47 protein-coding genes and 1 tRNA gene (2 of these 48 cut by a window edge) are annotated in these 57,671 nt (G+C 42.5%); 17 read left to right on the forward strand and 31 right to left on the reverse strand.

All coding sequences use genetic code 11. From position 1 onward, the window contains the following. The 6 genes from ACM0OZ_RS14940 to ACM0OZ_RS14965 form a co-directional block, all read right to left on the reverse strand. Window positions 1-1,091, reverse strand: partial view of a glycosyltransferase family 4 protein gene (locus tag ACM0OZ_RS14940; protein WP_414583600.1) — the 5' portion only. It extends 160 nt beyond the left edge of the window; 1,091 of the gene's 1,251 nt are visible here — the first part of the coding sequence; it begins with the start codon at window positions 1,089-1,091; its stop codon lies beyond the left edge, outside the window. Between the two features lie 68 nt (window positions 1,092-1,159). Further along, window positions 1,160-2,182: a polysaccharide pyruvyl transferase family protein gene (locus tag ACM0OZ_RS14945; protein WP_414583601.1), complete on the reverse strand. Its 1,023-nt coding sequence runs from the start codon at window positions 2,180-2,182 to the stop codon at window positions 1,160-1,162. Between the two features lie 94 nt (window positions 2,183-2,276). Continuing rightward, on the reverse strand, window positions 2,277-3,557 hold the full coding sequence (locus ACM0OZ_RS14950; protein ID WP_414583603.1) for an ABC transporter ATP-binding protein: 1,281 nt from the start codon (window positions 3,555-3,557) through the stop codon (window positions 2,277-2,279). A gap of 197 nt (window positions 3,558-3,754) precedes the next feature. Then, complete coding sequence (locus ACM0OZ_RS14955) at window positions 3,755-4,597, reverse strand: ABC transporter permease (RefSeq protein ID WP_414583605.1); 843 nt, start codon at window positions 4,595-4,597, stop codon at window positions 3,755-3,757. Between the two features lie 501 nt (window positions 4,598-5,098). Then, window positions 5,099-5,515, reverse strand: a complete 417-nt coding sequence (locus tag ACM0OZ_RS14960) for a hypothetical protein (RefSeq protein WP_414583606.1) — start codon at window positions 5,513-5,515, stop codon at window positions 5,099-5,101. A 181-nt stretch (window positions 5,516-5,696) separates the two neighbouring features. After that, on the reverse strand, window positions 5,697-7,004 hold the full coding sequence (locus ACM0OZ_RS14965; protein WP_414583607.1) for a glycosyltransferase family 4 protein: 1,308 nt from the start codon (window positions 7,002-7,004) through the stop codon (window positions 5,697-5,699). A 416-nt stretch (window positions 7,005-7,420) separates the two neighbouring features. Between ACM0OZ_RS14965 and ACM0OZ_RS14970 the strand changes: the two genes are divergently transcribed. Beyond that, the gene (locus ACM0OZ_RS14970; RefSeq protein ID WP_414583608.1) at window positions 7,421-9,616 is read left to right on the forward strand and encodes a GumC family protein; all 2,196 of its coding nucleotides are present in this window, start codon (window positions 7,421-7,423) and stop codon (window positions 9,614-9,616) included. 294 nt (window positions 9,617-9,910) lie between these two features. Continuing rightward, complete coding sequence (locus ACM0OZ_RS14975; RefSeq protein ID WP_096565727.1) at window positions 9,911-10,441, forward strand: vitamin K epoxide reductase family protein; 531 nt, start codon at window positions 9,911-9,913, stop codon at window positions 10,439-10,441. 171 nt (window positions 10,442-10,612) lie between these two features. Here ACM0OZ_RS14975 and ACM0OZ_RS14980 read toward each other — a convergent pair whose 3' ends face one another. The 3 genes from ACM0OZ_RS14980 to petJ form a co-directional block, all read right to left on the reverse strand. Next, on the reverse strand, window positions 10,613-11,632 hold the full coding sequence (locus ACM0OZ_RS14980) for an aldo/keto reductase (protein WP_414583609.1): 1,020 nt from the start codon (window positions 11,630-11,632) through the stop codon (window positions 10,613-10,615). Window positions 11,633-11,764: 132 nt separating this feature from the next. Next, window positions 11,765-13,246 carry a cytochrome P450 gene (locus ACM0OZ_RS14985; protein ID WP_414583610.1) on the reverse strand — a complete coding sequence of 494 codons (1,482 nt, stop codon included), beginning with the start codon at window positions 13,244-13,246 and terminating at the stop codon, window positions 11,765-11,767. 42 nt (window positions 13,247-13,288) lie between these two features. Continuing rightward, window positions 13,289-13,636, reverse strand: coding sequence for a cytochrome c6 PetJ (gene petJ, locus ACM0OZ_RS14990; RefSeq protein WP_414583611.1), 348 nt, complete (start codon window positions 13,634-13,636; stop codon window positions 13,289-13,291). Window positions 13,637-13,861: 225 nt separating this feature from the next. On the opposite strand from petJ, the gene ACM0OZ_RS14995 reads away from it, so the two are divergent. Beyond that, entirely contained in the window at window positions 13,862-14,074 is a 213-nt protein-coding gene (locus ACM0OZ_RS14995) for a hypothetical protein (RefSeq protein WP_414583612.1), read from the forward strand. Between the two features lie 302 nt (window positions 14,075-14,376). Here the strand turns inward: ACM0OZ_RS14995 and ACM0OZ_RS15000 are convergent, their stop codons facing one another. Next, window positions 14,377-15,591, reverse strand: coding sequence for an LLM class flavin-dependent oxidoreductase (locus ACM0OZ_RS15000; RefSeq protein WP_414583613.1), 1,215 nt, complete (start codon window positions 15,589-15,591; stop codon window positions 14,377-14,379). 462 nt (window positions 15,592-16,053) lie between these two features. Between ACM0OZ_RS15000 and ACM0OZ_RS15005 the strand changes: the two genes are divergently transcribed. Next, window positions 16,054-17,499 carry a serine aminopeptidase domain-containing protein gene (locus ACM0OZ_RS15005; RefSeq protein ID WP_414583614.1) on the forward strand — a complete coding sequence of 482 codons (1,446 nt, stop codon included), beginning with the start codon at window positions 16,054-16,056 and terminating at the stop codon, window positions 17,497-17,499. 117 nt (window positions 17,500-17,616) lie between these two features. Beyond that, complete coding sequence (locus tag ACM0OZ_RS15010; RefSeq protein WP_414583615.1) at window positions 17,617-18,396, forward strand: histidine kinase; 780 nt, start codon at window positions 17,617-17,619, stop codon at window positions 18,394-18,396. Window positions 18,397-18,550: 154 nt separating this feature from the next. On the opposite strand, the gene ACM0OZ_RS15015 is transcribed toward ACM0OZ_RS15010, so the two are convergent. The 4 genes from ACM0OZ_RS15015 to ACM0OZ_RS15030 all read right to left on the reverse strand — a co-directional run bounded on the left by ACM0OZ_RS15015 (window position 18,551) and on the right by ACM0OZ_RS15030 (window position 22,335). Beyond that, on the reverse strand, window positions 18,551-18,742 hold the full coding sequence (locus ACM0OZ_RS15015; RefSeq protein WP_414583616.1) for a YqaE/Pmp3 family membrane protein: 192 nt from the start codon (window positions 18,740-18,742) through the stop codon (window positions 18,551-18,553). A gap of 142 nt (window positions 18,743-18,884) precedes the next feature. Further along, window positions 18,885-19,286 (reverse strand): phage holin family protein, encoded by a 402-nt coding sequence (locus tag ACM0OZ_RS15020; protein ID WP_414583617.1) that lies wholly within the window; start codon window positions 19,284-19,286, stop codon window positions 18,885-18,887. Between the two features lie 269 nt (window positions 19,287-19,555). Next, window positions 19,556-19,897, reverse strand: coding sequence for a 2Fe-2S iron-sulfur cluster-binding protein (locus ACM0OZ_RS15025; RefSeq protein WP_414583618.1), 342 nt, complete (start codon window positions 19,895-19,897; stop codon window positions 19,556-19,558). A 278-nt stretch (window positions 19,898-20,175) separates the two neighbouring features. Then, window positions 20,176-22,335, reverse strand: coding sequence for a Tex family protein (locus ACM0OZ_RS15030; protein ID WP_414583619.1), 2,160 nt, complete (start codon window positions 22,333-22,335; stop codon window positions 20,176-20,178). A 246-nt stretch (window positions 22,336-22,581) separates the two neighbouring features. Between ACM0OZ_RS15030 and ACM0OZ_RS15035 the strand changes: the two genes are divergently transcribed. Beyond that, window positions 22,582-23,013 carry a DUF4278 domain-containing protein gene (locus ACM0OZ_RS15035; RefSeq protein WP_414583620.1) on the forward strand — a complete coding sequence of 144 codons (432 nt, stop codon included), beginning with the start codon at window positions 22,582-22,584 and terminating at the stop codon, window positions 23,011-23,013. 116 nt (window positions 23,014-23,129) lie between these two features. Here the strand turns inward: ACM0OZ_RS15035 and ACM0OZ_RS15040 are convergent, their stop codons facing one another. The 4 genes from ACM0OZ_RS15040 to ACM0OZ_RS15055 form a co-directional block, all read right to left on the reverse strand. Next, window positions 23,130-23,618: a DUF4385 domain-containing protein gene (locus ACM0OZ_RS15040; RefSeq protein WP_414583621.1), complete on the reverse strand. Its 489-nt coding sequence runs from the start codon at window positions 23,616-23,618 to the stop codon at window positions 23,130-23,132. A gap of 8 nt (window positions 23,619-23,626) precedes the next feature. Beyond that, on the reverse strand, window positions 23,627-25,468 hold the full coding sequence (locus ACM0OZ_RS15045; RefSeq protein WP_414583622.1) for a hypothetical protein: 1,842 nt from the start codon (window positions 25,466-25,468) through the stop codon (window positions 23,627-23,629). 295 nt (window positions 25,469-25,763) lie between these two features. Next, window positions 25,764-26,378, reverse strand: a complete 615-nt coding sequence (locus tag ACM0OZ_RS15050) for a hypothetical protein (RefSeq protein WP_414583623.1) — start codon at window positions 26,376-26,378, stop codon at window positions 25,764-25,766. A 235-nt stretch (window positions 26,379-26,613) separates the two neighbouring features. Then, window positions 26,614-28,146 (reverse strand): hypothetical protein, encoded by a 1,533-nt coding sequence (locus ACM0OZ_RS15055; protein WP_414583624.1) that lies wholly within the window; start codon window positions 28,144-28,146, stop codon window positions 26,614-26,616. 684 nt (window positions 28,147-28,830) lie between these two features. Here ACM0OZ_RS15055 and ACM0OZ_RS15060 point away from each other — a divergent pair. Beyond that, window positions 28,831-29,289: a VOC family protein gene (locus ACM0OZ_RS15060; protein ID WP_414583625.1), complete on the forward strand. Its 459-nt coding sequence runs from the start codon at window positions 28,831-28,833 to the stop codon at window positions 29,287-29,289. A 27-nt stretch (window positions 29,290-29,316) separates the two neighbouring features. After that, a complete protein-coding gene (locus tag ACM0OZ_RS15065) occupies window positions 29,317-29,604 on the forward strand; it encodes a hypothetical protein (protein ID WP_414583627.1) in 288 nt (95 codons plus the stop codon). Window positions 29,605-29,711: 107 nt separating this feature from the next. Here the strand turns inward: ACM0OZ_RS15065 and ACM0OZ_RS15070 are convergent, their stop codons facing one another. Beyond that, window positions 29,712-30,473, reverse strand: a complete 762-nt coding sequence (locus ACM0OZ_RS15070) for a class I SAM-dependent methyltransferase (protein ID WP_414583628.1) — start codon at window positions 30,471-30,473, stop codon at window positions 29,712-29,714. A 201-nt stretch (window positions 30,474-30,674) separates the two neighbouring features. Next, window positions 30,675-31,499 carry an MBL fold metallo-hydrolase gene (locus ACM0OZ_RS15075; protein ID WP_414583629.1) on the reverse strand — a complete coding sequence of 275 codons (825 nt, stop codon included), beginning with the start codon at window positions 31,497-31,499 and terminating at the stop codon, window positions 30,675-30,677. Window positions 31,500-32,013: 514 nt separating this feature from the next. Here ACM0OZ_RS15075 and ACM0OZ_RS15080 point away from each other — a divergent pair. Further along, window positions 32,014-32,775 (forward strand): glucose 1-dehydrogenase, encoded by a 762-nt coding sequence (locus tag ACM0OZ_RS15080; RefSeq protein WP_414583630.1) that lies wholly within the window; start codon window positions 32,014-32,016, stop codon window positions 32,773-32,775. 139 nt (window positions 32,776-32,914) lie between these two features. Here the strand turns inward: ACM0OZ_RS15080 and ACM0OZ_RS15085 are convergent, their stop codons facing one another. Beyond that, a complete protein-coding gene (locus ACM0OZ_RS15085; protein WP_414583631.1) occupies window positions 32,915-34,486 on the reverse strand; it encodes a metallophosphoesterase family protein in 1,572 nt (523 codons plus the stop codon). A gap of 105 nt (window positions 34,487-34,591) precedes the next feature. After that, window positions 34,592-36,424: an ABC transporter ATP-binding protein gene (locus ACM0OZ_RS15090; protein WP_414583632.1), complete on the reverse strand. Its 1,833-nt coding sequence runs from the start codon at window positions 36,422-36,424 to the stop codon at window positions 34,592-34,594. Window positions 36,425-37,052: 628 nt separating this feature from the next. On the opposite strand from ACM0OZ_RS15090, the gene ACM0OZ_RS15095 reads away from it, so the two are divergent. Further along, window positions 37,053-38,315, forward strand: coding sequence for an extracellular solute-binding protein (locus tag ACM0OZ_RS15095; protein ID WP_414583633.1), 1,263 nt, complete (start codon window positions 37,053-37,055; stop codon window positions 38,313-38,315). A gap of 261 nt (window positions 38,316-38,576) precedes the next feature. On the opposite strand, the gene ACM0OZ_RS15100 is transcribed toward ACM0OZ_RS15095, so the two are convergent. Beyond that, complete coding sequence (locus ACM0OZ_RS15100; RefSeq protein ID WP_414583634.1) at window positions 38,577-38,753, reverse strand: hypothetical protein; 177 nt, start codon at window positions 38,751-38,753, stop codon at window positions 38,577-38,579. A 663-nt stretch (window positions 38,754-39,416) separates the two neighbouring features. Here ACM0OZ_RS15100 and ACM0OZ_RS15105 point away from each other — a divergent pair. Together ACM0OZ_RS15105 and ACM0OZ_RS15110 are read left to right on the forward strand one after the other, a co-directional pair. Continuing rightward, complete coding sequence (locus tag ACM0OZ_RS15105; protein WP_414583655.1) at window positions 39,417-40,256, forward strand: alpha/beta fold hydrolase; 840 nt, start codon at window positions 39,417-39,419, stop codon at window positions 40,254-40,256. A gap of 208 nt (window positions 40,257-40,464) precedes the next feature. Beyond that, complete coding sequence (locus tag ACM0OZ_RS15110; RefSeq protein WP_414583635.1) at window positions 40,465-42,192, forward strand: protein kinase domain-containing protein; 1,728 nt, start codon at window positions 40,465-40,467, stop codon at window positions 42,190-42,192. A gap of 21 nt (window positions 42,193-42,213) precedes the next feature. Here the strand turns inward: ACM0OZ_RS15110 and ACM0OZ_RS15115 are convergent, their stop codons facing one another. Then, a complete protein-coding gene (locus tag ACM0OZ_RS15115; protein WP_414583636.1) occupies window positions 42,214-42,933 on the reverse strand; it encodes a hypothetical protein in 720 nt (239 codons plus the stop codon). Between the two features lie 764 nt (window positions 42,934-43,697). Between ACM0OZ_RS15115 and pds the strand changes: the two genes are divergently transcribed. The 4 genes from pds (at window position 43,698) to ACM0OZ_RS15135 (ending at window position 47,884) form a co-directional block, all read left to right on the forward strand. Then, on the forward strand, window positions 43,698-45,146 hold the full coding sequence (gene pds, locus ACM0OZ_RS15120) for a 15-cis-phytoene desaturase (protein WP_414583637.1): 1,449 nt from the start codon (window positions 43,698-43,700) through the stop codon (window positions 45,144-45,146). 85 nt (window positions 45,147-45,231) lie between these two features. Then, a complete protein-coding gene (crtB, locus tag ACM0OZ_RS15125; RefSeq protein WP_414583657.1) occupies window positions 45,232-46,164 on the forward strand; it encodes a 15-cis-phytoene synthase CrtB in 933 nt (310 codons plus the stop codon). A gap of 120 nt (window positions 46,165-46,284) precedes the next feature. Beyond that, a tRNA-Ser gene (locus tag ACM0OZ_RS15130) sits at window positions 46,285-46,376 on the forward strand. A 173-nt stretch (window positions 46,377-46,549) separates the two neighbouring features. Then, entirely contained in the window at window positions 46,550-47,884 is a 1,335-nt protein-coding gene (locus ACM0OZ_RS15135; protein ID WP_414583638.1) for an ABC transporter substrate-binding protein, read from the forward strand. Between the two features lie 266 nt (window positions 47,885-48,150). Here the strand turns inward: ACM0OZ_RS15135 and ACM0OZ_RS15140 are convergent, their stop codons facing one another. Continuing rightward, window positions 48,151-49,032 (reverse strand): hypothetical protein, encoded by an 882-nt coding sequence (locus ACM0OZ_RS15140; protein WP_414583639.1) that lies wholly within the window; start codon window positions 49,030-49,032, stop codon window positions 48,151-48,153. A gap of 1,162 nt (window positions 49,033-50,194) precedes the next feature. Between ACM0OZ_RS15140 and ACM0OZ_RS15145 the strand changes: the two genes are divergently transcribed. After that, on the forward strand, window positions 50,195-50,983 hold the full coding sequence (locus ACM0OZ_RS15145) for a WecB/TagA/CpsF family glycosyltransferase (RefSeq protein WP_414583640.1): 789 nt from the start codon (window positions 50,195-50,197) through the stop codon (window positions 50,981-50,983). Between the two features lie 63 nt (window positions 50,984-51,046). Here the strand turns inward: ACM0OZ_RS15145 and ACM0OZ_RS15150 are convergent, their stop codons facing one another. From ACM0OZ_RS15150 to ACM0OZ_RS15175, 6 genes are all read right to left on the reverse strand, one after another. Next, on the reverse strand, window positions 51,047-52,201 hold the full coding sequence (locus ACM0OZ_RS15150) for a glycosyltransferase family protein (RefSeq protein ID WP_414583641.1): 1,155 nt from the start codon (window positions 52,199-52,201) through the stop codon (window positions 51,047-51,049). Between the two features lie 178 nt (window positions 52,202-52,379). Then, window positions 52,380-53,648 (reverse strand): glycoside hydrolase family 5 protein, encoded by a 1,269-nt coding sequence (locus tag ACM0OZ_RS15155; RefSeq protein ID WP_414583642.1) that lies wholly within the window; start codon window positions 53,646-53,648, stop codon window positions 52,380-52,382. Between the two features lie 13 nt (window positions 53,649-53,661). Further along, window positions 53,662-54,699, reverse strand: coding sequence for a glycosyltransferase family 4 protein (locus tag ACM0OZ_RS15160; RefSeq protein WP_414583643.1), 1,038 nt, complete (start codon window positions 54,697-54,699; stop codon window positions 53,662-53,664). A 65-nt stretch (window positions 54,700-54,764) separates the two neighbouring features. Beyond that, on the reverse strand, window positions 54,765-55,844 hold the full coding sequence (locus tag ACM0OZ_RS15165; protein ID WP_414583644.1) for a glycosyltransferase family 4 protein: 1,080 nt from the start codon (window positions 55,842-55,844) through the stop codon (window positions 54,765-54,767). Window positions 55,845-56,149: 305 nt separating this feature from the next. Then, window positions 56,150-57,229: a glycosyltransferase family 4 protein gene (locus ACM0OZ_RS15170; protein WP_414583645.1), complete on the reverse strand. Its 1,080-nt coding sequence runs from the start codon at window positions 57,227-57,229 to the stop codon at window positions 56,150-56,152. A 277-nt stretch (window positions 57,230-57,506) separates the two neighbouring features. Further along, on the reverse strand, window positions 57,507-57,671 hold the 3' end of the coding sequence (locus ACM0OZ_RS15175; protein WP_414583646.1) for a glycosyltransferase family 2 protein. The gene runs 765 nt beyond the window's last position; the window shows 165 of its 930 coding nt (coding positions 766-930); its start codon lies off the right edge, out of view; the stop codon is at window positions 57,507-57,509.

Consider the following 57,671-nt stretch of genomic DNA (forward strand, 5'->3'; position numbering starts at 1 on the left):
TGCACAATTCCATGACAAAAATCATCAGCATCTTCTGGTGTAGCTAAGTAGCCAGTGATATCTGGACGCACCAAATCAGGAACGCCACCAATTTTGAACGAAACCATTGGAGTGCCACATGCCATGCTTTCTTGTAGCACTAAGGGGAGATTGTCGGCGCGGGTGGGAAAAATAACCAAGTCAGCAGCAGAATAAGCGATAGATTTCAGGCGATCGCTGCTGACATAACCAAGGTTTACGGTAGCCATCCCCACTGCCTCAGAAATTGCCTCACCACCACGACCTATAGTTAAAAGCACAGTTTCAGTCTTCAGGGATGGGGGTAAGTTTTGTAAGCCTTTCAGTAGTAAATCACCTCCCTTGCGGGTATTTGTTAGACTTTCCGCTCCAAACATCAAAACCTTTTTGCCTATTGGAATATTAAGCAAAGAACGGCACTGTTCAGGGTCAAGAGGTTGATATACTTCTGTGTCAATACCATTAGGGATGTCATGAATGGGGAAGCGGTTAAGAATACTTTGTTTAACCTGTTGAGTCAGCCATTGACTGAGTGTCACAATTGTTAAATTGGCTTTGCTGTAAACCCAATTTTTCAGCTTCCACTCCAGATGAGTGTTGTCTTTAGGAACAGCGGGGTACGCCTCTGGGTAGGGACACTGACCGCAGCCAGTTTTCCAGCGATCGCAGTCATAGCTATAGGCGCAGTGACCCGTAAAACTCCACATATCGTGAAGCGTAAAAACTGCTGGTTTGTTTTCAGTTAATGCTGGAATTGCCAGGTAATTGAAGTAATCATTATGCAGATTGTGAAAGTTAAGAATATCTGCATTCTTGTAGAAACTGTGTTTCGGAATATCAAAGCTATTGACATGGTTGAGGTAGTTAAAGCCAAGACGCCAAGCTACACTCCAGAGCGGTTTTTCAATCCGTTTATTGCGCTGCAACAAGGCTACTTTGTCGCTACTGGTTTCGACTTGACCCACGAGCAACCGAGAGTCAACGCCTTGAGCCAGCAAACCTTGATGCAATCGATAGCCTGCGATCGCTGCTCCACCAGAAATATCAGATTGGTTGATGTGTAAAACGTTCATTGTGCTGGCTTGATAGTTTCTATTAACATGAATTCGGGTTTGTAAACTGTGTCATCCAGTTCCGTTTTTTAATTAATTGCCAAACAATGCTCCACATGACTATCTATCTTTCTGAAATTCCAAAACTGACTTTTCCACTTATCGATGGCAGTTAAATCTAGCCTTATTTTAGGAGATGAACTTCCATCAATCCATTGACTAATATATTCAAAATTTGCTCTGTCTATTGTTGGTAGTTGAGTATCACGAGCTATTTCCTTGGCACGGTTATCTATTTCTAAGATTAAAGACCTCTTCTTAGAGCAAAGACACCTTATTCCACCATGAAGCCTGGTACCAACGTAATCAAAAGAGATTCCAGAATTAATAAACTGATCCAAAGCTAGTAGAGACTCCTCCAGTATAATGACTGGAATATTTAGAGCAGATTTAAGCTCAGATATATATTCTGCGTCATACCTTCCTTGAGGCCAGAAATAGAATCTTTCATATTTAGAGAACAATAATTCTAGCAACTTTTTATCTAATTCAACATTTTTGTTATAGTCAGTAAGCATTAATAGTACATTGTCTGATTTAGCAATAGGAAAATGTCCAGGGTGCATTTCCGCCAATGGCCACATAGTTGGACAGCCAGTATTTAAGACATTTTTGATACCCATTTGCGGAAGTTTGTCCCTAGTATAGCTATCTCTTACAGAGTGTATGCCTTTTCTAGATAGAATCGTCTTTAAAAGAATTCGTGTATATAGATTTGGAGAACCTTGATACTGCCACCAACCCACTCCTAAAAGGATAGTCTGCTTTAATTGGAATGCTGTTTTAATTCCTATTTTCCACTGTCTATATTCATTCATTTTAGATGAAAGCAAATTTGTCCCACCAACAATAATTAATAAACATTCATTACGAATAAACTCAATTTCTTGTTTTGTTAAAGCACTATGAGTTGAAAACTTAGTAATATTTTTTATTCCAAAAATTTTATCTAATTCTCTTTCAACTGCGTCCTGAATAATTAAATCTCCTAAATTTGAGCTTGGAGCCCCAAAATTGTTTTCAATTCCTGGATCAAGTAGGCAAATTTTCATGGTTTGTTAGATTAGTAAATAATGATTTACTGCAAAGTTTTGCTATGGTCAACAATTCAGTTAAAGATATCGATGTGGCAGCAATACATTTCTCTTAATGTGGTATGGCTACAGGTGAACTCCACCGATGTGGCATAACAATGCTGCCATATCCGCTTGCTATGACTGGACGTCCTCTCAATGGTCCTTCCTCCACCTCTAAGCTAAAAGCTCCCTCAATATGGTCTTGTAGTTCACCATTGCTCATAATTGCAACATTCATTCTGTATATGCCAGCAATCAACAATATCTCATCAATTTCGCAAACTAACTTCGTACTTGTGTCTAGGTTGCCAGTATCTTGATAGCTACGCACAGAACTATTAAAGTTTGTCACTGGCTGACCGTACTGATCATAGAGAGTAAAAATGCATGACATTCCTGGTCGTGGTTTAGTCACATGAAAGACGAAATAAGCAGGGCGTCCTGTTGCTATAGTTGTCGATGTCCAGTCTGCACTACTAAAAACCTCGACTTTACTCAGGCGTATTTCTCCTTTTCCTTTTCGCTCTGTTCTTTCTAAAAGGTTTTGTGAACCAGATTTTTCAAGAGTTTGCAGATAAGTACTGACTGCTTCAAATGCAGTTTCGTCAGAGACAACAGTTCCGTATCTTAATAAAATTCCACGTGTACAGAGCGTTTGAACGACTCCCATATTGTGACTGACAAATAAAACTGTTCTTCCTTCTTTTCCTACCTCCTCCATCTTTCCTAAACACTTCTTCTGAAACTGAGCATCTCCTACTGCCAGCACTTCATCTACAATCAAAATTTCTGGCTCCAAATGTGCCGCCACCGCAAACGCCAAACGAACATACATTCCTGATGAATACCGCTTGACTGGCGTATCTAAAAACTTCTCCACCTCCGCAAAGGCGACAATTTCATCAAATTTCTTCTTAATCTCTGCCTTGCTCATCCCCAAAATTGCACCGTTGAGATAAATATTTTCTCTACCTGTCAGCTCTGGATGAAACCCTGTTCCTACTTCTAATAAACTGGCAACTCGACCCTTAATGCGAATTTGTCCTGTGGTTGGTTCTGTAATTCGGCTGAGAATCTTCAGTAGTGTGGATTTCCCTGCACCATTACGACCAATAATGCCAACTCTATCGCCCTGCTTGATCTCAAATGACACATCTTTCAATGCCCAAAACTCCTCAGAAAAATTCTTAGCTCGGTTTTTCGAGTTTTGAGTTACAGGATTGAGCTTTGTCAGCAGAGATTTTGCGCGACGAGTAATCACATCTCGCAGTGCTGTGTACTGCTCTTGCTGCTGGTGATCAATAGTGTATTTCTTGCCTAAATTTTCAACTCGGATAACAGTGTCAGACATTTACTATTCGCTTTTATTTGTTGTTATTGTGCTTAGTTAATAAGGTTATTACTGATTCATGTCATTAATTTTGCGAAGTTGTAGAAGTTTCGGTTTCGAGCGTTCGTACAGGGTTTTGATGATACATAAACCAATTAAAACTAATGCGATAGCTCGCTAACTGGATTTGTATTGAATTTACTCATGTAAACAACTTCTTAAATTACATCAGCAAACTGGCGTTCCATCTTGCGGAAATACCAAATCCCGCTGAAAAAGAGTAAGGCGACCAGTCCTAAAGACAGAATAAAACCCGGTAGATACAAATAAGACTCTCCTCCTAAAATCGCCCAACGGAAGCCATCAATCACTCCTACCATCGGGTTTAAGGAATAAAGCAACCGCCAATTTTCTGGAACAATGCTGCTGCTGAAGCCTACAGGCGAGATATACAGACCGAACTGCACAATAAACGGCACGATGTAGCGGAAATCCCGATACTGAACATTCAAAGAAGCCAACCATAACCCTGCTCCTATCGAAGCAGCAAAGGCAACCCCAATAAATAATGGCAGTGTCAAAATGCGCCAGCTAGGAACAAAGTTGTACCATGCCATCAACCCTAGCAAAATCATTCCTGAAATCAAAAAATCTACAAAGCTAACGACAACTGCACTTGTCGGTACAATCAAGCGAGGAAAATAGACTTTGGAAATAAGGTTGGAATTGGTGATCAGACTATTACTACACTCAGACAGGGAATTAGCAAAAAATTGCCAGGGTAACATTGCTGTAAATACCAAAATTGGATAGGGAACACCCTGCGAAGGCAACTTTGCCAACTGCCCAAACACGATTGAGAACACCACCATTGTCAAAAACGGACGAATCAGCGCCCAAGCCATTCCAATTGCCGTCTGCTTGTAACGTACAAGAATGTCTCGCCACGCCAGAAAATAGAATAATTCCCGGTAGCGCCATAAGTCTTTCCAGTATTCTTGTTCGGTGCGTCCGGCTTCAATGATGAACTCTTGCTTGAGGGTAGTGTTTTGATAACTCATAACTGGCTTAACCAACAAAGATAAAATCCTGGTTACCGAAAAAATGGGTTTAAAGCCCCGTCAAGGACGGCTTTCTAAATCTGGAACAAAAAAGCAGTATCGTGCGACAATATAAATAGCCTACAGGTTGAAATACCGCGCCCCACGTGCCCGACAAATATGGCTCGGCTAGGAAAAATGCGATCGCTTTGCCATACGAGCGATCGGAAAATAGTAAGGGCAAGAGCTACCGATAACTCTATAAAACCGGCAGTAACTGTTAAACAGCAGTGAATGATTCAACAGACAAAACAATTTGGAGTAATCCGCGTACCGTGGGGCACACGGGAACGTACTCTGAAATGGGTAAACGCTTGGGGAGTTGTCCATAAGTGGGTTGTAGCCTAAAAAACTGCAATATGCGCTTAGGCGCACGCTACGCGAACGGACAAGTATGAATTGTAAGACCTGTAATAAGGGAAACCTGACGGAGGCGAGTTCAGCCCAAGAATCCCCTGACTTTTAGGCAGGGGAGATGTCAATTTTGTATCCAACCATGCTTGCATGCCTGAGAGTAAACTCTCCCACAGAAGGGTTTCCTTGGGGATAAATTACTCCCATTGCTTGCTGCCAAAGTTCTGGTGGTGCTACAGACAAATCATAGGTAAACTCTTGCTTCCGCACGTGATACCACTTTTTCTCTTGACACTGGTCGCACCAGAAAGCTTCTAACCATTCACCATCAAAGGGTATTGCAGTTTTACTGGCTATTAAAATTAAGGCGTCTTTTCGTCGTATCCCTCGTTGCTGAAGTTGCCCAGCACTATCTGCAAACAACGGATACTTTTGACTCATACTGTCAAGATAGCAGCCATGTATCGGACAATAAATAGCTCGTCGTTTTGTACGTTTCCGATTTCGGTCACACCTTCTGTGCAATTCGACCTCCCGTATTAACAAGTAAATAAGAAGGTTACGTTGGAGGGACTGAGATCAACAAGACCATCGAAGCCCAACTCCTCAATCAACATTGAGATATTTAATTTCAAAAAGTATGTTTTCCCCTTGACGACTTCTTACGCATTTTATGAAGTGCCATGGTGCAGGGAGACTAACAACCCTATGATATAGCCCGCCGCAATACATCAAAATATTGCCTAGATATAACCTCAGGTGTGAAATAAGACTGCAAATATTGACGAGCAGAGTTACCCATACGCTCTGCTAAACGCTGATCGCGACTCAGCCGCGAAATAAACTCCGCCAGCTCGTAACTGTCTGCATTCTCAAACGTCTCACCACAGTTTGCATCTGCAATCAGTTGCCTCAAGTATGAATGATTTGGACAAATGACTGCTACTGGTCGTCCAGTTGCTAAAGCCGGATAAAGTTTGCAGGGAGCAACCAGACTTTCCATACCTGCATCCACGCTTACTAGCGATAAATCACAGGCTGTCAGGGAATAAGGTAGCACATATCTTGCTTGATATGGAAGAAACAAAAAGTTCTGAAGCCCTAATCGATTGACCTCCTCAATCAGTTCTTCTCGCTTAGCTCCGCCGCCTATACAGACAAACTGAATAGCCTCTTTTTGTAAGTACTTGGCAGCATTCAATATTGTATGTGTATCATGGCACCGACCCATGTTGCCTGAGTACATGACTGTAAATTTATTTACGAGATTGTACTGGTGGGCAAACCAGTTATCTTCTTTAGCAATCGGTACAATCGATTTAGAATCTGCCCAACTATGAATCACAGAAGTCTTATCAGCAACTTCTGGACAGATCGCCGCCACCTGTCGCTTCATAGCTGGACTAAGAACCACAATACCCTTGGCTTTTCGCAAAATCTCTCTATTTAGAACCTTCCACAATTTAGCCAACCAGTGGTGTTTTGGTATCACGTCAAGAGCGATCGCAATATCTGGATAAAGGTCATAGAGTATGCAAACGTAACTCAGTCCGAATAAGACGTGAGCCAGATAACCCAAAATTGGCAGAAATGGGGGAGCCGTAGTCAGTAAAACGACGTTACGATGACGGGCAGCATTCACCAGATAGAGCGCAGCACGCAAGGTGAACAGAATACCATTGATAGCTTTACCGCGAATCCGATCAGACCAAAATTGGGTCGTGCGCGATCGCTTAATTCGTACGCCACCAGACTGTTCAACAGCTGGAGCATAAGGAGTCGCAAAAGCGTAGCCTGGTTGACCTGTAAATACTTCAATGTCTACCCCTTGTTGCTGTAAATGTCTGACAAGCTCATCAATTAACTGTCCGGTTGCAGCGTAATCAGGCGGAAAAAATTGTGTAATCACAGACAACTTAATTAACTGGCCAACTTGAAAAAATTTGTAATTTCCGACTTGTAAGTCTTCATGGTGGCTTTGAACTAACTGCTTAAGCCTGTGGTTGTATTCCACGTGTAGTATACTCCTGGTGAAATCGCTGATCCGATCACTGCTATTAGACTGCCCAAAAAATCGTAAGACTTAACATCATAGGGACATTTTTTGGAACTTTGTGGAGAAATTCTTTAATAAGCACTGTACTTGAAATATTTTTATAAAATTTGCAAGAAACTTAGTCAATTTCACTGGTACCAATTGATTTACCCCTTAGTACAAATACGTGAATTTACTGAAGCTGAAATTCTAGTTTCAGGGTTAATATTATCCCCAATAAGATGGCTGTAGCCTTGAATATAGGCAAAGAAAAAAACATTAAATATAAATATTTAAATTTATAACTTTAAATTTTGCATTGCCCGAAGGGGAGTTGACAAGCTGTTAGAGAAAGCCAGCTTAAATTATTACCTAGTAAAAAGGAGATTTTTTTCTTGAAAACCTCATCTCTTAATGGGAATATCGGGAATAAAAACTATCTATCTCAGGTGCTTCAAACTCAATCTTTGCCTTTTTTAGAAGTAGAAAGAGATGATTGGGATTTGCTGCAATTTTTGAGTGTAATCAAGCGACGAGCACTAGTGATTGCAGTAGTCATGACTGCTGTTCTAGCTGGTGTTGTAGGTGGAACGTTAAAGCAAAAACCAGAATATCAAGCCAAATTTCGGATTTTAGCGGAACCTGTCAATAGTGATAACAACGAATTGCCGAAACTTGCCTCAAATTTTGAGCACAAATTAGATAAATCCAGTTTGGATTACGATACTCAGATTCAGGTTCTCAAGAGCCCTGAACTTATGGCAAGTATTATCAAAGAGTTGCAACTTTCTTATCCTGAAATTAACTATGATTCTCTTATAAATGCTCTGACGATTACTCGTTTAGGTGAAACAAAAATTATAGAATTTGGCTACCAAAATAACGATCCTGTTAAAGTTAAAGTCGTACTAGACACACTAGCTCAGGCTTACTTAAAGTACAGCTTAGAAGATAGACAGACTAATTTGCGTCAAGGGGTTCAATTTGTCGAAAAACAACTACCATCCCTACAGAGTCGGGTTGATCAAATTCAACAACAAGTGCAAAAGTTCAGACAAAACTACGACTTTATCGACCCGCAAAGTCAAGCACAGCAAATAGCTGAGCTAGTTCAGCAATTATCTGGGCAACGACTAGCTATTAATCAGCAATTAGCGATAACTCGCACTTATTTCGCTAGGATACAGGGAGCAGAGGGAGCTAAAACAGCACTGAGCGATGCTCCTGTCTATCAGCAGTTAATCACTGAAATTCGCCAACTAGAAGCTCAGACAGCTTTTGAATTAACTCGATTCCAAGAAAATACTGTACCCATCCAAGTATTGCGAGAAAAGCGGCAAAGGCTATTGCCCTTGCTACATCAGGAGGCGCAGCGAGTTTGGTCTATAAAAGTTGCTCAAGTGGCGAATGAAATTCAGAATTTAGAATCGCAAAGCCAAACACTTGCTCTAGCCGAAAAAAAACTTCAGAAAAAAGTAGAACAACTGCCAGTTTTGGCACGACAATACACAGAATTACAGCGCAACTTACAGATAGCCACTGAGAGCCTAAATCGTTTTCTTACTACCCGCGAAACTTTGCTAATTCAGGCAGCTCAGACACAAATTCCTTGGCAGTTAGTTCAAGCCCCAGTTCAGCCAGAAGTTCCTGTGTCTCCTAACACTCAACGTAATTTGATGTTGGGATTGGTTGCTAGTACGCTCTTGGGAATAGGTAGTGCGTTAGTCATTGAAAAGCTTGACGATACTTTCCATACGGTCGATGCCCTTAAGGAGAAGCTCAAACTACCCCTACTAGCAACTATTCCATTTGAAAAGCAACTCCCAAAACTTCAAAACCGCACTGTTGCAGATCAATCTCGCACAAAATTGACAAATTTGCGTTCTCAGGACACTTCTGAGTCGGCTGAAATTGTCGAGCATCAGGATGCACCGGATGAAGGCTACAAGCAGTATGAATCGCTGAAATTTTTGGAAGCTTTACGGGTACTTCATACCAATATTCAACTGCTCAGTTCTGATCAACCAATTCGCTCTCTAGTCATTAGTTCTGCTGGGGCTGGAGATGGTAAATCAACAGTTGCATTCCACTTAGCACAGATAGCTTCTACTATGGGACAACGAGTCCTACTGGTGGATGCCGATCTGCGCCGCCCCCGGATTCACACACTAACAAATATAAATAACTTGTGGGGATTGAGTAGTGTCATTTCTGGAAATATGCCAGTGGAGACGGTGATCCGACAACTACCTTCTGTAAGGGAATTCTCTGTCATCACAACAGGACCGATTCCACCTGATCCTGCAAAGTTGCTATCGTCACAAAAAATGAAGCAATTAATGGCAGATTTCCAAAAAGCCTTTGATTTGGTAATTTATGATACGCCTCCCTTAGTTGGTCTTGCTGATGCTAGCTTGCTGGCACCTTCCACTGATGGTATTGTGCTTGTCACTAGGATGCACAAAACAGACCGCTCGGTACTGAAAGAAGCTCTAGATAGCCTGAAAATAAACCGAAGTAATGTCTTAGGTCTAGTTATCAACGGGCACAAAAGTATGAGTTATTACAACTATTACAAATACAAAAAATAAATTCACAGTCTTGAGAAGACATTTCAAAACCTGCCTCTATAAATCCGTAAATCCGTCTGCGGAATCTTTCTAAGATATTCGCTATTTGATAAGTAGTGCTAAACGAAGTACCTCCTGCGTAAGTGGTACGCATCAAACTGATTCCCGAAAATGGTAAGGAATCTATCTGCTGAAGTGCAAGGTGCTGTCATCGCCGAATTGGATGTATACTGCGTATTTTATCCGTTGTCGGTGCAACGCCCGGTACATGGCTGATGTGAGCGTCAACGCAAACGTTACAGAGGATTGCGCTTTATGGAGCCAACACAACTAAGTCAGGAACTGCGTCAAGGAAAAAGCCCCGATATGACCCGTCGGCGATGGATTATCGGCTTGTCTATGCTTGGCGGTTCGATGGGACAACTCGTCTCACTCTACCAAACCGGGATCGTTGATCACTTACCTGATCCACCAGGACCCTTCGACGCAGACCGCGTTGACGCGTCTAACTACGCTTACAGCCGATTCAGCTCACCCGATGGACCGATTATGGTGGTTAATTACGCCCTCACTGCTTGGCTAGCTTCAGCTGGTGGTATAGACCGCGCACGGCGTAATCCGCTATTACCAATTGCAATGGGCGTCAAGCTCCTGATCGATGGGGTCACCTCCGCCGAGCTAGCTCGTGAGGAGTGGAGCGAGAACAAAGCGTTTTGTGAGTACTGCCAGGTGGCAACGCTTTGCTCGTTCGCGTCCATAGTGCTCGCAGTGCCGGAAGTTATGACTGCTGTTCGCACCCTGCTGGGACGCCGCGACAAGAACAGCGCAGCACAAGGCAACCAATAGATTCCTCCACGAAATCTCGCAAGGCTTTTTCCTTTCCTGACTAAGGAAAGAAAAAAAGCCCTCTTCTTCTAGGAGAGGAGTTAGGGAGAAGTCACGGCTTTCGGGGAATTCAAAAGTATCAATTGAAAATTAAAAATTTTTTTTAATTTTTGAATGTTTGAGCAGCGAGGATTATCGCCGATATTCGTCGCCGCAGTCGCCAATCAATTGATACAAATCCCGTGACTTACTAGATACGGCATTTATCTGATTCAAATCTTCAGCATCCAGCGTGAAGTTAAATACTTTGGTATTGTCTTCTATGTGTTCGGATACTCCCAGCCTTGCACCAACAATAACACCTGCAACAGTTGGCTGATCCAAAATATAACGTACTGCGACATTAGGGATAGTGACACTGTATTTGTCAGCTATCTCTTTAAGGGTAGAAAGTAATTCTTGAAAGAGTCTCCAACCACCCCAACCATCTATCATATTTTTGTATTTTCTTAAGCTAGCAGTGGTCAAGTCAAACCCTCGCGGCTCCTGTTTCCCTAAATACTTTTCTGATAACAAACCACCGCAAACTGTACCATATGTGAAAAGTTTTATATCATGCTGTTGACAAAACGGAATCATATTAACTTCAGGGCGGCGGTCAACAAGAGAAAATTGCACTTGGTTGGAAACTATTTTGATGCCTGCTTCCGTGATAATTTGCAAGTGTTCTGTATCAAAGTTAGTCAAAGCTAAATGCTTGATTTTTCCCTCAGCTTGCAATTCTGCCATATACTTGAGGGCATCGAGGTAATTTTTATCCCGGTATTCCCACCAGTGAAATTGCATTAAATCTAATGATTCTACACCCATCCTTCTGAGAGAAATATTAATGTTTTCTTCAACTAATTCTCTGGTCATCCTAGCAGGACGCGGTACCCATTTCGTAAAGGCTTGAATGTTAGATAAAGCCTCTTTACCACGAGTCGCAATTAACTGACGCCGAAACTCACCAATAAAATCTTCCGCAGGTCCATAATGGTCTGCTAAGTCCCAAGTCGTAAAGCCTGCATCAAAATATTTGAACATACTTTGAATCGCGGCTTTTGGATCAATGCGTCCGTGTGCGCCGGAGACTTGCCACATCCCGTTTAAGGTACGGCAAATGTTTAAATCAGGAGTGAATTGTAGACGGCTTGATGCGGGTAGGTTCATCACAAATTACGGCAGAATACCCCTTTCATGGGTTAAGCATGGTAGGGGAGGAATGCCGTCCTCCAACTATTGAACGACAAAAATTTTAGGTCTTGTTTGAGAGTATCATGGATGCCGAGTGCGCTGGCTGTTTCATGCTGGCAACTGCACCATCTCGCGCACATTTCCCCGCACACCACCCACTCCCTGAGCAAACTGGCGGTCTTGCTTGTGAACCATCATCGGCATCCCGTGCTTGGGAGTCATGACAATAAAACCACAGCGTTCAACTCTTTGCTGCGGAAGGTATTGCAGGCGGTATTTTTGTAGGAGCATTGCCACTACAATCTTAATGGTCAGCATCGCAAAGCCAGCTCCGATACAGATGCGTGACCCAGCACTAAAGGGGTTGTATTCAAACATCGTGGGTTCAAATCCCTCCCAGCGCTTGGGATTAAATCTCTCTGGCTCTGGATAAACTTCGGGCATATGATGGGTCTGGTAAATGTTGACGAAAACCTCGGTTCCGGCTGGCAAGGCGTAACCTCCGAGTTCAGTCGGAACCGAGGTAACACGCCCGTTCCAGGGTACAGGAGCCAACACCCGCATACTCTCTTTAATGACTCGTTCCAACAACGGTAACTGCTGCAACTGCTCAACAGTTGGTGCTTCTGCCTGCAACACGCTCTGGAGTTCATCAAGCAAGTTGGCGGCTACCTCTGGATGTTGTGAAAGCAGAAATAACGTCCACGTGAGGGCATTGGCACTGGTTTCATGCCCCGCCGCAAAGATTGCACCTACGTGTCCGAGCAGTTCGTCCTCAGTCAGCGCCACACCACTCTCAGCATCCCGTGCTTGGATTAACATTGAGAGTACATCCCCATCATCAGTGCTACTCGCTTGTTTACGCTGAATGAGGACGCGCATTTCGTCATCCAGTTGCGCCATTAAATTGAGTAAGTGATGGTACGGTAGCCCTGGTAAGTCAAAGGGCAACAGAGCAACCCCAACACTACCCTCTAAAGTGAAAGCTTTTTGTAAAATCTTGGTGGTTGTACCCCCCTCCTCACCAATATCACTGCCAAACAGAGTCTTGGTGGCTACGCGCAGGGTGAGGAGTCGCATCACCTCAGCAATGTCGGTTGGCTGGTTAATCGGCAATTGCTCCAGAACCGATTGGGTCATAGTAACAATATCGTCGCGGTAGGAATCGATTCGCTGTTTATGAAACGCAGGCATCAAAAGCTGGCGGTGCTGGCGGTGAGTTAGACTGTTGACACCAAACAGCCCCGCGCCAAAGTGCTTGAGCGGTTCTGTCCGCTTTGAATCATCCCGCTTGCTGTACAACCTCCCGGACAAGGGATACTTGTAGTAAATCTCGTGCTGGCTAGTCACTTGACGAACATATTCCGAACCGTAGGTCAACACTGTGCCAGGACAGTTGGGGAGCGGCGAGTAGAAATTAGTGCCCCCGCCTGCTGTCAGAGAGACCACCGGACCATAGGTTTGAAACAGAGAATGCGATACTCCTATCGAGTCTGTGGCAAAGCGCCAGACCATAGCAGAGCGTCCCAGAATTGGGAAAGGGCGAGGTCCAGGTACGGTCCATTTCGGTTGAGCGGTGATTGTTGTCATTGTTCGTAGAACAGTTCGTAGTTTTATGGACAAATATTCTAACTAACGCCAGCCTTTTTGAGCTTGCTCTAAAACATAAGCGGATACATCTTGTATTTCTTGCTCGGTAAGACGGTCTTTGTAAGCTGACATATTATTTTTACCGTTAGCCACAATCGAGGAAATTGCCTCAATGGAATCCATATGATATTTTTTGAGTGCTTTTAATTTTAAGTTTTTACCTCGCCTAACAATGTTGCTACCGTTAATATGACAACCAGCACATTGAACACTAAATATTTTTTCGCCATTAGCTGTATCTGCGGCTAATGCTGTAGGAATGAAGTTCAGATTTAAGACAATGAGTGTTAGTAAGATAATTGTGAGTAGTTTTTTCAATTTGATATTCATTTCGATATTACATTAGGTTGTATTTTAAAAATACTACCCCTAGTTTGCATGTCAGCGAGCGCTTGGATTCTTGGTACGATTGTGGGCTGAAATCGCGATAAGTTATTCATCACACCAATAGTAATCATAGCGGTAATTTTACATAATGTTCTGGGGTTAATCTTAGGTTATATCGGCGCAGCTATTACAGGTAAATCAACAGCTATTTGCCGTACAATTTCGATTATGTGGGAATGCAAAATTCTGGTGAGTGCTGTAGCATTAGCTCTAGCACATTTTGAACCAGTAGCAGCGATACCAGGAGCTATATTTAGCGTCTGTCACAATCTTACAGGTTCGCACTATACTACTGGGCTTACACCCAGTGCCAAAGCCAATCGCAACAAAAAGCAATTATTCCATCAAACCCTTACCTTGTATGATTTTTACTCCTTTTAGCCCCAATTGAACAGAAAGTTTCAATTAGTCAGCGACAAGGACAGCCAGAAGCCTGATTGTTCCGCTTTACAATACGCGATCGCAAGGAACAAAAAGAACAGATTCCGCAAGTGTTGCGGGTGTGGCTGCGTTACAAGCGTGAGAAATACTTTGGTGCACACCGAACACCGTCCAAGTCGGCACAAAAATCATGCAAAACCCAGATCCGTTAGAGAGCACATTTGACACGCTGATAAATGACTATATTTTGAGCAAGATTTACCCAACCCCACTATACACAACCGATGCTACCGGACATGAAATTATGAATCAAAATAAGGGCAAACATTTCTCATAAATTGAGTCATACTTTCTTTAACTTCTTCGTTGTTGTGATTAAAGAAGTCAAACCAAAGCATAAGACGATCTTCTGGATGAAAGCGTTCTCGTATTTGTAGAACGATATCCTCTGGAGTTCCAACTAGTGCATTGTTTGTAGCTTTGATAATCTTTTGTGGATCAAGCGTTCCCTCAATTGCTTGCCAATATGCGTGCAGTGCTTGATTAGCTCTTGCGCGTGCTATTGCCCGTCTTTGAGCAATAGACTTTTTGGGAGTATTATCGATAAAAACCAGAACGGTGCGTGGCATATACCAACGTTGCCATTCTCCTCCATCTGAATGAAATTTGGTTTTCATGCGTCGATGAGTTTCTTCAATGTGTGCTTCCGGTGTGATGGAAAGGTTAAAAACTCTACAAGGTAAAATAGTATTTGCCAACTCCTGAGTTATAGGGTTATGAGAACCAATAATTAACCGCAACAGATTAAGAGATGCTTGAGCGGGGATAATACCAATACGGTCAAAATTCCAGAAAGGGGGAATTTCGATTTGGTTCACTTGTTTACCATATGCCTGAAGAACTTTTGACCATTCCTGATCGCTCTTGAAGTCTTCACGACTGATAATTTTGGATCTGACCTCTTGTGATGAGAAAATATCACCCTTAACAAAGCGTAGGAAAATTTCGGTGGCTTCTTGAAAAAGTTTTACCTTGATGACATGCCAAGCTGCGTTTTCGACAGCAGAACGGGGAACGATGCCATAAGGAGCATTGGAAAAGGGAAAACGTCCAGTGGCAAAACCGAGGTGAATAAGACGATTTTCAGTTGGATCTAACTCATGAAGAGTAAGAAACGTTTTCACGGCTTCAGCATGAGCTATCGGACCACCGTTGACAAGGATATTGCGAATGGCTGAACCTACGTGAATGCGTTTTGTAAGAGCAAAAATTTTATGGGCTAACTGGAGAATATCGGTATTGAGACCAATCTCGCTTTTGAAATTGGGAATAACAGGATTTGGATTATGTTTTTGAACTTCACATGAAAGATGACTCTCTGCCACCCAAGCTATTTCGTAACCAAGCTCATCTGCATGACTCACTTGGTCAAAGAAATTATGGAACATGGTGCGTTCATTGGGAAGGTAACCGTTAATCTCTGTTTGGCAAATGGAGAAAAAGACATCAAACTTCATAGAAATTTCTTTATTCTAGGGGAAGCGATGCTGCAATGGTACGACTCATGCTAAATCGTCTCGCCTCTTAAGATTTACTTTATAAATCATCTCTTAGGACGAGGATTTTAAGGGAAGACAGCCCTTACTACAAACTTTCTTTTACTGCTTTCAAAGTCATTCTTGGCATCGCCTAGTAAGTGATTTCTACAAGCTATATAACTCAATGGCACGCTTGTTAACGTAAAACCCTTTGAAATTAAGCTTTTTTTCTCGTTACCGGGCTGCTGCCTGCAATATTTTAACGCCAGGCAGCAGCCTCCCAAAATGTGTTAAGAGTCCGGAGGCTCTTAACGAGTCGGCACAAGAGTTTGGTCTTAACAAGCGTGCCATTCCTACATAACTAAATCTCCTTTGCTGGGTAGAATTTTGATGCTCTATCTGTTGATTATCATCTAGAGTGTCTGCAAAATCACAACTTAGATGAATCGCAAGCGTTTATTATTGGCGATCGCCGCACTGCTGCTGATTGCCTTTTCTTGGTGGGGTGTCATTACAGCGCGTACTGGGTTAGTGGTGCGTAGCCTTGAACGTGAAGGAGTACCGATGCTGTACCTTGCGCCACCCAACGCCCAGAAGATACCGGGTGTCCTCATAGCGCACGGTTATGCGGGTTCCAAGCAGTTGATGTTGGGTTACGCTCACGTTTTGGCACACGCAGGTTATGCTGTGATGCTATGGGATTTTGACAGTCATGGGGCGAACGCCAAACCACTGGAACGTGGTTCACTCCAGCAAAACCTAGATGTTGCTTATGCAGCAATTTTGGAACAACCAGAAGTAGATTCGTCGCGGTTGGCGTTGCTGGGTCATTCTATGGGGAGTGGTGCGGTAATGTCGGCGGGTATCCGCGATGTCAACCGTTTTGCTGCAACTGTTGCGGTTTCGCCCACGGGTGCAAATGTCACGCCCTCAGCCCCGCGTAACCTGCAGTTGCAAGCTGGTACTTGGGAAGGTCGCTTTGTTGCCAATGCACAGCGGTTGCTGAGGACGGCGGGAGGAGAAAATGACAACTTTGCTGAGGGAAGGGGGCGATCGCTTGTCGTCATTCCCAACGCTGAACACATCACCATTTTATTCCGCGATGCTAGCCAGCAAGCTGCCAAAAACTGGCTTGATGCCACGTTTGGAGTGCAACGCAGCAGTAACTATGTTGACTATCGGATGATTTGGTATTTCCTGCACTTGCTAGCATGGTTGGCTTTACTTGGTGCAGTTGCGCCTGTTTTGCACGCCACCCCAGATAAGCTGAAAGTTCATCAGTTAAGAAGTTGGACAGGTTTACTGGCTGCACCATTTGTCGCAAGCGGTGTACTCGCATTGTTGAGTCGTGGTGGAGATATTAACAGTTTAGGTGGCTTGCTGGTAGGTGGTGCGGTGAGCATTTGGTTCGGTGCTGCGGGTTTCGTTTGGCTGGCTGTCATGTCTCGCTTGCCGCGTCCTACACTACGAACTGTGGGGCTAGGTGTAGGGCTATTTGTAGTATTGTGGGTTGCCTTTGGTGCAATGGCGCAGGTGCTGTGGTTGCAGTGGTGGCTGATTCCACCACGTTTTCAGTTGTTTCCCCTCATGTCACTTGCTTGTTTTCCTTGGTTTTTGGCATCTGGAGTTGCACAACAAGGCGTTGGAGTTGGACGACGAATTCTGTGGTGGCTAGGACAAAGTGTGATTTTGGTAGGGGGTTTTATTTTGGTGCTTTACTTGTTGCCTGAACTCGGCTTCATTTACCTTTTACTGCCATTGTTTCCCTTGGTTATGAGTATTTTTTCTTATGTTGCCAGCTTGTTTGCAGAACCTTGGAGTTATGGCATTGGTAGCGCGTTATTGTTTGGTTGGATATTAGCTGCTGCCTTTCCTTTAGCTAGCTAGTTGTTTTCTATCTATTCTACCTAAAGGATGTACCGCGTTAGAAAATATTGCGTCACGATAAAGAAGAGACATACTCTCGATAAATTTCTATAAGTTAAATCTCAAAGAGCATTAAAGATGACTAATAATATCAAAGAGCAAATTAAAAACGACCTGCAACAAGCAAAACAAACCGGACAAGTCAGAGCCGAACGTGTTCGAGAAATTGTAAAATCTGCACTTTCTCAGGTAGTTTCTGAGTTTAAAGAAGGTTCTACTGAACTTCGCACCCTTGTTAAAGATGCTGTCTCTACTGTCATTGAAAACTTACAAGAAAAAGGCAGCGACGTGAAAGAAGAAGTGACGGCATCCATTGAGGGAGCCTTGGAAGCAGTTAATAGTAAAAGACACGAATCGATTGCTAAAACTCAAGCTGAAGTTAAGCAGCTACAAGCTAAATTAGATGAAGAAGAAGAAAAAATTCAGCAAGAAGTTGAAGGAATTCTAGTAGAAATTCAAGACACAAGTAAAGAAAAATCTGCTAGTGCAAAAAGTGCTATTGAATCGGCTATCAATGGCATCAAAAATAGTGATGAAGCAGAATTGTTAAAGAAACGCTATGCCCAACTGCGAGCACAACTTGCTATAGTACAAGCTAATTTAGCCGCACGTTATGGCGGACGTACTGAGGAAGTTCAAGGATATTTAGACGAAGCTAAAAACTGGTTTAACCAAGCCCGTCCACAAGCAGAAGTGGTAGTTGCACAGGTACAAGAAAAAAGTACCCAGATAGACGAAAAACTTGGTGAAGCAGGTACGGCGATCGCTAAAAAAGAGCGTCAAATCAAACAAATATTAAGGGAGTTACTCTATGCAGCGGCTGACAGGTTGAAAGATAAAGAACCTGTTAAAAAATAGGTAGACTACCAGCGACAGGGTAGGCAAATGCCTACCCTAATTTTTACATTTACATAATTTAAAGTAGAGACGCGACATGAATGCCGCGTCTCTACAGTTTTTTAGCGTCTTTTTTTGCAATTTCAAGGAGGATGACTACCAATAGTGCAAAAGGTTAGTATATTTCTCCCCCTCTGTCCAGTTTCTCTTCGTACTTAGCAATGACCCAAATTGCATGAATACTACCGGGAAGCCAACCAAGAAGCGTAAGTAAAACGTTAATCAACAGAGTAGGACCAACACCGACTGTTAGGAAAACGCCTAAAGGAGGCACGACCAAACCTAGAATAAAACGAAGTAATTTCATGGGATTTCTGCTACTTTCTTAAATTGTTTTCACTTTCATTTTCTTTAATTAACCGAATGAAGAACTCCTCCACAGGAGTTATCTTGTTTCGGGATAGAGTAGAGACAAAATTATTCTTGTCTCTACAAGTGGTTCCTGATATTTAGCTGGAAGGCAGTTCTGCTTTGTTCTTTGCATCTTGAGTACCAGGTAAAGCCAAATTTCTTTCAGCAAAGTATTTGGTAATGAAAGTATTAGCAAAAGAAAGGACGACAGGACCGAGAAGAAAAGCAATGAGTCCGTGAACTTGGAACCCAGGAATCAAAAATGCTGCTAAAGAGAAACAAATGCCATTAACAATGAGTGAAAATGCTCCAAAACTTAGAAAGTTAAGTGGCAAAGAAAGAGTCGAAAGAACTGGCTTAACTGATCCATTGATTAAGCCAATAGCCAAAGCAGCAATTAAAGCTGCTGGAAAGTTAGCAATGTTAACACCTGGAACAACTAAATCAACAATTAGCAAGCTTAAAGCTGTTGCTAGCGCGGTGAATAATGTTACCATCATTGTTCTTACCTAAAAAGCAAAAAGATAGTTTTAAAGCACTACAACTATATTCAACGATGTGTTGCACCTTAACCTCTCTTACAAGGCATATCTCTCTTCTTCCATTTGGCTGGTATTTTCAAAGACTTTACAGTGAAGAGTTAGAAATAAAGTGGAAAGTTTAGCGCTAGGTTGTTTATAAAGAAAATCTTAAATTTTTAGGGTGCGTTAACCAAAACTTAGGCACCCTATAATGATTTTATACTTAGCTCTATAAATTTCCTCTATAACTATTCTAGAGGTGCAGTATTTGCTTGAAAGTAAAGCGATGATTTATACAAGAGCTGTTCTTGATGAGTTTCTAAAGTGCAATTCGACAAAGGATAAGCAACACAGGTAATAGTGTAGCCAGCCTCTAGTTCGTTTGGACGCAGAAACTTTTGCTCACTTTGGTCAATTTCTCCACTGATTATCTTAGCAACACAGACAGAACATTCCCCTTGTTTGCATCCAGATGGTAAACGGATACCAGCTTCTTGGGCGATATCAAGAATATACTGGTCATCTGGGACTTCGATAGTGCGATCCAATCCAATTGCGGAATTTATGAGTCGAACTTGATAAACTGCCATTTGCTATTTTTGAGAAGAGATTTAGATGAATAGACTTCTTACAAAAGCCTGTATTGAGTATTTATAACCAAGGATAGACACAGATGGACACAGATAATTCATCTGTGTCCATCTGTGACCATCTGTGGTTTCATTTTTACAAAAATTGACTTTTGTATGAGAGTCCATCAGCTACGCTTACAACAGTTTATAACAAAGCATAAAAATAGACTTTCAAGGCAAGGTTTCGCGCCTGGAGACGCGCCATGGCGCGTCTCTACATTTTGGCTCCAAGAAATCTACTGCTTAACTGATTTCATCGACAAACTAATCCGCTTCAATTTCTCATTGACTTCCAGCACTCGCACTTTCACAACTTGTCCTACCTTGACGATTTTCTTTGGATCGTCAACAAATCTATCAGCAAGTTGGGAGATATGCACTAAACCGTCCTGATGCACACCAATATCAACGAAAGCGCCGAAATTGGCAACATTCGTGATGATCCCTTCTAATTCCATCCCTTCTTTAAGGTCAGAGATTTCCTTGATTCCCTCTTTGAATGTGGCATACTTAAACTCAGCGCGTGGATCTCTTCCTGGCTTTTCCAATTCGCTAAGGATGTCGCGTAGCGTTGGTTCGCCTACGGTGTCGGTGACATATTTGTTGAGATTAGTTTTTTTCAGCTTTTCGCCAATTTGGGTGATTTGACTTAATGGTACGCCCAAGTCGGATGCGATCGCCTGCACCACTGGATAACTTTCTGGGTGTACTGCAGTATTATCCAAAGGGTTGTCACTACCCCGAATGCGTAAGAAACCGGCTGCTTGTTCAAAAGCCTTTGGTCCCAATTTCGCGACTTTCTTCAATTCCCGGCGATTTTTAAACGCGCCGTGCTGGTTACGATAAGCGACAATGTTATTAGCAACGCTTGACGTAATGCCAGAGACAAAGGTGAGAAGTTCCTTGGAGGCGGTATTCAAGTCTACGCCGACGTAGTTGACGCAGCTTTCAACCGTGTCATCCAACTTCTTTTTCAACAACTTCTGATCCACGTCGTGCTGGTATTGTCCCACACCGATAGACTTGGGATCAATTTTCACGAGTTCCGCGAGTGGATCTTGTAAGCGGCGACCAATACTAATGGCACCGCGCACGGTAATATCTAAATCGGGAAATTCTTCTAAAGCAACTTTGCTTGCAGAATATATCGAAGCACCTGACTCATTCACCATGACTTTAGTTGGTTTGCGTTCGATTGTTTGCAGCACTTGCGAGACAAATTCATCTGTCTCGCGCGAAGCTGTACCGTTACCAATGGCGATTAACTCTATTTTGTACTTCTCAATTAAATTTTTGAGAGTTTGTGCAGCTTTTTGGCGTTGTTCGGCTGCTTGATGGGGAAATACCGCTTGGTATTCCAAAAATTTCCCGGTTTGATCGAGTACAGCAACTTTGCACCCAGTTCTAAACCCTGGATCTATAGCCAGCGTTGGTTTCATCCCCGCTGGCGCTGACAGTAGCAACTCGCGCAAATTCGCTTCAAACGTCTTGATAGATTCAATATCTGCTTGGGTTTTCTTCTGTGAAATCACTTCACTCATAATAGAAGCTTTCATCAAGCGGTTAAATGCATCCTTCAACATCGCTTGATAAAAATCACGAATTGCGCGGACTTTCGTTTTAATTTCTTTTGATTCCAGGTAGGAAAGCACCACATCCTCATCAAAAGAAATTTCAAAACTCAATACTTCCTCTGCTTCACCGCGACACAACGCCAACAGATTGTGAGGTGCGATATTTTTCACCCGCATTTGATAATTGCGGTACATCTCAAACTTGGTTGTCCCTTCTGGATGATCATCTTTGATGCGGGAGACAAACACCCCTTCCTCCAGCAAGTAGTCCCGCAGATATGCACGTAGTTCTGCTTTTTCCGCGACTTCTTCCGCTAGGATATCAGAAGCACCTTTGAGGGCTTCTTCTGCTGTTTTGACTCCCTTTTCCTGGGAGATATACTTCGCCGCTTCTGCTTCCAGCGACGCTGAAGCACCATTTTTGACGTTCAGCGACTTGATGAACTCCGCAAACGGTTCGAGTCCTTTTTCTCTAGCAGCGGTGGCGCGAGTGCGACGTTTTGGACGGTAGGGGAGATATAAATCCTCTAGTTCTGTTTTTTGTAAACAGGATTCAATTTTTTGTTTGAGTTCATCGGTGAGTTTACCTTGTTCTGCTATGCCATTCAAAATCACCGATTTCCTTTCTTCTAATTCTGTTAAGTAATTATACTTATCTTCAATTTCGCGCAACTGGACTTCATTCATCTCACCTGTACGCTCTTTGCGATATCGTGCAATAAAGGGAATTGTCGCGCCCTCCGCCAAAAGTTCTAGCGCGTTTTGCACCTGATAAGGTTTAAGGTTGAGTTCAGTAACCAGTAATTGAGGAATGTTCAGCATCGGGTGTTTCAGTTGAAAACGCTACTTTTTAAGGTAATACGTTAGATAGATTAAATAGTGTAATCAGAAAGTGTTAAGCTAGTTTAACAGAGGATTTCGGAATCTTGTCTTCATACGCTGTTGTTATAGGTAGCACATGTTATGGCTAAAACAACGTAGGGTGTAAAACTGAATACAGTTGCTACCGACAATAGTCCTAATATGCACATATAAACGCTTCTGCTTAGACTTCAGAGGTGAAAAACTATGGCTTTGTTTTTCCTAATTCCACTTTTCACTGGTTTAATTGGTGGCTACATCTTCAAAAAATGTAGCGACGAGATAGGATATTTTGTGGGGATATTTGCACTGGTGTGTATAATCCTAAGTTTGGTCTTAGCACCTTGGCAGATACAGCTTATGCTCCTTATCTTTACCCTGGTCACCACTCAAAGACTTTTGCAACAAAATGAGTATAAACTCAAGCAAGTGGAAGACAACTACGAGATAGTTGATTATACCGAAAAAAAAGACCCAGTTAGTTCTAAACCTACGACTACTGAGGTTAAACATCTACCTAAGGCTCAGTACATTAGCTCGCAAGCGACAGAAACTACTGAGAAAAGGACTGAGGGTGAATTGGCGGGAAAGCCTCTTGGTACCCCTTTAAAAATTCACACCATTTCACGAAACGCCTGATACAAATAAAATCTCCCTGGTCGTACGAGCTTGCGTTCAAACATACCACGCAGTTGTTGGGACAAGGGAGACAAGGTAGATAAGGTAAAAAAGGAGTGGCTTCCTTACGCTGTTTCTTAACGCTCGTACATTTGTTTATGCTGGGCTAAAAGGTGCAGATATTTCTCGTTTGTCTTTGCTTGTATCCACTTCTGTTTGAAAATGGCTGCTGATTCAGCTTTCACTGGATCTACTTCATTTGGTAAAATATCTTTTCTCGCTTGAATCTGGGCTTCTTGAGAAGATTCTTTTTGAGGATTGGTTTTGTACTTTCTACCACTTTTATGATTAGCATAGCGGCGCGATCGCGTGTACCCCATTTGTAAAAACTTCCGCGCCATATCCGCACCAACAAAATCATCCTCTTCCAAATACGTCAAAAACATTTGGTAAATTTTTTCGCTAGAGTGTCTAGCAATCTCCGGAGTTTTAAACCGCCAGTAGGGAAGAATTTCTGATTTGTACGGTTCTACCAAAAGCACTCCCTGTTCGCCCTTACCCACGCGATACAGTTCACGATGCTGTCGAAAATCTATATTGTGAAAATCTAAAGAATAATCAAACATACATGACATTACAAGCAAGCACTACCACATCTATAGACTTTTGCCCAAACTTTTGTTGATGACTCAGTGGTAATGGGAGGTTTGATCAACTCTACTTTAAGAATCTTTAGCTTTTCTTGAGGCTTAAGAACAGCTAAAGCTTTTTGTTCTTGAGGACTAAAGTTAGGTGCTTGTGGTGTATTGTTCCTCAACGTCACCCCTGGTTCAACATTTACAGTTACTACCGACCCTACAGATGGAACAACTGGTGAATCAGTAGACTGTGAATTTTTTATGAGAGGTTTTCCAACCAATTCTGAATCTGAGCCTTTGTTAATATTACCTATAAAAATCCAACCATAAGTCATTGTTTGCGCATTTCTTTCTGGAGTTGTTTCTGGAGTTCTTCCCGGTGTTGAAAGTAGACTCTGAGAAAATGCTGATGATTTTTTTATGACTAAAGAATTTTGTTTTTGGCTCAATCCAAAGGTGACACCAATCAAAGTTAAAATAACTGAGCCAACAATAATTCCACTGGCTTTTTGAATTTTTTCAGTCTGTGGTTGAATACTTGGTTGGCTAACCTGTTGAGTTGTTTCTTGTTGACTGTGCTGAAATTCTTTTTCTTTCTGTTGAATATCTTTATACTCAATCTCTTTTCTGTCTGTTTCTTGAAAATTCTTAAGCTCTTTTATGTCTATTTCTTGAAAACTATGAGGCTGTTGTAAATCATTTAAATTTTGCTCAACCTGTTCACTAATGTCAGGTTCAATATCAACTTCATCTGATAACTTACTATTTTCATGAAACTCCACCCCCAACTCCTCACTCAAAAAACCTTCTGTTGTTTGTTTTGGTACCAAAGGAGTGCGAGGAGGTGGTGCGGGAAGGAGTACCGCAGGCGGCGTGGGGTCTTCGTATTGTGGGCAATGAGACGATATAAAATCATCACTAAGAGGATGCTCGTTGCTTGACCTTGGCAGATGATCCGTAACCAGCGCTTCGTCTATCTTGTTGTTGTGATTACCAGACAGCTTAACTTCCTCATCTGTATCTTTGGCGGTTTCCTCCACACCAATTACAGATTGCTTGACCTGGTTGACTGTATCTTTTATAGTGTGGTTTACAGCCTCAGGTGTGGCTTTTGTCGCGTCCTCTTCACCTGTAACGGAAGGATTGTTCTGTTGATTTGTATCTTTTAATGTATCGCCTACACCATTGACAGAGTTATTTACAAGCTCAGCTACAGTCTTTGCTGCACCTACTACAGATGGCTTGACCTCGTCAACCGTATCTTTCAATGTATCTACTACACCGATGACAGACGGCTTAACCTCCTCAACTGTACCTTTTGCAGCGTCCACTACACCGATTACAGAGGGTTTAACCTGGTCAATTGTATCTTTTAATGCATCTCCTACATTGGTTACAGTGTCAACATTGTACTTAACACCTTCAGCTACAGTCTTGGCTGCATCGACAACAGACGGCTTGACCTCGTCAACTGTATTTTTGACTGCATCCACTACACCAACTACAGAAGGCTTGACCTCGTCAATTGTATCTTTTAACGCATTACCTACACCTACTACAGAGTGGTTAACACCCTCAGCTACACTCCTAGCGGCGTCCACTACACTTTCTACAGTGCGGTTAACACGCTGAGCTGTACCCTTACCAACCAAAGCGCCAGCGACTGCGCCCACTACAGCACCAGAAATTCCTCCAAGTTTGCGACCGAGTAAACCACCAATCGCTGCTCCAACTAACCCACCACCTATGCCTGTACCTGCTCGATGAACTGTGCGTAGCTCCCTAATGCGCTCAGCCTTTTGGTCATGCTTATCAATAGGCTGCTTGTAATTACCCATCGTAATTAATTGTCTCCTTTATACCAAGACAGCATAACGCCTAACTGAAGCAGCTAGTTATTTATGATTAATCTATCAATCATCAGTAAGACTACAACCAACCTAAAGAGGTATATCCTCCTACATTGCTGCCAATGAGCAATTAATAACTGCCAAAAGACAGATAAAGTAAATCCGTAGGGTGGAGATTGCCCACCCTACGCTAATAACTGCCCTAAACTACCAGACATTTCTGTTTTGCCGCACCCTTTACAAGAATTAAAATTCAGTAGATCGGGATAGTTCGCTCAAGAACTCACTTCTGGTTTTCTACTGGGACTAACATATAAGACGTCTGGTCATTAGGTACGTTAGGTACGTTAGGTACGTTAACGCTTTGAGTACCAGATGGCGTGTCATGCTGAATTACACTCTTGGCTACGTCCATTGTATTTGTAACAGAGTTGCTAACACCTTGTGCTGCACCCTTGACGATGTCCATTGTATTGTTTACCGTGTCGGTAACACCCACCGCTGTAGTCTTAACAGCAGTCACTGTATTGTTTACAGTCTCGTTAACGCCCAAAGCTGAACCTCTGACGCTTTGCCCTACATCTTTTGTGGTGTCGTTAACACCCACAGCTATTGTATTTATTGCGTCCCCTACACTTTGTACATTTTGGTTAAAATTTTGGGCTGTATTCTTTACCTTGTCCCCTACATTTTTTACAGTTTGGTTAACCTTTTGGGCTGTACCCTCAATAGCTAAAGCCCCAGCTATTGCGCCTAACGTAGCACCAATGAGCGCTCCAATAGCTACTTTAGATAACCCATTACTTGTCTGTTGACCTACTTGATAAGCATCAGGTTGATCTGTAGCTAAATCAATATTTCCTTGAGGTTGATCCAAAAGCTGCTGGTTCGCATCCATAATAATCGTTTCCTTTGTGCCAAAACTGGTTCATTCGCATCTGCTTACACGACAGTTCAGTACGACACTTAGACCTTTTTCCTTAATTTGGTTGAGTCTAAGCCAAAAAACTATATCGTATAACTTGCGAGCTTGTTATGTTTGCAGGTAGTCCTATAGGACTACCTTTATTTAAAAGAGGCTACCGTCTTTACAGTGTTTAGGTTTTATTGATGACGTTTGGAATGTCAAATTCCTATCTGTTGTAATCGGTAAACCGAGCAATTTCTTCCTCAAGCGGGTCTTTTTCATCAGCATCTACTGATCCAGCATCAATAGATAGAGTTGGATCAACTACAGGCGTAACTGGATTGTCGTCAAGTCCCTCTATCGGGTCTGGTGCTGAAATGTAGATCGTCGGCGTACGATCCATCTCGACTTCATTAGCGTTGCTTTGCTGGTTGCTTGCACTTGTCCAGCCTTGATATTGATTGCCCTGATTTCCAGATGGCTGGGCATTCTGGGTTGCGCTTTGTACTGATTGGTTAAAATCCTGGGCTGTATTCTGTACTGCGTCCGCTGTACCTTGTGCGGCTTGCTTAGTTCCCTCAGCGGCACGGTTTGCTGTGTCTTTTGCTGTGTCCGCTGCACCTTGTACAGCTTGGCTAACACCCTGTGCCGTATACTGTACTGCGTCCGCTGTACCTTGTGCTGCACCTTGTACAGCTTGGCTAACACCCTGTGCCGTATACTGTACTGCGTCTGCTGTACCTTGTGCTACACCTTGTACAGCTTGGCTAACACCCTGTGCTGTACTCTGTACTGCGTCTGCTGTACCTGCTACGGCTTGCTGGGCTACATCAGCCACACCCTGGGCTGTACTCTGTACTGCGTCTACTGTACCTGCTACGGCTTGCTTAGTTACATCAGCAACACCCTGCGCTGTATTCTGTGCTACGTCCAATGCACCTTGTGCGGCTTGCTTAGTTACATCAGCGACACCCTTTGCGGTGTCCACTGTACCACCTACAACAGCTTGGGTAGCACCCTCAGCTATACTCTTTGCCGCTTCGCCTAAACCTTTTCCTGTTTGGCTAAGACCGCCACCTATTGTCTTTGCAGCTTCTCCTATACCTTTTGCAGCAACGTTAAAGCCCTTAGCTATTCTTTGACCAGCAAACGCAGCAGCTAATGACCCCAAAGTACCACCAATGAGTCCGCCTATTAGCGCTCTAGTGACTAGAGGATTGATGCCTCCGTTTGCTGCTTGAGCACCAGCTTGACCCCCAGAAGAAGCATTTGCACCTGCAGATGCCCCAGCACCCACGTTTGCGCCTGCTGAACCTGCACCCGGTTGACCTGTGCTTATACTGCTTCCAGGCACCCCTGCACCTGCGGTTGTGCTTGCTGAACCTGCATAAGGTTGACCTGTGCTTATACTGCTTCCAGGCACCCCTGCACCTGCGGTTGTGCTTGCTGAACCTGCACCCGGTTGACCTGTGCTTATACTGCTTCCAGACACCCCTGTACCTGTGGTTGTGCCTGCTGAACCACCATAAGGTTGACCGGTTATGATGCGGTTAGCATCAACGCTTCCAGATGCATCAGCACCGATGTTTGCGCCTGCTGAACCTGCACCCGGTTGACCGATTATAATGCGGTTGGCATCTTCAATTCTCGACACCCCTGCATCTGTGCTTGTGCCTGCTGAACCACCATAAGTTTGATCTGTGGTTATGCTGTTAGCGTTTACACTCTGCCTATCTGAACCCTGCCTGCTCTCAACCATGCCAATCGTCTCCTTAAATCAAAAAGGTTTGACGCTTATTTGATAAAAATTGTTTTCACTCGCCAATTTAACGATTAAAAACAATAAGTTAACCGATCTAAGGATATACATATTAAATGGCAGAGTCTGTCTCAAGTTATAATCGTAAGGCGTAGTTAATTATGCGTATTTACCCTGTCTATTTGATTTGGTAATCTACCTAACTTAACGTAACAATAAGTTTTTTAAAATTGTATTTTTGCAGTTCTACTTTGTACTTTACTGTTGGTATAAATTAAAATTAAGTATTGGTTTTATCCCTTTATATTAGTATCAAACCTAAGGGGAAAGGTTAAAAGAATAAGTAAAATAAGTAGAAAAACGGCAAAAAAATATTGTTTAAAAATTATAAATAATCAGCTTTACTATATAAATACATTTGCCTTAAACTGTTGATAAAGTGTGCTATTAGCTTCTTGTTGATTTTCTCTTACATTGAAAATCTAATAATTATAAATTACCCCTGTACCCTACAGGGGTAATTTCACTTGCTGGTCATACAGAAGGCTAGAGCCCGCAATTTCAATGACAAGCAGAATATTGATAAACTTGAGTAACCACATAGGTATAGTAGCTAGTTAATAGAGCCAGCTTTTTATATCATTAAGTGTAGCTTCTACCTCAGTCAGTCAATTGAGTTCCGCCATGCTACCAAGTACCCAATCCCTAAAAAGTGCCCTGAGTCTGGGCGACCTGCGACGAGTGCATCACATAGCCCTCAACGTCCACGATATGCAAGCCTCTCGTCACTTCTACAGTACTATTCTGGGTTTGCACGAACTTACTGGTGATGAAGTTCCCGCAACCCTTGTGGACTTAGTAGCACAGGGGAAAGTGGCTAACTTCGTCACCCCAGATGGCACAATTCTCGATTTATTTTGGGAACCAGACTTACCACCGCCAGACCCAAACCCGGAACGTACTTTTACCAGAGCATATCACTTGGCGTTTGACATTGCCCCTGAGTTGTTTGAGCAAGCGGTCGAAGTCATAAGACAAAACCAAATTGCGATCGCCCACGGACCAGTCACCCGTCCCACTGGTAGAGGTGTGTACTTCTACGACCCCGATGGCTTTATGATTGAAATTCGTTGTGATCCATAAGGTAGGGGAAGGAGGGGAAGAAAATTAATGGCTGATCCAAAAACATTTCAAGTTATCGAAGAGGCAATTAAAAAGCCACCAATTCCACACGAACCATACAAGCAATCATTAAAAGCTTGGGCGATGTATTGCCTGCGAGACAGAGGTTTTAAGGTGATATATGCTCAAAATGCCGACTTCGCTGTTGAAACTAGAGACGGTGAAAAGATTAATTTTAAAGTCACAAATAATGCGACTGATTTAGACAATCAATTCGGCTGGATAGTTTGGGATAGTGATACCAAAACTGCTAGCCTGATTCCACCTGGTTCTTAACTAGAAAAACTGATTTTAACCGCAGATGCACAAAGCATTCGACGCAGATAATAGTCTGTAATATCTGTGTGAGTTATGGGCTGCGGTTGCAATAGGTGAATTTTGTACTACTGTGCCTGGGGTTTCTCAAAAACCATCAAATGCTGCTGTGGTAACAAGTTTTTGGTTTCACGCCAAACTAAACCAACCGCTTGCATTTCTTTTTGTGTTTGTCTTTGACTCATCTTGTGTAGTCGTTTAATCATAATGAAGGGATTTTCACCTCGGTACTCAACCAGCGCTACTTTACCACCTGGTTTAAGTGCCCGAAAAATCCCTTGCATCACCTCTCGTGGATTTTCAAATTCGTGATATGCATCCACCATCAAAGCTAGGTCAACACTTTCGGGTGGTAAGTTGGGGTTGGTCAGAGTTGCCAAAATAGGCTCAACGTTGGTGATATTGTTCTCTTTCTTCAAAAACTCAATAATATCCAACATTTCTGGTTGAATATCCACAGCCAAGACTTTTCCCTTTGTGAGGAGGGGAGCAATACGAAAGCTCATGTACCCTGTCCCAGCACCAATATCTGCCACAACATCGTTAGGTTTGAGATTGAGGGCGCTGACAACTTTGCTTGGCTGTTCTTCAGCCTCTCGGCTTGGTCGTTCTAGCCAAAGAGCTCCTGTATGCCCCATGACTTTGGCTATCTCTCGACCCATGTAAAATTTACCAATACCATCTGGACTGTGAATAACCCGTTGTTCGTAAACAGTAGAAGATGCAGAGGCTGCGATCGCTACCCTGGATGGGTGAAGCAGCAAGTACCATAGCATCAGCAGGATAATTAGAGTGAAAGGTAAAAAATGATATTTTGGTTTAGCTTTCATGAAACCTTTTGCAACAGTTGATTTCTTTTACATCAAACCACACATCTAGACGGCGGAGGCGGCTTAAGGCAAGGTACACAGATTTACAATCAACTGCTGCCAGCGGTATTAAGCCCGTAATTTCACTTACGGATTGGCTTAAAAACATGACGATAGATGGCTGTACCAAATAGATGAACTTTCTAGTTTTGGTACCCGCGCTTACTGGTCGGTGAACGCTTTGAACTCGATCGCGTCATGACTACAGAAGAGGCGTACGCCCTTACTACGGTCAAGCGATAACGCGCGTAGTCGCTCTTGATTGTACAGCCGAGCCTTGCGATCCACTTCCATCAGCCATTGGTAGGCACGCAGAGCGGGTGTACAACGCGGTTTAGTAGATCCCATCTCGTGTCGGTAAAAGTAGGCGTCGCCTGCATGTAGGAGCCAACCCTCGGGGGTTTCAATCGCAATGCCGGCATGACCTCGCGTATGACCTGCAAGCGGGATGAGGAGAATCTCTGGTGGTAGTCCGTCGAGGTCGCGCACTGCCTCAAAGCCGAACCAAGGTTCGCCCCCAGCCGAATAGTACTTCCAGTGTTGGACTTCGTCCCACTGTCCTGGACGATAGCGCCGCGATCCGATGAAGCCCTGCCGCTCCTTCGCAGCCTCAATCTCAGACAGCATTACGTGTACAGTCGCCTCCGGGAAATCCTCTAGACCACCGGCATGGTCGAAATCGAGGTGGGTCAGGACGATATGGCGCACGTCACGGGCATGAAAGCCAAGCTGTTCGATCTGAGCGATCGCCGTGTATTTTTGTTCAAACTGGATGCCATTCAAATAAATGAAGAACGGGCTGAGGCGCGAGTCAGGTGCCTTGATATCGCGCTGACCGAAGCCGGTATCGATGAGAACGAGTCCCTGATTTGTCTCAATGAGCAAGCAGTGGCAGACGAGGCGAGCTGTTGGACCGCGACTAAAGCCATCAAAGAGGGGTCCACCAATCGGGCACATACAGCCGCAATTGAGATGATGAATACGCATAAATGGTTCCATTTAGCATTAGACTGATTTTAATAAGTCCTTGTAGGCTTGTTAGTCCTCCATAGGTTACAAACTCATGGAATGTTATCTCAGCTACAAGTTGATGACTTAAGATGGGGAGACAGACAAATCAGAGATGGGCTTAGGGAGTACCAAAAAATAAATTATCCATTATGTAGGGTGGGTTAGGCGCATGACAGTTGAGGTTTTACATGGTAACTAAAGTGCGCCGTAACCCACCATTCTTTCCAGGAACACTACAAATTGGAAAATTTTTGAGTTGAAAGTTCTTTAACAAGCTAGCGCGGGAAGTTGTCAAGTTTTGCTTGGGTAACGAGGATAACAATGTTGTGGTTGGGTGCAATTCTTAGCAAAAAACAGGAATCGACATCAAACGCTGAAACAACCAAAATTATAGCGGTTCGGGGGTTGAGTGCAATACATCAAGTTAGGAGAACCACAGATGGACACAGATAAATAATGACTTCATTCAAACGAGAAGCGCTATATATTTATGGACAAAACTATAATAGTCACGGGTGGCGCACAAGGTATTGGAAAATGTATTAGCCAGCATTTACTTTCTTGTGGTAGTCGAGTGGTGATAGCAGATATTGATAGTGAAGCAGGAAAAGAATGCCTGCAAGAATTTCATCGCTTTGAAGAATCTTTGTTATTTATTGAAACAAATGTTTCCCTCGAAAACTCTGCACGGCAGTGTATTGAAACCACAATTGAGAAATTTCAATGCATTGATGGATTGATTAACAATGCTGGTATCTCTAACCCAAACAATCCTCCTATTGAAGATTTGTCATTAGAAGATTGGCACAAAGTTATACAAACTAATTTGACAGGCTGTTTTTTGTTGTCTAAGTATGCCATTCCCTACTTACGTCAATCGAAGGGAACGATTATTAACATTGCCTCGACTCGTGCGCTTCAATCAGAGAAAAATACAGAAGCCTACGCCGCTTCAAAAGGAGGCATTGTTGCTCTTACCCATGCTTTAGCTATTAGTCTTGGACCAGACATTCGAGTCAATTGTATTAGTCCGGGATGGATTGATGTGAGTAAATGGCGTAAGTCTTCCTTAAGAAAGCAGGTAGAATTAACAGAGATTGACCATCTTCAGCATCCAGTAGGTCGAGTTGGCAAACCCGAGGATGTCGCTTTTATGATTGAGTATTTAATTTCTCATGCCGCAGAATTTATTACTGGGCAGAATTTTGTAATTGACGGTGGCATGACAAAAAAAATGATATACGAAGAATGAAGACAAATCTGGGTCAAAAATGCCGATGTAAGTAGTGCGATCGCCCCTATGGGATGGTCTGCGCCATCGCCCTTTGGTTGCCCACAGCTTTTGGTATATGACATGACAACGGTGCGGAATCTGGGTTATACCTCAAAATTCAAATGATAAACGGTTCAAGTTGGCGATCGCACCATTCTCCTTGAAAGCGTTCAGCTACATACGGTCTAACAATAAACTTGGGTGGATTACCATCTTTGACATCAATTCGTACAAATGAATACGGTAGTCGCTTTTGCTCATCGTAACCATCGCGACCAAGAAATAACAGAGAATCCGCAACTTTACGGGTAGGATTATCTGTACTGTCCTCAAAAGTTTCCATCAATTCTGACCCCTCCTTTCGCTGACGCCTGGGGTAATGACCGCTACCACCAGAGATAATGCAGTTGATGAAAGAGTCAGCGTGTCCAGTGTCCACAGTCCGGAGATGTTCTAGACAGTGTGCGTGACCATTTAAAATCAAATCGACTATCGGACGCCCTTTAGTCAGGGAACCAAGAGTGTCTGCGACTTCATCAAAAACCCAACGCAAACGGCGACGAACTGCTAAGGTTTGCGCTTGACGCCATTTGGTCTTCTCAGTGACGTAAGGAGGATGATGAAAATAAATAATACGTCCGCGTACTTCTTTACTATTCCAAGATAGAATAAGTCTTTGCTTGAGCCAGTTAAGTTGTTCAAAATCTACAGATGACCCTTTATGGGATTCTAATTGTTTTTCAATGTCGATTTTTATCTCGTCAATTTGGTATAACTTAGCTTTGAGGGCATCAAGTTGTTCGGCTTGTTCAGGTATATCCGGGTTGAGGTGAGAGCAAGCTTCGAGAATTTGCATCTCCTCTTGTTCTATCTCATGCTGACGATGAACCAATTCACGGCGTTCGGCTTCTCCTTCTTTCGTGGCTGGAAGTGGTAATGGTGCGTTAAAAGTATTCGAGTCGAGCGCGAAAAAGTCAATTCCACCATAACGGAAAGTGTAGTAGCGGTTGGGTAAGCGGGTAAAATGTCCGGTTTCATAACGCAAACAGCGTCCTGTATCAGTCTTAGCAGTATAATGGTTGTCTAGGTGATCCTCTAACTGTTCACCGGGGGCGATCGCCGCCATATAATCAAGAAATGCCCGTGCAAAAGCGTCACCCTGGTAAGATCCATGCCAGCCAATTTCTATATCTTTGTAGCGGAAGAAACGGCGCAGTGGTAGTGTGCTTCCTGCAAGTAAGCGGTACATCAACGGCACATCATAATAATCATGATTACCAAGGACTGGTAGAATTGGCAGGTTAAACACCATGCGATCGTAGGAAATGCGTTTCGGGTTTTCGCCACCGACTAGAAACTCGCGGTAAGGTTCAATAAAGTTGGTCGGGTAATACTCATGAGAACCCACCACATAAATTACATCGCCTGTGTGGAGTACAAAACGGCACTCCTCACGGTGAGCAAGCATTAATTCAGCAATTCGCCGTTGGGGGTGATGTCCGTGATGTTCCGTGGTGCCACTATCACCTATAACTATAAAGGAGAATTCTGGATTATCCGAGTTGCCATCATCTATAACCATGCTGGTTTGGTCAATCCTACGTTGGACAACACTCGGATGTCGCCACCGTACCCGTTCCTTCATCTTTTGGATTTTCACAGGAATTAGTGGGTCAAATATCCATTTCATAGCAGATAGTCCCAAATTTTAGTCAACATTCAATATAACTACAGGTCGTTTGTAGGGGCACAGCAATGCTGTGCCCCTACTTGAAACATCACCCTTTCCCGTACACTATTGATATCCGGCGGCTTGCAAAGAAAACAGAGTTGCATAACGCCCTCCTGCTTGCAACAAGTCCTGATGACTTCCCTGTTCCACAACTTCCCCAGCTTCAATAACGACAATTTTGTCAGCCATCCGCACTGTAGAGAAACGGTGAGAAATAAGAAATACCATCTGATTTTTGGTCAGGGCGCGAAAGTGATTGAAAATGTCAAACTCTGCTTGGGCGTCCATTGCTGATGTTGGTTCATCTAAAACCAGAATATCTGCATTCGTTCGCATAAAAGCACGGGCAAGAGCAATTTTCTGCCACTGACCTCCAGAAAGTTCCTGTCCCCCCTTGAACCATTTACCAAGCTGAGTTTGAAAGTTTTCGGGCAAATGTTGAATAAAAGGAAGCGCCATGCCTTTTTCAGCCGCAGTTTGCCATCGGGTTTTGTCTTCCATGCGTTCTACATCTCCCACCCCGATATTCTCACCAACGGTGAACTGGTAGCGGACAAAGTTCTGGAAAATCACCCCGATGCGTCGCCGCAGCACATCTACATCCCATTCTTGCAAGTCCAAACCATCTAGTAAAATACGTCCGGAATCTGGAGTGTAGAGTCGGGTAAGCAGCTTGATGAGCGTAGTTTTACCAGAACCATTTTCACCCACAATGGCTAATTTCTCTCCCGGTTTCAGGTGTAGCGAAATGTTTTTCAATGCAGGTTGCGAACTTCCTGGATAAGTGAATGATACATTTTCAAAGCGAACTCCGTCTTTAGGGATTATGCCTTTGGTGGCTTTGCCTTTTGCTTTTGGCACTTCCTCTTCTAAGAACTCGTAGAGGTTGGAAAGATAGAGGTTATCCTCGTACATTCCCCCGATAGAAGTCAAGGCACCGGAAAATGTAGATTGTCCTTGGCGGAACACGGTAAGATACATCGTCATGTCCCCTAGGGAAATTCTACCGGCAACCGTCTCCACCACAATCCAAGCGTATGCCAGGTAAAAGGCTGCGGTACTCAACAAACTCAGCAAATAACCCGATAGTCCCCGCCGCAGCGTTAACTCGCGGTCTTCACCGTAAAGTCTATTAAACAGGTTGTGGTAACGCCCCAGCAGCATATCCCCTAGTTGGTAGAGTTTCACTTCCTTGGCAAAATCTTCTCTAGCAAGCAAGGTTTCCAAGTAATGCTGCTGGCGGGTTTCCGGCGCACGCCAGCTAAATAGGCGAAAGGCTTCTCCCGCAAACTTCGTTTCAGCAAAGAATGCGGGCATAGCTGCTATGATCAGCATCACCACTGCCCAAATCGAGAATTTCACCAGCAAAACGCCGTAAGTCACGAGTGACAGGGCGCTTTGCACCAAGCCAAAAGTGCGGGTTACTAGAGACAGGGGACGAATCGATGCTTCTCGCCGTGCATTTGTCAATTTGTCGTAGAATTCCGAGTCCTCAAATTGGGTAAGATCAAGTGTCAGCGCCTTTTCTAGGATGAGAACATTTACCCGCTGACCAAGTAGCATCCGTAGCAATGATTGGCAAACGGTGAGTCCTCGCTGACTACCTGCAAGAGCGGCAACGGCGATCGCCTCTAATCCCACATACATCAAAGGGCGATAACTATTGACAAAATCGTTGTTATATGCATTAATTTGAGAAGCAGCAACAACAGCATCGACAATTAACTTACCAAGGTAAGCTACAGCAGCGGGTAAAAGACCTGCCACTAAAGTTAAAGTGGCAAGGATAATGGTTAGAAAGTGGCTAGTAGTCCACACCAAGCTTACAGCCCGTCCACTGTACCGGAATACTGCAAGAGATTGGCGCAGAGCGTTACGTTTTTTACGAATCCTCATATTATTTTTATAGTGTAAAATCGCCCTTGATTGCAGCGATCGCCGTACCTAAGATGCCGACACCCCAGAATGCTGAGGGCGTGATGTCAGTTGGGTGAAACCATGACAAAACCGGACAACCAACTCTGCCGAGTACTCATGAAGCGCCGTACAGAACTTTAGGAGAGGGATGCATAGGCGGTTTTTTCTCAATTAGTGTTGCGAATTTCCAAGTTAACCCGCCTATGCATGCCAAGGTGAGCTATGGGACGGTGGAGGGGGTACTCGGGAGTAGGGGTACTCGGGAGTAGGGGTACTGGGAAAATGAAGTGATGGGGTTTCTTAAAACTGCATAAGTTACTTTTACTTGCATTTATATAAAACTAAATGCGTCTCAACGAGGTATATTCTTGACAAACATAATTAGAATACACTCACTTACTACTACATCCAATCACTACTGACTACCACTATTTGACTGGTAATCACTCTGATGCAGGTCTATGGTTATTGATTCAATCATTTTAGTTCTTGTGAAAAGTTATATTAAAAAGTTTGCATCTTCATAAACAAATTTGGATACATGTTGAAAACAGGCTATGAATCATGATATTTATCTAAATTATTTAGTATAGATTAGAGGTTAAAAATGAAATTTTTCCAAAAGAGTACTTGGTTAACTTTAAGCCTTTTCTCGACCATATTACTTTCATGTTTAAGTATTGCTTCATTTCCAAATAATGGAAAAGCGCAAAAAAGTCTTAGCAAAAATATTTTACGTGTTGCATTGTACCCATATATTCCTGATGCGGCTAACGATAAATACAGAGAACTGCTTCAAAGAATTGAGACAGAATTCGAGGGGAAAAACCCTGACATTGATTTGGTTCTAAAACCTATTAAGGACGATGGTTTTTATGAGCTAGATACTTTAAAGACATGGCTAACTGAATCTCCATCGAATAATGGCTACCATCTTGTAGAAATAGACACTTTGCTATTGGGTGACCTTGTAGAATTAAATCTAATTCAAGCGTGGAATGCTCCATCAACCCAATCTGATTGGCATCCAGCAGGTCAAAGAGGTGTAACTCTCAATAATCAAGTATATGGTATTCCACATTGGCTTTGTGGTAACTTTATCTTTTCTCGCGACAAGTCAGTTGTAAAAGCAAAATCAATTACTGAGCTTCTTCCCGCTCTCGATCAAGTAAATCCAAAGACACCAAATGTAGCAGGAGATTTGGCAGGCTCTTGGGATTTACCTACGCTTTATCTAGACGCATGGGCTGATACATATGGTTTAGATGAAATTGCCTCGGCTATATCGACGTCCAATCCTGATAAAGTTGTCATGCAGTCATTTAAGAATTTCTCTAAAGAATGTGTAACCAACGGAAAAAATCCATGCTTAGATGGAACTTATAATGATGCTAATTTGAGTGCCAAAAATTTTGCTGATGGTAAAGTAGATACATTTTTTGGATATTCGGAAAGGCTAAATTTTATATTGAAAGAGGGAGTTAACACTAAAGATGTAAAAATAAGTTCCATACCACTGGGACAAAGAAAAAATCCCATCTTATTTGTTGACGCTTTTGTTTTACGTAATGATTGCAACAAAGCCTGTCAAGAAGCTGCTGCAAAGTTTGTAGCATATATGAATGCACCTCAAACTCACGAATGGATTTTAATGAGTCAAGATGCTGGGAATAAAGCTATTCCTCGATACCTAATTCCAGCAACATTGAGTGCGTTTCAAACGCCGGAAGTAAGGCAAAATTCATACTACAGAGTAATTGAATCAGAAACTAAAAAAGGTTTATCTTATCCCAATTCTGGCTTTCCAAAGATTCGTGAAGAAATGGAAAAAAACATTTTAAATGAGTTAGGAGTAGCTCCAAAAATGTGAATTTGATAGCTTTAAAACGCCTCTCTTGCGTAATTTGTGGAGGCGTTTTATCTGTTTTAATTTTTGATTTATAGTACTCCTTCCATCCCTCCCCATTACCAACTGACCGCTGTTGATGGATACCCCAAGGTGCATACTTTGATCTCCCCCTTCTCGGTCGCCAAGGAAGCATTTAAAGAAGCGGTTGATAATCCGCTCGTTAACATTTTGATAGCGATTATTGAGGGGTGGAGGAAGTATCAGAACCGAATAATTCAAAGCTCAAGTTAATGAAAAGTGTTCGCGAATAATATGGTCTACACCCATCTGTTGATAATCTTTCTGCGGACTGCGAGCATTTTGAGCAGAACTGCGGTATTGAAGTGCGAGCGGTAGCAGCAAAGAACCACCCGCGAGCGCTCCGACTTGCAGTAATTGCCGTCTAGATAATGATTTCATCAAAGAAGGGAATAGGGAACGCTTAACGGGGAACAGTTGAGCGTTCCGCTTTTCAAATGGGAGTTAGAGACCCCGGCTGACAAGCAGCTCTGTTTGAAGCGGGGTTTAAATCCCCGTTTCAAAGACCCTGTTGCCTGTTGCCTGTTGCCTGTTGCCTGTTGCCTCTTTAATCTGGGTCACCTGTGTGACTGGGTAATTAAGCGTTTTCATTTAGTCACAACACCAGAAAGTATCATTTCATTTTTGGTTTCAATAAATATTGTCTTTTTTTTTGATAGATGCTGCTTTTTTTTATTACTTTAAAATGAACTACCCCGGCGTAAGCGGACGGGGTATCAGAATCAAAATAGAGTTAATTGCTCATCTGTGTGTAACTTAAGATAGTCATTGCCCTGGCTTTTGACATATCTGGCATCATGCCCATAAAGAAGGGTGTTTACTGCTGTTACGAGATTATGGGCAATTAAGCGCACATGATTTAACACCATATACATTGACAGTCACTGCCAGCGATCGCCACTATGAATGACGATACGAATATCCTGGCATAGAAAGTACCCGCCGGAAACAAACGCTCTCATGTGGGAAACTATTCAAATCGTCCCATTGCTTCGCATTACCATTTAAACGAGACGACTTATCTCATCAAGTGAATCTGCTATGATGCCTGTACGTCAAACCTTATCGAAGCCTGATATCCAACTTTCTTATTTAGAATGGAACCAAGGTCAAGAACCTTTACTACTGTTACACGGTTTAGCCGACCACGCCTTAGTTTGGTCTAGCTTAGGAGATGACCTAGCGCCAGATTATCATATAATTGCACCGGATATGCGCGGTCATGGCGAGAGTACGAAGCCAGAAAAGGACTACAGTTTTGAGAGTGCGATCGCCGACTTAGAAGCACTGATGGATAGCCTGGGATGGTCGTCTGCTCATATTGTGGCTCACTCTTGGACAGGTAAACTAGCTGTTATTTGGGCAAGAGTCAATCCACAGCGTTTGCGGAGTATAGTTTTAATCGATCCAATTTTTATTTGGAAAATACCCAGCTTCCTGAAGGTAACGTTTCCCTTTTTGTACCAATTTTTGTCCTTTCTCAAAAGCATGGGACCATTTGCCAGTTACGAGGAAGCCGAACAGCAAGCGCGTCAGTTAAACCAATTCCAGGGATGGAGTAGCTTACAACAGCAAGTCTTTCAAGCAGGAATTGAACAAAAACCCGATGGAAGTTGGGGTAGTAAATTTACCATCGCAGCCCGTGACGGAATTTTTGAAGAAGTGATGCAGGTTCCCGGTTTTACAGTCCCAATTCACATCCCTACCCTCTTCGTACAACCAGAACAAGGACTTAACCGCAAAGATTGGCAACTCCAACCTTACAAAACCTATCTGAAAAATTTACGAATTTGTCAAGTTCCCGGCAATCATTGGGCATTTTTGACGCAGCCTGAAGCTTTTAACCAAACTGTAAAAACTTTTTTGCAGGAGCATAGAGGGTGATGGGGTAATGGGGAGAGCGTTTCCTCTCGTTCCTAGGTTGCACCTGGGAATACTTTCACAGAGGCTGCGCCTCTCATTTTACGCCCATTGCAGGCACCTCCCGCCTGTCATTCTTTGGCACCGGGGAAGGAGAATTATGCAACTTTAGTATCTTTGCAACTATCATTAGATAGATAATTTGCGCTCACTACCATATTCATTGCCAGTCATGAGCTTGTGCATAAACCCTACCTGCCCGCAACCAAACCACCCAGATAATGATGAAAACCGTTTTTGTCAAAGTTGTGGTTCCCAGCTGGAATTACTTGGGCACTATCGTGTGATGCGCCTTCTCAGCGATAAAACTGGCTTTGGCAAAGTCTATGAGGCTTATGAACAGGACACACCCAAAATCGTTAAGGTTCTTAAAGAAGAACTATCAAGCGACGCGAAAGCAGTAGAACTCTTTCAAAAAGAGGCTGCTGTATTGGGACAGTTGGATCATCCTGGTATTCCCAATGAGGATAGTTACTTCCAGTATCAGACCAGAATGGGTTTGGTGTTGCATTGCATTGCAATGGAGAAAATTGAGGGTCCCAACTTAGAGGGGTGGCTAAAGCAGCAGCAGAATAGACCCATTTCCCAAGACCAAGCCATCGCCTGGTTGAAACAACTGGTAGAGATTTTGCGTCTCGTGCATGGTAAGCAGTACCTGCACCGAGATATCAAGCCATCTAACATTATGATTAGAGCTGATGGGCAGTTGGTGTTAATTGATTTTGGCACCGCAAGGGAAGTCACAAGAACGTACTTAGCCAAAGTGAGCAGTGGTGCAGGTGGTATCACGGCAATTATGTCATCTGGCTACACTGCCCCAGAACAAATGAATGGTCTAGCTGTACCGCAATCAGATTTTTTTGCCTTGGGACGCACCTTTGTATTTTTGCTGACGGGACACCATCCCTTGGATTTATACGATGCTTACCACAATATGTTGGACTGGCGCAATCATGCCACTCACGTCTCACCGTTACTGTTAAATTTTATTGATTGGCTGATGGCGCGGGAAGTGAGTCAGCGCCCCGCCAACGCCCAAGAAATTTTGCGACGCCTAGCAGAGATTGAACAGCAACTGGGTGGAAGTACCGTTGCTGTAAATGTTGTGGGAAGTTTAAATACACAACAATTGCCACCGCCAAATACTACAACTTTACCGCCGCAACCTGGATTACCGCCACAACAAAAACAGCCAGAAAAAGTGCCTTTACTTTCCCTGTTTGCGGCGCTGCTGGTGGTTTTAGGATTTCTTGGTGTCGTAGCTTTAGCGACGAGAACACCACAATTTGCTTCCATTCCAAATTATGGGCAAGCTCCCCAAAGAAAAGGTAAGATAGATTACTTTCCCTATGAGGAAGGAAGAGACAGTCAAGGCAGGATAGCTCAATTTAACATAGCTGTTCTTTCGGTAGAATATAAATGGCTTTTGGGCAGCGATTTTCAAGTCAAATATAACGACCAAATTATTAATATTGATGCCTTAAGGTCAAATCTGGAACAAGAAGGGATACACAGGATAATGCAAAACCCAACCGAGATTATCTCTGTGGGAACAGCTTCTTGTGAGGGTGCTGTGGAAGCCGAAGAACGTAGGGCTTTTGAGCGTTCTAAGCAAATACAACTTTTAGGGAAAAAAATATTTAGCAATACTCCCAGCGTTAAAGGATATCGCTTATTGAATCTAGGTCAATTTCGGCGGAGTGACTGTCAGGCAAATCAGGATTTAACAGCATACCAAAGAAGCATTATTATTATTGGCGTGAGGAAACAATCAGAAGGCGTCATTCTGGATGAAGCGCTCAGGGATAGGTTAGAGAAGAAACCATTTGCTGATTTCAAGTTAGAAGATTATTCACTAGGTTCACTGGATAAGTTTAAAACAATACCCAGCAATTTGTAGCTGAAACCTGCTATATGGCTTCTAGCCCTGACTCTGTAAACTTCTCATTTCTTGTTGCACGTCCAATGCAATTTGCAATGCTTCATTTAGCAACCGCCCGTGTTCAGTCGCCTGTTCGCTCACTTGCATTGCTGTTAAGGTTGCTAAATTATTAATAAATAATTCTGCTCTACTCACAATAAACTTCTTATTCTCTCTTAAAATTCTTTCGGTTTTTAATGCCCGAACTAAATCATTTCTTGTCAATTTTAGTGCTTCTAGCACTTTCTTTCTTTCCTTTAAACTCACTCCAGGATTACCTGCCGCTTCTATTTGATCATTGATATCTATTGCTTTGATAACGGCATTATATCTATCAACATCATTTAGGAGAACCTTCAGCGAATGTGTAATATTTTTTTTGACAGTGCTAGTTCTTTGTTTCCATAAAACATATAAGAAAACTTGTGTAACCGTTCCAAAACACAAAGTAAATATTACGAATAGGAGCCAGGAAGGTATTGTTACCCAATTAGCAAATAGTCGGATAATGAGATCAAATGTAACATGACTAAAAACTAGTATAGTAACTCCAATAAAAACTACGGTAGCGCCCTCAGGTCCTTTCGCTTGTTTTATAAATCGACTAACGGATCTTTTTATAGGATGAATAAGAATTATAAGTTCATCGTTTATAGGCAAATCAGTCAATTTTTGTAGTTCTTTTTGACTAATCTCCAATCCTTGCAAATCATCACGCACAGCTTTAATATCCTCTTTAATATAGTTTTTTTCCAGTATTATATAACAAGAAAATTTACGCCAGACAAATAACGTTTACATTTTTATGACGAAAACTTAACAAAAGTTATTTTTTAGAGCCAAATCGTATTGACAATCTGTAACTTTTGATACTAAATTATATGACTTTCACCAAGTGTATTGCCGCTTCCTTAACTTCTTTTACATATTATCCGTCAAGGTTTCAGGATGAGTTTTATAAATCTTGAGAAACTGGGTTCTTGTATAATAATTTGTTCCTAAAATTTATTGACTTGCAAGACATTAAGCACTGACACAAACAGCAGCGCTGAACCCACTTTTTGGTAGAAAAAAAGAATGAACAATGAAGAGTGAAAAAAAAACAATCAAAAAAGACAAAAATTGTTTTTTCCAAGACCCTACGTAGTATTTATATACTAATGTGAATTTTGGCAACGAGCAAATTAGGATAATGCAACAGCGTCAGAGACAAATCATTTATTACCACAGCATGATGATTTTGTAAAGTACCTAAATCCTATTTTCTTATGTCTTGTTTCTTCTTTGTTTACTAGTAGTACGCCAAATAATGCCCCAAAGGGCGAGCATTTTGTCTAACTTCAACCCAACCCCCAAATTCAGAGGAGACGCTTCGCCTCCCCTCCTGAAAAAGCCATGATCTAGAATCTGCTAAATGTAACGGATTGCAAAGTATAATGAAAACCAGAAAACGATTAAGAAATATTGAAGAACAGTAAGGTTAAATGCGAGTAGCGATCGCCGGAGCGGGTTTAGCAGGGCTTTCTTGTGCCAAATATCTCACCGATGCAGGTCACACTCCTATTGTCTTAGAAAGCCGAGACGTACTGGGGGGTTTGGTAGCAGCGTGGAAAGACAAAGACGGCGACTGGTATGAAACAGGGTTGCACATCTTCTTTGGGGCATACCCCAATATGTTGCAGCTGGTGAAGGAACTGGGCATTGAAGACAGATTGCAGTGGAAAGAACACTCGTTGATCTTCAACCAGCCCAATAATCCAGGGACTTATAGTCGCTTTGATTTTCCAAATTTGCCAGCGCCTTGGAATGGTATAGCAGCTATTCTACGGAATAACGATATGCTCACATGGCCAGAGAAGATTCGCTTTGGTATCGGCTTGATACCAGCGATGATTCTAGGGCAAAGGTACGTAGAAAAGATGGACAAGTACTCTTGGTCCGAATGGATGAAAAAGCAAAACATTCCTCCACGAGTAGAAAAAGAAGTATTTATCGCCATGTCCAAGGCGCTGAATTTCATAGATCCTGATGAAATTTCGGCAACAATTCTTCTGACAGCTCTCAATCGCTTTCTTCAAGAGAAGAACGGCTCGAAAATGGCTTTTCTGGACGGTTCCCCGACAGAACGGCTATGCCAGCCGATGGTGGATTACATTACCGAACGCGGTGGCGAAGTGAAGTTGAATGCGCCCCTCAAAGAAATCGTGCTCAACGAGGATGGCACGGTGAAGCATTTTCTAATTCGAGGTTTAAATGGCGAAGATTATATAGAAACTGCGGATTTGTACGTCTCGGCAATGTCAGTAGACGTAATGAAGGTTTTACTACCTGCACCCTGGAAAAAAATAGAATTTTTCCAAAAATTGGAAGGTTTAGAGGGGGTACCGGTGATAAACTTGCAGTTGTGGTTTGACCGTAAACTTACAGATATTGATAACCTGTTATTTTCGCGATCGCCCCTGCTGAGCGTTTATGCCGATATGAGCAACACCTGCCGTGGATACGCCAACCCCGACTGCTCAATGCTGGAACTAGTCCTAGCTCCCGCAAAAGATTGGATTGCCAAATCTGAACAAGAGATTTTGCAGGCAACTCTTGCGGAACTAGAAAAGCTGTTTCCCGACCATTTTGGGGGAGACAATCCAGCAAAGTTGCTAAAATATCATGTCGTTAAGACGCCGCGCTCAGTTTACACAGCAACGCCTGGTCGTCAACAGTACCGTCCCTCACAAGTGACTCCAGTTGCTAACTTCTACCTGGCAGGGAGTTACACAATGCAACGTTACTTAGGGAGTATGGAAGGTGCCGTACTTTCTGGTAAGCTGACAGCGCAGGCGATCGTCCGTAATACTGCCGAGGGGTTTTCACAAGAACAGCCCCTCCCTGGTTCCTTTGGAACGAGGCAAACACCTCTTGAGGCGTTTGGGCGTTAGGTTAGGACGCGCTAAGCGATTGCTGAAGCACATCCGGTGGCAAATTCTAACAGCCTGCAAACGCAAACCCTTCAGCCTGCAACGAATGCTGCAACTGCCTGATTCTCCCCCATGCATGAAAACGTTGGTCTCTGTAGACGAGTCATATCAACTTTGTCGCCATCTCACAGCAAAGTATGCCAAGACTTTTTACCTTGCCACACTGCTGATGAGCAAGGCAAAGCGCCAGCATATTTGGGCAATTTATGCTTGGTGTCGCCGTACAGATGAACTGGTGGATGGTCCTGTGGCTAGCATGACCACACCCGAAACTCTCGATATATGGGAGCTGCAACTGGAATCCATTTTTGCGGGACGCCCAGTAGACAGTTTCGATGTTGCATTGGTGGATACCCTCCACCAATACCCGATGGATATCCAGCCCTTTCGGGATATGATTGACGGTCAGCGCATGGATTTATACCGCAGTCGCTACCAAACCTTTGATGAGTTATACCTCTACTGTTACCGTGTGGCTGGCACTGTAGGCTTAATGTCAACAGCAATCATGGGGGTAGAGACCTCCCCAGACTCTTCTCCCTGGAACCAGAACAAACAGCCCTATATTCCTACAGAAGAAGCAATTGCCTTAGGAATTGCCAGTCAATTCACCAATATCCTCCGGGATGTAGGCGAGGATGCAAGACGGGGGCGGATCTACATTCCTCAAGAAGACTTGGCGCGGTTTAACTACACTGAACAAGACTTGTTGAAAGGAGTGGTGGATGAGCGCTGGCGGGCGCTGATGCGCTTCCAAATAGCACGGACGCGCCAGTTTTACGCCAAGGCTGAAAAGGGAATAAGTCACCTGTCTGCCGATGCACGATTGCCTGTATGGGCGGCTCTAATGCATTACAGTCGAATTCTTAAAGTTATTGAACGCAACAATTATGATGTGTTCAATCAGCGTGCCTACGTGCCCAGATTGCAAAAATTAGGCACTTTGCCAGTAGCATGGTTGCGGGCACAAGTGCTATAAAGATGTAGTCATTTTGTCATTTGTCCCGATAAATGACAAATGACAAATGACAAATGACAAACGGCACATAGGTATTGACATTCAAACTTAGAGTTTGATACTATTAATAACCATGACCTTGGAGAGGTGGCTGAGTGGTCGAAAGCGGCGGATTGCTAATCCGTTGTACAGTTCGTAAGGCTGTACCGAGGGTTCGAATCCCTCCTTCTCCGTTGATAAAGCAGAAAAAACCAAAATAACACTCTAGGCATAGATCAGAGAAACATTTTTACTCCTCTAGGGGGATGTTATTATTTATTTTCTGGAGCCATAAAAGAATTTAATTCATTATCAAATTTGAATTTTACTTTTAGGCTGCAAAAAAAAGAGGAGTAAAACTCAATATATGCAAAAGATAAATACTGCTTTGGCTGTGGCTTTGGCTACCCTGGCAGTTGGTTTCCTGGCAGCCGCTTGTGACAACACTGCCCCAAATAATGCAGGTGGTACTGGTAATGGAGGGAGTGCCACCCCCGCAGGCTCAACGACAACAGCGACCAGTGGCGGTGGCAATGGGTTGAAAATTGGTTCCCTACTACCAGCAACTGGGGATTTGGCTTCCATCGGGCAGCAAATTATACCATCAATCCCCTTCCTTGTGGAAACTGTTAACGCTTGCGGCGGCGTCAACGGTCAACCTGTGACCCTTGTTGCGGTAGACGACCAAACCGATCCCAAAGGCGGTGCTGCTGGTATGACTAAACTAGCAACAGTCGATAGGGTTGCAGGTGTCGTTGGCTCTTTTGCCAGCAGCGTTACTACTGCTGCTGTTTCAATTGCTGCCCAAAATAAAGTTATGTTAGTTTCTCCAGGTAGCACTAGCCCCGTATTTACTGAACAGGCGAAACAAGGTAAATTTAATGGCTTTTGGGCACGTACTGTTCCACCTGATAGTTATCAGGGACCAGCTTTAGCCGCACTTGCTAATAAAAGAGGTTATAAAAGAGTTTCCACCGTCGTCATCAACAACGATTACGGTGTAGGTTTTGAAAAAGCATTTGTCCAAGCTTTTGAAAAATTGGGGGGAACCGTTGTTAATAAAAACAATCCCATCCGTTACGATCCCAAAGCAACCACATTTGAAACTGAAGCATCTGCTGCTTTTGCTGGTAAGCCTGATGCAGTCCTTGGCGTTTTTTACGTAGAAACAGGTAGTTTACTCATAAAAGCAGCTTACCAGCAAGGTTTGCTGCAAGGGGTACAAGTCATGCTGACAGATGGCATGAAGTCAAATGAGTTTCCTGGGCAAGTTGGCAAAACCAATGACGGTAAATATATCGTTTCTGGAGTTATCGGCACAGTACCGGGTTCCAACGGCAAAGCATTAGAGGCACTTACAAAACTTTGGCAGTCCAAAAGAGGATCTCCACCAGGAGAATTTGCTCCTCAAGGTTGGGACGCTGCCGCCTTGCTAGCGTTAGCAGCACAAGCCGCCAAAGAAAATACAGGTGTTGCCATAGCCAGCAAAATTCGTGAAGTTGCCAATGCCCCTGGAACAGAAGTGACTGATGTTTGTGAGGGACTAAAGTTACTCAAAGAAGGTAAAGATATTAACTACCAGGGAGCCAGTGGCAACGTAGATGTTGACGAAAACGGCGATGTCATCGGTATCTACGATGTCTGGGAAGTTGGGGACGACGGCAAAATGAAGACGATTGACAAAGTTAGCCCAACGAAATAAAAGTTAGGTGTAGAGACGCGACGCCCTTCGGGTTGGCCAGTTCCCTACGGCGGGAAACCCGCCTATGTCCTTCGGACACGCTGCGCGAACAGGACTGGACTCACCAGTCGCCTGACGGCACTCCCCAAGGGCGGAGGGAACCTCCGCACGGGGGTGGCTCCGGAGGGAGACCAACGCCAGTCATTTACGGCGGGAGACCCGCCTGCATGGCTAGCGCTCCTCCTGCAGCGCTGGCTCGCCATGACACGTCTCTACTTAATATCCTTTTACGAGCCAAACAAACTGCCAAAGTTGTAACCAACTCCTATCGACAAACCGATGTCGGTATCATCAAAAAATGCCGCATTCACAGCTGCTGTTGCCGTAAATTGAGGCGTTATAGGCACATCGATTCCACCAGTTAGTAGGAAAGCGGCTTCAGTACCATCACCTGTATTAATAGCTGCGCCACCTCCAATGTAAGGAGCAATAGGTAACGGTTCAGCAAACTCATCTGATAACGGGTTAAATGAAAAGTCATAAGTGACCGGAAGTAGAATAACAGGATCGCCTCCGATCACTGCCCCTGGACGCACCGATATAGCATTTGTCAACCCGATTTTACTGATAACCATAAAATTAGCGTCGCCTAGAGCAGAGTCACCACCCAGACCGATATTTCCTGCTATTCCGATATAACTTGAGCCGCCACGGGTTGGTCTGCCTGGATCGATATTAATATCGGATTGTGCCACCTTAGAAGCAGATGGTTTTGGGGCTTCATCATTCTGGGCATTTTGGGGGTCTGCAAGAAGTGCCGCAGATGAAGTTGCTGTTGTCCCAGGAACAGGCTTTACCACGCTCTTGGCAGTTTCCTGGTGCGTGCTAGTTAAGAGCTGTTGCGACTGGTTTATATTTGACACTGGCGCTGAATTATCTTCTGCGACAGTGAATTCTACCGAAGTCGGAGTAAAGGCTTGTGGGTAGAAATTTTCTACTTCAACACTTACCTGATTAAAAGACGCTTCAGTTCCGGAAGACTCGGTTAACTGCTGAGTGCTTTTAGTATCTACCGTTTGCGCACTAGCAGATAAGCTGCTTCCCAGAACCGCCATAGCTGATAAACTCAGCAACACAAATACATTCTTGCGAGAAATAATAGTATTCATAATTCACTCCTCAAAAAATATTGCCTCACTCAATAAATAAGGCTTTCTCTGGCTTTTAGCCTACTTTTGGCAATATTCAACATTTAACATCAAAAAATCAATTCCTACATCCTCAATTTGACTAAACTCACGAAAATTTTGAAATCAGAAATTTAAAAAATTTGTACTTAGTTTGACAGATGACGAAAAATATCTGTATGCTATAAGAGTGAAAAATTGGTAATAAATGCAAGGTTGCTACGAATCATAGCCAACAAAAATTTAAAGCAATCAAGGCAAACTCTACGCTTCAACTTTAGTTTGCTAATATAAAAATCGAGTTGACTGGGTATTGTAGAAAGCTTGGCTGTAATGCGTTTTAGCTGTTTATCAGGTTTGCTCAAACTACTGACTTTGGTAAAACTTCCGTGTGCAAAAGTCTTTAAGCACACAGCATATATAACCTCTACGGTAATTACGTAAATAAACTCTTGAAAAAGCAATGTGCTTAAAAGCACATTGCTTTTTCAAGAATTACTTCACAGAATTTTCATATATGAGTGATTAGTATACACAATCAACTCAAATTCTCTAATATCACTAAATTTTAGACTGATAGTGACTGTATATGCACTGAATAGCCTATGCTTTTTCATGAAAAATTTGTAAAGTGACTATTATTCTTTATATATCCATGATAAGTTATCACTTAGTCATTCAAGTTTGTAGCCGTTGCACTGGAGAATTGCACTTAAACAAGCCGTCAATACCCCTAAAAAATCGAGAGCGAAAGCAAACTCTTTCCTCAGGAACTTAAGTTTCAAATATTGTATCGGCTATATAAAAGTTCAGTTTGATTAAGTATCTTGATTCTCTGGTGGTCAAATGAGATGTTGACTGTGCAAAGCGCTGCGCTGGAGGCGAGAAAGATTTGCCGAACCGCCTAACAAGCGATCGCGCCGTGCACAGTGCTCTTAGGCGAGCGACAAATCTTTTAAAAGTTTATAATTTGCATTTAAGTTTCTTTTAGAACTGTTCATTTGCTGCGGAATAGGTGCTGTACACAAATGGATGAAAATAGTGAAATCAGGGTGTTAATGAACTCTCAATATGCTCTTCATTCTCCAATCTTCTGTTTTCTCAACCAACCGAAAGTTAGATATAAGTTAGAAGCGTGCAAGCCATGAACAAAGTTAAAATTCTGAACCTGGAAATTGACAATTGGTCGAAGGCAGAATTTTTAGAGAAATTGCAATCTGGGGTAGTATTTACGCCGAATGTTGATCATTTGATTAAACTACAAAAAGACCCGGAATTTTTGCAGGCGTACAGTATTAGTGATTATAAGGTTTGTGATAGCCAAATACTGATTTATGCGTCTAAATTTTTAGGAACGCCAATCAAAGAAAAGATTGCAGGTTCCGACTTGTTTCCTGCTTTCTATAATTACCATAGGCGTAATGAAAACATCAAAATCTTTCTTTTGGGCGCAGGTAAAGGAGTTGCTAGTAAAGCTCAAAATGAAATCAATAGGAAAACAGGCAGAAATATTATTGTTGCCTCATATTCTCCGCCTTTTGGATTTGAGAAAGACGAAGAAGAGTGTCAGAACATAGTGAACATGATTAACAATTCTGGTGCCACTGTCTTAGTTATAGGAGTTGGTGCTCCAAAGCAAGAAAAGTGGCTATACAAGTACAAGAAGATGTTACCCCATATCAAGATATTTATGGCTCTGGGTGCCACCATTGATTTTGAAGCAGGAAATGTGAAAAGAGCTCCAAAATGGATGAGCGAAGTTGGCTTAGAGTGGTTGTTTAGAATTGTATGTGAACCAAAAAGATTATGGAAAAGATACTTAGTAGATGATCTTCCTTTTTTTATACTCATTCTGAAACAAAAGCTCAACTTATATATAACCAAGGAACATAAGAGCAGCAACCCGATTTGGCAAATTGCTGACAGATTCTAGGTACTGAAATATGTAAAAATATGTAGGATGCGTCACACTGTGTAGCGCATCCTACAGCTTTAATTAACTGTTTACCATGTCAGCTAATTTTCCTAAGTGAGTCTTTCGAGATAACATTTCTGGTGTGCTATCAAGTCCGACTTTCTCTAAAATTCTTTCCCAACGGTATACCCAGTCATGACGTAGTAGAGAATTCATCACATTATCTTTACGAATTCTATTTAGGCGATCGGGTTGTGCATCAAGTTCAGTTATAATATCGGCTATATTAGCAGCATCATAAGGAATTTCAATTACTGCATCAGACCAGTTGAAGTAAGTCGTATAAGCTTCACAAACTGGAGGAGTCCCAATCATAACGGCTCCCCCTGCTGCTCCCTCAAAAAAACGAGAACCTAATTCTTCTTGACCACCGGTTTGATCAACAGCGTCAAATTTTGCTTTATTAGAAATATAGTAGCGACTTCTCTTAATCAAATTGCTATATAAAATTCGATGTTCTTTATAGTCCATCATTTGTAAACCTTTAAGAGAGTCAAATAAATATAAAAAGTTTTTCCGTTCTGCTACTTCCAGTAAAGCTTTGTGTACTATTGGTGAACGGCGACCGATACTATAAATATCTATAGAGCGTTGAGGTGGTTGCGGGTATGAGCAAAATTTTATAGTATCGACCCCATAGGGTAAAGAATAACAAGGACGTTGAACCAAATTAGAAATAGCATTTATGCTAGAACTTTGTGTCGTAAAAATATAATCAAAATCTTTCACCACTTCCAAACAAAGTCTAGTTTTATGGTTTCCAATTTCTTTTGCCCAAATTTCATCTATCCATAAAACAGCTTTACGGCATTTCTCTCGCCACGCTTTCATGGAATTTATACAAGCGAGATCCCAAAAGTGTTGGCAGATAAAAAATAATAAGTCGTACTCTTTATCTACAATAGAGGGTATGCAACCCGAACTGAGAAATTTACCTTTATTAGTCGTCATTGCTACATAGTTTGCCAGCTTTTTCTTGACTGTACTGGCTCCACCAGAAGCTAAGACAGGAGTGAGTATATCCGCATAATCAAAAGTACAAATAGTATCTTCAAATTCATACTCAGCAGAACGATAGGCTTCGGAATGGAAACCACGCATTGATACCAGTAAAATACGTGGTTTTTGATTAGAACGAAGATATAAATTTTTGGATAATAAATTTTCTTGAGACATTTGAGATAGAATTAAATTTTAGCATAATTTTATACCAATGTCCAAAATCTTTGCAACACATAAATCGGCTGTAGGGGTTCAGAAGCTTTGCACCCCTACCCAGGTATCTGTCGCATTCTTTGTCGAAATTGGTATTACACTTAGTAAAAAAGCATACTTTTAATGACTGTTAGTGCCACTACCCCCTTGGCCAACGCAGCACCTGACTCAAAAGTTTCTGCTTGTCAGTATTGATACTTTTCCAGTTATCTAGCAGAATACCTCCGGTACCTTCACTGTTGGGATTCCAGCACCAATAGGTAAAGCTAAGCTTTTTCTTATCAATATAATCAACTAACTGCCTCTGCCAAATCCCCTGTTTAGATTTTGTATCCACCTGAGGTCCACCAAATTCACCAATCAAAATCGGGGCAATACGTTGGGTAGCAATATATTGAAATCCGATCTCCCAACGTTGATACAAATTTTTGGGAAATGTAGGTTCGGAAAACCAGCGCATATCTGAATTACCATATTCGTGAGGAGAATATACTAGCTTTTTGGGAACTCGCAGGCGCACTGGATATTTGCGGACACCCTCTAGATTTGCCCCCCACCAGTATCCTGACTGTTTTTGACCAGGGACATTTTCGACTACCCCCTCCACCACAATCAACCAATTTGGATTGACACTGAGAATACTATTTCCAGCTCGTTCTGCGGCTAACCGCCAGTCTGTAGCGCGATCGCCTGTTCCCCAACTAGCACGACCGTGCGGTTCGTTTTTGAGATCCGCCCCGATGACGTTGGTATAGCCTTTGTAGCGTTTCGCTAGCAGCGTCCAGGCGTCAATCCAGTCTTTCTCAGTAAAGCCGTCACCATACCACAGTTCCGATTCGACATTGTCGTTGAGCCGATGACTGTCAAGCAGAATTAGCAACCCCTGTCGTTTCGCCTCCTGGATCACTATATCCATGACCTCCAGCGGAGTCTTGCCGTACAAATCTTTATTTGCGCCAATGGAAAAATCAACACCAGTGATGTCACGAGAACGCAGTGCTTGTACAGAATAGGGGAAGCGGATGACGTTGTAGCCCAGACTTTTCATCTGAGCGAGCATATCTTTGTAATCCCTCGCCCAAAGTCCATGAGGAACATGATTTGGTAGTTCCATGCCAAACCAGTTGACACCACGCAGCAGAACAACTCGACCTCTGGCATCAATAATCTGAGAACCGCGAGTAGACAAAGGAAAGACAATAGTCGTAGCTGCTTCGCTTGTAGCCATATCAAATTGCTTTACAAACAACGGCGAACAACTACTGAGAATTGTGTAAAGTAACACTAAAGCCAAGCCAACCGCAATATTTTTTGTGACTTGTCCCCACTTTTTGTAATAGTAAGCAATGGAAAAACTAATATTGCGTACTATGGTAAATCCCTGTTTAACAAAAGTTGGTCTACGCATAAAACATCGTTTGTTAGTACATACCTGCTGTTCCTGCAACTTTATCTAGGATTCTGCCCAGAGCTGCTCCTGCTGCATCACAAGAAAAATGTTCTTTGGCGTAGCGTTTAGCTGTTTGACCAAGACGGTTGCGTAGTGCTGAATCGTTCCATAACATTTCTATCGCCTGCACTAAATCCTCAACAGATTGAGGTTCAACCAACAGACCAGTCTCGCCATGCTGAATATAATCTTCTGCTCCATGACAACGGGTGGCGATGATTGCACGACCCATGAGCATAGCTTCTACAATAGTGATTTGTCCTGCTGCTGTCACTTGCGGTTTTGGAAGCAGAGGTACGATGCTGATCCGCGCCTCTTGAGCTAAACGCAAGCAATCTTCCCTACCAATACCAAACGGTGTTTTCACATTCGGCGGAACGGTTAATCCTGCTAATGCATGTTCGCTTGATGCGACAACAGTTGGTAGGTTTAGCTTTTCTACTGCTTGGAAGAAGGTGGGAAAGTCGCGGTGAGCAGAACCGAGTGCTGTGATAAAAGGATCGGTCGTATTTTCTTCATAAGTGACGGGAATCTCTGATTGGTGAAAGGGGACAAATTCAAAACGCTCCTTTGGGATTCCCAACCACTGGTGGTAGATATCCACTTCACGCCGTGTGTGGACAACAAAGCGATCAATGTTTTTTAGGCTAAATTGGGCGATCGCTTGCCGAATCCCACTAGAGCAGGTGCCAACATTGAATAACCAAGCCACTACAGGAATGCGCTTGCGAGTAAGCCGCTGTTGCATTCCTATTACTGCTGGTAGCTGAGGAAAAACGGTAATTACGCCTCCCTTAGTCGCCTTCATCGCTTCCATACCATGTTGCTGATAAATGAGCCAATTCCTAAATCCAGTGACAGAAGACTTTTGATTGTGCCAGTTTTCTAACGGTTTTGGACGTGGAACGATATGGAACTGGTGGCGATCGCCCGGAACATTTCGGGTTAACCAAGGCTCGTTGATGAGGTTGGGCTTATTAATAAAGGGGGCTGCAACTGTCCAATGCATGGAAATCGAGAATCTTTATGTATAAATTATTTTCAGTATAAATGAAAATCCATCTACAATACTTGCTACTTCAAAGCATCTTTCAACAGTTCAGATAATCTTGATGTAAAAACTTCTAAATTATATTTTTCTTCACATAAACGCCGAGCTCTGTTTCCCATCTCTCGGGTTTCATCTGGATGTTCTAGTAAATACGATATTGCCTGTTGCCATCCTTGAACATCTCCCTGTTCAACAAAAATACCAATTCTTTGTTTTTCTATATCGATACCAACAAACTGGTTGCTAGTCATGACAACTGCTTTCCCCATCGACATTGCTTCTAATAAAGTTGTCAGCCCAATTGCATTATATGGTTTGTCTTGCCTAAGATTGAGAGGAATGGCAACTGCATAAGCTTCTTGATAAGCTGCTAAAATTTCTTGCCAGGAAAGTGAATTCTCGACGATATGAATGTTAGAAGGTAGTTTTGAGGTGTCGGAAATGAACGAGTTGCCATAGGGGCAGATTTTCAAATGACAGTTGATTTGGCTAAAGGCTTTTATCAGTGTGTCATAGTCTCGATAAGTTTTACCTATACTTAAAATTAACCTACTGCTACATTCTGCTTCATATTCATAATTAATATTCTTCACTTTATAATATGGTAAATCTGTTCCCCATTCTAATATTTCTAACTTGTGAGCCGGTATATCAAACTCATCTTTTAAATGGTTTTTAATTTCATTGTTCAAGCAAAAAAGTTTATCGTAACCCTTGATAAATAATTTAGTATATAACTGACTACTTAATTTTTTTTTGAATGATTGATACGCTATGGCAACAATTGGTTTTTTGAATATACCGAGCGCTCTGAGAAATGCAAGTAATGCCGTAGTTAGGTGATGTCCCGAATAGACAGCATCGTATTCGGAATTCAGAAAAAGTATCCTTACTTGCTGATCTAAATCTCCGAAAATTTTTAACTTTTGACTAATTTTCTTGAGAAGAGAATACTTTTCGTAAGGCAGAATATCAACATCAATGCCATATTTAGGTAATGTTGTCGCTCCCCAGAGATGATGGCTTGGATATTGATAATTTTCTTTAAGCCAAAATTCCCATTGGGCAGTCATACTGTAGTTATTAACTAATATTACTTTCATTGTTAATTTATTTAATTAAGTTTTTCATGGCTTTAAAATAATACAGTTCAGTTAAGAAGAATTGTAGGTTGGTGTAGGCAGTTACAACCCAACAAAACTAAAGTAGGTGTTGGGTTATGTCCAAAGGGCATGCACTCGCATTCGTTAAGGAACTGGTGACAAGAGTTGGGAACATTTCGGGTTAACCAAGGCTCGTTGATGAGGTTGGGCTTATTAATAAAGGGGGCTGCAACTGTCCAATGCATGGAAATCGAGAAGATTATGTATATTTTTTTTAAGTATAAATGCTCCATCTACAATACTTGCTACTTCAAAGCATCTTTCAAAAGCTCAGATAATCTTGATGTAAAAACTTCTAAATTATATTTCTCTTCACATAAACGCCGACCTCTTTTTCCCATCTCTCGGGTTTCATTTGGATGTTCCAGTAAATAAGATATTGCCTCTTGCCATCCCTTATCATCTCCCTGTTCAACGAAGATACCAATACCCTCTTTTTCAATATCAATGCAAGGCTCTACAGTTCTTGTCATGACAACAGCTTTTCCCATTCCCATTGCATCTAGAAGACTAGTCACTCCAATCGCATGAATATATGATTTCGGTTGGGTATTATCTAGAGGTATAGCAATTGCATAAGCTTTTGCATGTTCAGCTAGTATTTCTTGCCATGATATGTAATGTGTCAAAACTTGAACGTTTGAAGAATTATAATCAATATTATTAAACATAGGATCTGGTGGGCTATATATCCTTAAAGGATAATTTATATTTTTTAAAGCTTTTGTTAGAGTTTTGTAGTCTCTATATGTTCTCCCTGCACTTAAAATAAAACTTTTTTCTCCTTTTGTGTCAAGACTATCATTATTTTTAATTTTATAATAAGGTAAATCGATTCCCCATTCTAATAAATGGAGTTTATTTTCTGGAACATTAAACTCTTTTATAAGATGGTTTCTTATTCCATTGCTCAAGCAAAAAAGTCTATCGTATCTAGATAAAATCAATTTGATAAATAATAAGCTCCAGAGATTTTTTTTAAATGATTGATGTTGAACACTAACAACTGGTTTTTTTAATAGACCTATAGCTCTTAAAATAGCAAGTAGGTAAGTAGAACCTTGATTTGCCGAATAAATTATATCGTAATCATGTTTTTGCAAAAGTAATCTAACTTCCTGATCTAAATCTCCTAGTATTTTTATTTTTTGACTAATTTTTTTTAAAAATGAATATTTTTCCCAAAGCAGAATCTCAACATTAATACCATACTTAGGTAGTGTTGTAGCTCCCCAAAGATGATGAGTGGGATATTGATAATTCTCTCTCACCCACTGTTCCCATTGGGCAGTCATGCTGTAGTTGTTAAGCAAAATTGCCTTCATTATTAATTCCTATCATTAAGCTTCTCGATGTTTTCATCATCTGCCTACCGAGTTAGTTTGAATAATAAAATAAGATTTTCAGGCAGGCGCTTTTGTGAAATAAAATAAATTGAATTGATTGCATAGGCAACATCTACCAATAATTTGGAGCGCCGTCTTCATAACGATGCGATCGCATCCTCGTATAAATATACATTGAAGGCTAATAATTGAACTATTAGCAAAATCTTTTAGTTTTTCGGCAATGACGGAAACTTCTGCGAGGTTTGCGGGAATTCTATACTCCGTGAGTGACTTTGTACTCTTGGTAACGTGTTCCAGCAACACCTGCAAGTGTACCTGTTCCTCTGGAAATATGTAGTAATGCTTTCACGATTGCGTGTTGTCCTAATAGCAAAGAAGGAAACAAAAGGCAAAATCCTTGACTGATCAGTCCAATTCC

Source organism: Scytonema sp. PCC 10023, assembly GCF_963920835.1.
Classification (GTDB): Bacteria; Cyanobacteriota; Cyanobacteriia; order Cyanobacteriales; family Nostocaceae; genus Kalymmatonema.

Bases quoted from the DNA above. Each gene is read 5' to 3' on its own strand.
- ACM0OZ_RS15015 (WP_414583616.1), bottom strand. From the start codon at position 18,742: ATGAAATTACTTCGTTTTATTCTAGGTTTGGTCGTGCCTCCTTTAGGC.
- ACM0OZ_RS15095 (WP_414583633.1), top strand. From the start codon at position 37,053: ATGAAATTTTTCCAAAAGAGTACTTGGTTAACTTTAAGCCTTTTCTCG.
- petJ (WP_414583611.1), bottom strand. From the start codon at position 13,636: ATGAATATCAAATTGAAAAAACTACTCACAATTATCTTACTAACACTC.
- ACM0OZ_RS15040 (WP_414583621.1), bottom strand. From the start codon at position 23,618: ATGTTTGATTATTCTTTAGATTTTCACAATATAGATTTTCGACAGCAT.
- ACM0OZ_RS15090 (WP_414583632.1), bottom strand. From the start codon at position 36,424: ATGAGGATTCGTAAAAAACGTAACGCTCTGCGCCAATCTCTTGCAGTA.
- ACM0OZ_RS15050 (WP_414583623.1), bottom strand. From the start codon at position 26,378: ATGGATGCGAACCAGCAGCTTTTGGATCAACCTCAAGGAAATATTGAT.
- ACM0OZ_RS15145 (WP_414583640.1), top strand. From the start codon at position 50,195: ATGAACAAAGTTAAAATTCTGAACCTGGAAATTGACAATTGGTCGAAG.
- ACM0OZ_RS15140 (WP_414583639.1), bottom strand. From the start codon at position 49,032: ATGAATACTATTATTTCTCGCAAGAATGTATTTGTGTTGCTGAGTTTA.
- crtB (WP_414583657.1), top strand. From the start codon at position 45,232: ATGCTGCAACTGCCTGATTCTCCCCCATGCATGAAAACGTTGGTCTCT.
- ACM0OZ_RS14950 (WP_414583603.1), bottom strand. From the start codon at position 3,557: ATGTCTGACACTGTTATCCGAGTTGAAAATTTAGGCAAGAAATACACT.
- ACM0OZ_RS15160 (WP_414583643.1), bottom strand. From the start codon at position 54,699: ATGCATTGGACAGTTGCAGCCCCCTTTATTAATAAGCCCAACCTCATC.
- ACM0OZ_RS15075 (WP_414583629.1), bottom strand. From the start codon at position 31,499: ATGCGTATTCATCATCTCAATTGCGGCTGTATGTGCCCGATTGGTGGA.
- ACM0OZ_RS15105 (WP_414583655.1), top strand. From the start codon at position 39,417: ATGCCTGTACGTCAAACCTTATCGAAGCCTGATATCCAACTTTCTTAT.
- ACM0OZ_RS14955 (WP_414583605.1), bottom strand. From the start codon at position 4,597: ATGAGTTATCAAAACACTACCCTCAAGCAAGAGTTCATCATTGAAGCC.
- ACM0OZ_RS15135 (WP_414583638.1), top strand. From the start codon at position 46,550: ATGCAAAAGATAAATACTGCTTTGGCTGTGGCTTTGGCTACCCTGGCA.
- ACM0OZ_RS14980 (WP_414583609.1), bottom strand. From the start codon at position 11,632: ATGAACCTACCCGCATCAAGCCGTCTACAATTCACTCCTGATTTAAAC.
- ACM0OZ_RS15065 (WP_414583627.1), top strand. From the start codon at position 29,317: ATGGCTGATCCAAAAACATTTCAAGTTATCGAAGAGGCAATTAAAAAG.
- ACM0OZ_RS15045 (WP_414583622.1), bottom strand. From the start codon at position 25,468: ATGGGTAATTACAAGCAGCCTATTGATAAGCATGACCAAAAGGCTGAG.
- ACM0OZ_RS14975 (WP_096565727.1), top strand. From the start codon at position 9,911: ATGGAGCCAACACAACTAAGTCAGGAACTGCGTCAAGGAAAAAGCCCC.
- ACM0OZ_RS15005 (WP_414583614.1), top strand. From the start codon at position 16,054: ATGAATCGCAAGCGTTTATTATTGGCGATCGCCGCACTGCTGCTGATT.
- ACM0OZ_RS14995 (WP_414583612.1), top strand. From the start codon at position 13,862: ATGTGGGAATGCAAAATTCTGGTGAGTGCTGTAGCATTAGCTCTAGCA.
- ACM0OZ_RS15165 (WP_414583644.1), bottom strand. From the start codon at position 55,844: ATGAAAGTAATATTAGTTAATAACTACAGTATGACTGCCCAATGGGAA.
- ACM0OZ_RS15155 (WP_414583642.1), bottom strand. From the start codon at position 53,648: ATGCGTAGACCAACTTTTGTTAAACAGGGATTTACCATAGTACGCAAT.
- ACM0OZ_RS15085 (WP_414583631.1), bottom strand. From the start codon at position 34,486: ATGAAATGGATATTTGACCCACTAATTCCTGTGAAAATCCAAAAGATG.
- ACM0OZ_RS15070 (WP_414583628.1), bottom strand. From the start codon at position 30,473: ATGAAAGCTAAACCAAAATATCATTTTTTACCTTTCACTCTAATTATC.
- ACM0OZ_RS15000 (WP_414583613.1), bottom strand. From the start codon at position 15,591: ATGAAGTTTGATGTCTTTTTCTCCATTTGCCAAACAGAGATTAACGGT.
- ACM0OZ_RS15060 (WP_414583625.1), top strand. From the start codon at position 28,831: ATGCTACCAAGTACCCAATCCCTAAAAAGTGCCCTGAGTCTGGGCGAC.
- ACM0OZ_RS15080 (WP_414583630.1), top strand. From the start codon at position 32,014: ATGGACAAAACTATAATAGTCACGGGTGGCGCACAAGGTATTGGAAAA.
- pds (WP_414583637.1), top strand. From the start codon at position 43,698: ATGCGAGTAGCGATCGCCGGAGCGGGTTTAGCAGGGCTTTCTTGTGCC.
- ACM0OZ_RS15170 (WP_414583645.1), bottom strand. From the start codon at position 57,229: ATGAAGGCAATTTTGCTTAACAACTACAGCATGACTGCCCAATGGGAA.
- ACM0OZ_RS15110 (WP_414583635.1), top strand. From the start codon at position 40,465: ATGAGCTTGTGCATAAACCCTACCTGCCCGCAACCAAACCACCCAGAT.
- ACM0OZ_RS15010 (WP_414583615.1), top strand. From the start codon at position 17,617: ATGACTAATAATATCAAAGAGCAAATTAAAAACGACCTGCAACAAGCA.
- ACM0OZ_RS15100 (WP_414583634.1), bottom strand. From the start codon at position 38,753: ATGAAATCATTATCTAGACGGCAATTACTGCAAGTCGGAGCGCTCGCG.
- ACM0OZ_RS15150 (WP_414583641.1), bottom strand. From the start codon at position 52,201: ATGTCTCAAGAAAATTTATTATCCAAAAATTTATATCTTCGTTCTAAT.
- ACM0OZ_RS15055 (WP_414583624.1), bottom strand. From the start codon at position 28,146: ATGGTTGAGAGCAGGCAGGGTTCAGATAGGCAGAGTGTAAACGCTAAC.
- ACM0OZ_RS15030 (WP_414583619.1), bottom strand. From the start codon at position 22,335: ATGCTGAACATTCCTCAATTACTGGTTACTGAACTCAACCTTAAACCT.
- ACM0OZ_RS15035 (WP_414583620.1), top strand. From the start codon at position 22,582: ATGGCTTTGTTTTTCCTAATTCCACTTTTCACTGGTTTAATTGGTGGC.
- ACM0OZ_RS15025 (WP_414583618.1), bottom strand. From the start codon at position 19,897: ATGGCAGTTTATCAAGTTCGACTCATAAATTCCGCAATTGGATTGGAT.
- ACM0OZ_RS15020 (WP_414583617.1), bottom strand. From the start codon at position 19,286: ATGATGGTAACATTATTCACCGCGCTAGCAACAGCTTTAAGCTTGCTA.
- ACM0OZ_RS14945 (WP_414583601.1), bottom strand. From the start codon at position 2,182: ATGAAAATTTGCCTACTTGATCCAGGAATTGAAAACAATTTTGGGGCT.
- ACM0OZ_RS14985 (WP_414583610.1), bottom strand. From the start codon at position 13,246: ATGACAACAATCACCGCTCAACCGAAATGGACCGTACCTGGACCTCGC.